Annotated in this window: 53 protein-coding genes (2 of these 53 cut by a window edge); 9 read left to right on the top strand and 44 right to left on the bottom strand. The window is 48.2% G+C overall.

All coding sequences use genetic code 11. From position 1 onward, the window contains the following. The 16 genes from NNX04_RS20715 to sbcB form a co-directional block, all read right to left on the bottom strand. Positions 1 to 1,241, bottom strand: partial view of a glycosyl hydrolase family 18 protein gene (locus NNX04_RS20715; protein ID WP_261947044.1) — the 5' portion only. 538 nt of this gene lie to the left of the window's left edge; the window shows 1,241 of its 1,779 coding nt (coding positions 1-1,241); it begins with the start codon at positions 1,239 to 1,241; its stop codon lies off the left edge, out of view. A 701-nt stretch (positions 1,242 to 1,942) separates the two neighbouring features. Then, positions 1,943 to 2,749, bottom strand: a complete 807-nt coding sequence (djlA, locus tag NNX04_RS20710; protein WP_261947043.1) for a co-chaperone DjlA — start codon at positions 2,747 to 2,749, stop codon at positions 1,943 to 1,945. A 71-nt stretch (positions 2,750 to 2,820) separates the two neighbouring features. Beyond that, entirely contained in the window at positions 2,821 to 4,440 is a 1,620-nt protein-coding gene (locus NNX04_RS20705; protein ID WP_261947042.1) for a protein adenylyltransferase SelO, read from the bottom strand. Between the two features lie 101 nt (positions 4,441 to 4,541). Then, positions 4,542 to 4,925 carry a lactoylglutathione lyase gene (gene gloA / locus NNX04_RS20700; RefSeq protein ID WP_007643897.1) on the bottom strand — a complete coding sequence of 128 codons (384 nt, stop codon included), beginning with the start codon at positions 4,923 to 4,925 and terminating at the stop codon, positions 4,542 to 4,544. Positions 4,926 to 4,957: 32 nt separating this feature from the next. Further along, positions 4,958 to 6,688 (bottom strand): hypothetical protein, encoded by a 1,731-nt coding sequence (locus NNX04_RS20695; RefSeq protein ID WP_261947041.1) that lies wholly within the window; start codon positions 6,686 to 6,688, stop codon positions 4,958 to 4,960. 138 nt (positions 6,689 to 6,826) lie between these two features. Then, the gene (locus tag NNX04_RS20690) at positions 6,827 to 7,609 is read right to left on the bottom strand and encodes a sulfite exporter TauE/SafE family protein (RefSeq protein WP_261947040.1); all 783 of its coding nucleotides are present in this window, start codon (positions 7,607 to 7,609) and stop codon (positions 6,827 to 6,829) included. Beyond that, complete coding sequence (gene ccoS / locus NNX04_RS20685) at positions 7,606 to 7,797, bottom strand: cbb3-type cytochrome oxidase assembly protein CcoS (RefSeq protein WP_007643900.1); 192 nt, start codon at positions 7,795 to 7,797, stop codon at positions 7,606 to 7,608. Before ccoS ends, NNX04_RS20690 begins: the two co-directional genes overlap by 4 nt. A gap of 38 nt (positions 7,798 to 7,835) precedes the next feature. After that, complete coding sequence (locus tag NNX04_RS20680) at positions 7,836 to 10,280, bottom strand: heavy metal translocating P-type ATPase (protein ID WP_261947039.1); 2,445 nt, start codon at positions 10,278 to 10,280, stop codon at positions 7,836 to 7,838. A gap of 11 nt (positions 10,281 to 10,291) precedes the next feature. After that, positions 10,292 to 10,837 carry a FixH family protein gene (locus NNX04_RS20675; protein ID WP_007643902.1) on the bottom strand — a complete coding sequence of 182 codons (546 nt, stop codon included), beginning with the start codon at positions 10,835 to 10,837 and terminating at the stop codon, positions 10,292 to 10,294. Positions 10,838 to 10,885: 48 nt separating this feature from the next. Continuing rightward, positions 10,886 to 12,298 carry a cytochrome c oxidase accessory protein CcoG gene (gene ccoG, locus NNX04_RS20670; RefSeq protein ID WP_040392739.1) on the bottom strand — a complete coding sequence of 471 codons (1,413 nt, stop codon included), beginning with the start codon at positions 12,296 to 12,298 and terminating at the stop codon, positions 10,886 to 10,888. A gap of 127 nt (positions 12,299 to 12,425) precedes the next feature. Further along, entirely contained in the window at positions 12,426 to 13,343 is a 918-nt protein-coding gene (gene ccoP / locus NNX04_RS20665; RefSeq protein ID WP_007643906.1) for a cytochrome-c oxidase, cbb3-type subunit III, read from the bottom strand. Positions 13,344 to 13,367: 24 nt separating this feature from the next. Further along, a complete protein-coding gene (locus NNX04_RS20660; RefSeq protein WP_007643907.1) occupies positions 13,368 to 13,553 on the bottom strand; it encodes a CcoQ/FixQ family Cbb3-type cytochrome c oxidase assembly chaperone in 186 nt (61 codons plus the stop codon). After that, positions 13,553 to 14,164 carry a cytochrome-c oxidase, cbb3-type subunit II gene (ccoO, locus tag NNX04_RS20655; RefSeq protein WP_007643908.1) on the bottom strand — a complete coding sequence of 204 codons (612 nt, stop codon included), beginning with the start codon at positions 14,162 to 14,164 and terminating at the stop codon, positions 13,553 to 13,555. The genes NNX04_RS20660 and ccoO overlap by 1 nt, the downstream gene beginning before the upstream one ends. A 10-nt stretch (positions 14,165 to 14,174) precedes the next feature. Then, the gene (ccoN, locus tag NNX04_RS20650; RefSeq protein WP_261947038.1) at positions 14,175 to 15,632 is read right to left on the bottom strand and encodes a cytochrome-c oxidase, cbb3-type subunit I; all 1,458 of its coding nucleotides are present in this window, start codon (positions 15,630 to 15,632) and stop codon (positions 14,175 to 14,177) included. Positions 15,633 to 15,894: 262 nt separating this feature from the next. Continuing rightward, positions 15,895 to 17,112 (bottom strand): argininosuccinate synthase, encoded by a 1,218-nt coding sequence (locus NNX04_RS20645; protein ID WP_261947037.1) that lies wholly within the window; start codon positions 17,110 to 17,112, stop codon positions 15,895 to 15,897. Positions 17,113 to 17,273: 161 nt separating this feature from the next. Further along, complete coding sequence (sbcB, locus tag NNX04_RS20640; protein WP_007643911.1) at positions 17,274 to 18,737, bottom strand: exodeoxyribonuclease I; 1,464 nt, start codon at positions 18,735 to 18,737, stop codon at positions 17,274 to 17,276. A gap of 194 nt (positions 18,738 to 18,931) precedes the next feature. Between sbcB and can the strand changes: the two genes are divergently transcribed. Next, entirely contained in the window at positions 18,932 to 19,561 is a 630-nt protein-coding gene (gene can, locus NNX04_RS20635; RefSeq protein ID WP_007643912.1) for a carbonate dehydratase, read from the top strand. Positions 19,562 to 19,748: 187 nt separating this feature from the next. Then, positions 19,749 to 22,052 (top strand): PAS domain S-box protein, encoded by a 2,304-nt coding sequence (locus NNX04_RS20630; RefSeq protein WP_261947036.1) that lies wholly within the window; start codon positions 19,749 to 19,751, stop codon positions 22,050 to 22,052. Here the strand turns inward: NNX04_RS20630 and NNX04_RS20625 are convergent. From NNX04_RS20625 to NNX04_RS20570, 12 genes are all read right to left on the bottom strand, one after another. Next, entirely contained in the window at positions 22,049 to 23,125 is a 1,077-nt protein-coding gene (locus tag NNX04_RS20625; RefSeq protein WP_315973097.1) for a protein-glutamate methylesterase/protein-glutamine glutaminase, read from the bottom strand. The genes NNX04_RS20630 and NNX04_RS20625 overlap by 4 nt on opposite strands. Before the next feature lie 14 nt (positions 23,126 to 23,139). Next, complete coding sequence (cheD, locus tag NNX04_RS20620) at positions 23,140 to 23,751, bottom strand: chemoreceptor glutamine deamidase CheD (protein WP_007643915.1); 612 nt, start codon at positions 23,749 to 23,751, stop codon at positions 23,140 to 23,142. Next, a complete protein-coding gene (locus tag NNX04_RS20615) occupies positions 23,741 to 24,604 on the bottom strand; it encodes a CheR family methyltransferase (RefSeq protein ID WP_225318427.1) in 864 nt (287 codons plus the stop codon). Before NNX04_RS20615 ends, cheD begins: the two co-directional genes overlap by 11 nt. Then, positions 24,589 to 26,931 carry a methyl-accepting chemotaxis protein gene (locus tag NNX04_RS20610; protein ID WP_261947035.1) on the bottom strand — a complete coding sequence of 781 codons (2,343 nt, stop codon included), beginning with the start codon at positions 26,929 to 26,931 and terminating at the stop codon, positions 24,589 to 24,591. Before NNX04_RS20610 ends, NNX04_RS20615 begins: the two co-directional genes overlap by 16 nt. A 12-nt stretch (positions 26,932 to 26,943) precedes the next feature. Next, positions 26,944 to 27,444, bottom strand: a complete 501-nt coding sequence (locus NNX04_RS20605; RefSeq protein ID WP_261947034.1) for a chemotaxis protein CheW — start codon at positions 27,442 to 27,444, stop codon at positions 26,944 to 26,946. Positions 27,445 to 27,479: 35 nt separating this feature from the next. Then, positions 27,480 to 29,444 carry a chemotaxis protein CheA gene (locus tag NNX04_RS20600; RefSeq protein ID WP_261947033.1) on the bottom strand — a complete coding sequence of 655 codons (1,965 nt, stop codon included), beginning with the start codon at positions 29,442 to 29,444 and terminating at the stop codon, positions 27,480 to 27,482. An 83-nt stretch (positions 29,445 to 29,527) separates the two neighbouring features. After that, on the bottom strand, positions 29,528 to 29,893 hold the full coding sequence (locus NNX04_RS20595) for a response regulator (RefSeq protein WP_040392746.1): 366 nt from the start codon (positions 29,891 to 29,893) through the stop codon (positions 29,528 to 29,530). A gap of 25 nt (positions 29,894 to 29,918) precedes the next feature. After that, complete coding sequence (locus tag NNX04_RS20590; RefSeq protein WP_261947032.1) at positions 29,919 to 31,625, bottom strand: SpoIIE family protein phosphatase; 1,707 nt, start codon at positions 31,623 to 31,625, stop codon at positions 29,919 to 29,921. Positions 31,626 to 31,700: 75 nt separating this feature from the next. Continuing rightward, positions 31,701 to 31,985, bottom strand: coding sequence for an STAS domain-containing protein (locus NNX04_RS20585; RefSeq protein ID WP_151058601.1), 285 nt, complete (start codon positions 31,983 to 31,985; stop codon positions 31,701 to 31,703). Positions 31,986 to 32,014: 29 nt separating this feature from the next. After that, entirely contained in the window at positions 32,015 to 32,296 is a 282-nt protein-coding gene (locus tag NNX04_RS20580; protein ID WP_007643924.1) for an STAS domain-containing protein, read from the bottom strand. An 18-nt stretch (positions 32,297 to 32,314) separates the two neighbouring features. Then, positions 32,315 to 33,451: a methyl-accepting chemotaxis protein gene (locus tag NNX04_RS20575; protein ID WP_261947031.1), complete on the bottom strand. Its 1,137-nt coding sequence runs from the start codon at positions 33,449 to 33,451 to the stop codon at positions 32,315 to 32,317. Between the two features lie 283 nt (positions 33,452 to 33,734). Further along, positions 33,735 to 35,255, bottom strand: a complete 1,521-nt coding sequence (locus tag NNX04_RS20570) for a fumarate hydratase (RefSeq protein ID WP_151058605.1) — start codon at positions 35,253 to 35,255, stop codon at positions 33,735 to 33,737. Between the two features lie 160 nt (positions 35,256 to 35,415). On the opposite strand from NNX04_RS20570, the gene NNX04_RS20565 reads away from it, so the two are divergent. Together NNX04_RS20565 and NNX04_RS20560 are read left to right on the top strand one after the other, a co-directional pair. Next, complete coding sequence (locus tag NNX04_RS20565; RefSeq protein ID WP_261947030.1) at positions 35,416 to 37,524, top strand: methyl-accepting chemotaxis protein; 2,109 nt, start codon at positions 35,416 to 35,418, stop codon at positions 37,522 to 37,524. Between the two features lie 52 nt (positions 37,525 to 37,576). Continuing rightward, on the top strand, positions 37,577 to 38,269 hold the full coding sequence (locus NNX04_RS20560; RefSeq protein ID WP_261947029.1) for a TorF family putative porin: 693 nt from the start codon (positions 37,577 to 37,579) through the stop codon (positions 38,267 to 38,269). 70 nt (positions 38,270 to 38,339) lie between these two features. Here the strand turns inward: NNX04_RS20560 and NNX04_RS20555 are convergent, their stop codons facing one another. From NNX04_RS20555 to NNX04_RS20530, 6 genes are all read right to left on the bottom strand, one after another. Next, the gene (locus tag NNX04_RS20555; protein ID WP_261947028.1) at positions 38,340 to 39,119 is read right to left on the bottom strand and encodes a hypothetical protein; all 780 of its coding nucleotides are present in this window, start codon (positions 39,117 to 39,119) and stop codon (positions 38,340 to 38,342) included. Between the two features lie 151 nt (positions 39,120 to 39,270). Continuing rightward, positions 39,271 to 39,855 (bottom strand): Fe-Mn family superoxide dismutase, encoded by a 585-nt coding sequence (locus NNX04_RS20550; protein WP_007643938.1) that lies wholly within the window; start codon positions 39,853 to 39,855, stop codon positions 39,271 to 39,273. 173 nt (positions 39,856 to 40,028) lie between these two features. Next, positions 40,029 to 41,663, bottom strand: a complete 1,635-nt coding sequence (gene groL, locus NNX04_RS20545) for a chaperonin GroEL (protein WP_007643940.1) — start codon at positions 41,661 to 41,663, stop codon at positions 40,029 to 40,031. A gap of 81 nt (positions 41,664 to 41,744) precedes the next feature. Continuing rightward, positions 41,745 to 42,035, bottom strand: a complete 291-nt coding sequence (locus NNX04_RS20540) for a co-chaperone GroES (RefSeq protein WP_007643943.1) — start codon at positions 42,033 to 42,035, stop codon at positions 41,745 to 41,747. Between the two features lie 317 nt (positions 42,036 to 42,352). Beyond that, on the bottom strand, positions 42,353 to 42,904 hold the full coding sequence (locus NNX04_RS20535; RefSeq protein ID WP_261947027.1) for an FxsA family protein: 552 nt from the start codon (positions 42,902 to 42,904) through the stop codon (positions 42,353 to 42,355). Positions 42,905 to 42,935: 31 nt separating this feature from the next. Continuing rightward, positions 42,936 to 43,967: a DUF481 domain-containing protein gene (locus NNX04_RS20530; protein ID WP_261947026.1), complete on the bottom strand. Its 1,032-nt coding sequence runs from the start codon at positions 43,965 to 43,967 to the stop codon at positions 42,936 to 42,938. Positions 43,968 to 44,137: 170 nt separating this feature from the next. On the opposite strand from NNX04_RS20530, the gene NNX04_RS20525 reads away from it, so the two are divergent. Beyond that, positions 44,138 to 44,482 carry an MGMT family protein gene (locus tag NNX04_RS20525; RefSeq protein ID WP_261947025.1) on the top strand — a complete coding sequence of 115 codons (345 nt, stop codon included), beginning with the start codon at positions 44,138 to 44,140 and terminating at the stop codon, positions 44,480 to 44,482. Between the two features lie 11 nt (positions 44,483 to 44,493). Continuing rightward, on the top strand, positions 44,494 to 45,786 hold the full coding sequence (locus NNX04_RS20520) for an AmpG family muropeptide MFS transporter (RefSeq protein ID WP_261947024.1): 1,293 nt from the start codon (positions 44,494 to 44,496) through the stop codon (positions 45,784 to 45,786). A gap of 93 nt (positions 45,787 to 45,879) precedes the next feature. On the opposite strand, the gene NNX04_RS20515 is transcribed toward NNX04_RS20520, so the two are convergent. From NNX04_RS20515 to NNX04_RS20500, 4 genes are read right to left on the bottom strand one after another with little or no spacing between them, the layout of a single operon-like run. Beyond that, complete coding sequence (locus NNX04_RS20515) at positions 45,880 to 46,365, bottom strand: YajQ family cyclic di-GMP-binding protein (RefSeq protein ID WP_007643951.1); 486 nt, start codon at positions 46,363 to 46,365, stop codon at positions 45,880 to 45,882. Between the two features lie 48 nt (positions 46,366 to 46,413). Then, positions 46,414 to 47,391 (bottom strand): regulatory signaling modulator protein AmpE, encoded by a 978-nt coding sequence (gene ampE / locus NNX04_RS20510; protein ID WP_261947023.1) that lies wholly within the window; start codon positions 47,389 to 47,391, stop codon positions 46,414 to 46,416. A gap of 43 nt (positions 47,392 to 47,434) precedes the next feature. Then, positions 47,435 to 47,995: a 1,6-anhydro-N-acetylmuramyl-L-alanine amidase AmpD gene (gene ampD / locus NNX04_RS20505; RefSeq protein WP_151058621.1), complete on the bottom strand. Its 561-nt coding sequence runs from the start codon at positions 47,993 to 47,995 to the stop codon at positions 47,435 to 47,437. A gap of 11 nt (positions 47,996 to 48,006) precedes the next feature. Continuing rightward, a complete protein-coding gene (locus NNX04_RS20500) occupies positions 48,007 to 49,488 on the bottom strand; it encodes an AAA family ATPase (protein WP_261947022.1) in 1,482 nt (493 codons plus the stop codon). A gap of 164 nt (positions 49,489 to 49,652) precedes the next feature. Here NNX04_RS20500 and coq7 point away from each other — a divergent pair, with 164 nt between their 5' ends. Then, positions 49,653 to 50,300 (top strand): 2-polyprenyl-3-methyl-6-methoxy-1,4-benzoquinone monooxygenase, encoded by a 648-nt coding sequence (gene coq7, locus NNX04_RS20495; RefSeq protein WP_261947021.1) that lies wholly within the window; start codon positions 49,653 to 49,655, stop codon positions 50,298 to 50,300. A 105-nt stretch (positions 50,301 to 50,405) separates the two neighbouring features. Here the strand turns inward: coq7 and NNX04_RS20490 are convergent, their stop codons facing one another. Beyond that, positions 50,406 to 50,825 (bottom strand): OsmC family protein, encoded by a 420-nt coding sequence (locus tag NNX04_RS20490; RefSeq protein WP_007643959.1) that lies wholly within the window; start codon positions 50,823 to 50,825, stop codon positions 50,406 to 50,408. 278 nt (positions 50,826 to 51,103) lie between these two features. On the opposite strand from NNX04_RS20490, the gene crp reads away from it, so the two are divergent. Then, positions 51,104 to 51,739 carry a cAMP-activated global transcriptional regulator CRP gene (crp, locus tag NNX04_RS20485; RefSeq protein WP_007643960.1) on the top strand — a complete coding sequence of 212 codons (636 nt, stop codon included), beginning with the start codon at positions 51,104 to 51,106 and terminating at the stop codon, positions 51,737 to 51,739. A gap of 87 nt (positions 51,740 to 51,826) precedes the next feature. Here crp and trpC read toward each other — a convergent pair whose 3' ends face one another. From trpC to rpe, 5 genes are all read right to left on the bottom strand, one after another. Beyond that, positions 51,827 to 52,624 (bottom strand): indole-3-glycerol phosphate synthase TrpC, encoded by a 798-nt coding sequence (gene trpC / locus NNX04_RS20480; protein ID WP_261947020.1) that lies wholly within the window; start codon positions 52,622 to 52,624, stop codon positions 51,827 to 51,829. 28 nt (positions 52,625 to 52,652) lie between these two features. Beyond that, entirely contained in the window at positions 52,653 to 53,684 is a 1,032-nt protein-coding gene (gene trpD, locus NNX04_RS20475) for an anthranilate phosphoribosyltransferase (protein ID WP_261947019.1), read from the bottom strand. Between the two features lie 84 nt (positions 53,685 to 53,768). Then, entirely contained in the window at positions 53,769 to 54,350 is a 582-nt protein-coding gene (locus tag NNX04_RS20470) for an anthranilate synthase component II (RefSeq protein ID WP_261947018.1), read from the bottom strand. After that, a complete protein-coding gene (gene trpE, locus NNX04_RS20465) occupies positions 54,347 to 55,840 on the bottom strand; it encodes an anthranilate synthase component I (protein ID WP_261947017.1) in 1,494 nt (497 codons plus the stop codon). Before trpE ends, NNX04_RS20470 begins: the two co-directional genes overlap by 4 nt. 310 nt (positions 55,841 to 56,150) lie before the next feature. After that, a complete protein-coding gene (gene rpe, locus NNX04_RS20460) occupies positions 56,151 to 56,831 on the bottom strand; it encodes a ribulose-phosphate 3-epimerase (RefSeq protein WP_151058630.1) in 681 nt (226 codons plus the stop codon). A 78-nt stretch (positions 56,832 to 56,909) separates the two neighbouring features. On the opposite strand from rpe, the gene NNX04_RS20455 reads away from it, so the two are divergent. Beyond that, on the top strand, positions 56,910 to 57,671 hold the 5' portion of the coding sequence (locus tag NNX04_RS20455) for an alpha/beta hydrolase family protein (protein ID WP_261947016.1). It continues 312 nt past the right edge of the window; the window shows 762 of its 1,074 coding nt (coding positions 1-762); the start codon lies at positions 56,910 to 56,912; its stop codon lies beyond the right edge, outside the window.

Genomic DNA, 57,671 nt, shown 5'->3' with positions numbered 1-57,671 from the left:
ATTTTTGAAGGCGCTGCACCAATTGCGGAGGTGACCAGTGCATTGGCACCAAACCGGGTACGCAGTGCCTGAATCAGGTTTTTGTAGGCCGAGAAACCGCTGGTATCGCAGGTCAGACCGCAGTCATTGGGGTATTCCCAATCTATGTCGATACCATCAAATACATCAGCCCAACGTGGATCTTCTACCAGGTTGTAGCAAGAATTGGCGAATGCAGTTGGGTTGGCTGCTGCTTGACCAAAACCACCAGACCAGGTCCAACCGCCAAATGACCAGATAACCTTAATGTTGGGATAGGCTTTTTTCAGTTTACGCAGCTGGTTGAAGCTACCGCGCAAGGGTTGGTCCCAGGTATCCGCAACACCATCAACACTCAAATTGGCGTCGTAGGCGCGCTCATAATCCGCGTAAGCGTCACCAATTACGCACTGGCCATTCTGCACATTACCGAACGCGTACAGAATATGGGTGAGTTGTGCCGCTGAACCACTAGTCGCAATATTTTTCACATGGTAGTTCCGGGCATAAGTCCCCCACTGTGCAAAATAGCCCACTACTTTTTTACCACCCGCTGAGCCTACTGAACTGCTTGAAACGCTGGATGCAATAGAGCTAGCCACAGAGCTGGAGGATGACGTAGTGATTGAACTTGCTACAGACGAGCTACCCACAGAACTGGTCACCGACGAGGCAGAAGACGTTGAGCACTGACCTTTGTTTGCCCATACACCATCCGCTGAGGAATTTGTTACAGGGTCCTGGCCTTGAGTCCACCACTTGGCTTGATACTTGACGCCATTGCGCGATACCTCGTTGCCACCGGTATAAACCGCCGTGCTATTCCAGGCAGATAAACCCGCACAACCGGCAACCGACGTTACTGATGAGGCAACCGAGGACACCTGACTCACTGCAGAGCTGGCGACTGAACTTGGCGCCACGCTGGATACCGATGAAGAGCTTTCAGTACCACCAGAACAAGCACCCAGACCGCTCCAGGCATTTGTCCATGCCCAACCAGTTCCCGGGGCATAGGGGCCACCGACCGTACACCAACCACCAACAGTACACGAATATGCACTGCCACCATTTTGTACTACAGCACCCGTTGCGTAGGTACTGCCCGCTTGATAAGGCGCCACACCTGCGCAGTTATACGCCTGTGCCTGAGCAGCAAACAGACCTGCGGTTGATAGCAACCCGACAGTTGATAATAGTTTTAATACCTTAGGGGATTTCATTGACACTTTCCTCAGCATAATTTTTTATTACGCCGTTTGGTAATTACTGCCCTACCAAACGGACGCCCGATATACCCTCACAGTGATGCGCTCAACACTTATTGCGATGCACACTAAAAACCACATCAGCAAAAAGTCGCGCTCCTTGTAGTATTTTTTCGTCCGCTAACCGCATCCTGCACACCCTCGTCCGCACCAATTTCACTCACAAAAAACGCCTTAAAATGCGCTTTTTATGGGCAAAACAATTCCTTCAGGCGATAACAAACCCTGAGCAAAATCTCAAAAACAGAAAATAAAATTTGGAGAAAAACGCGCCCAACCCTGTAAAAAAACAGAGCAAAAAAAACAGCACAGAAACAGCAAAAAAACAAACGAGCGAACTACAGCTGAAAATAACAGCAGGTTTTTTAAAACCTGTGTTTTTTATCGATCCCTGGTTTTCTACCTCATTGTTATCGTTGTTATAGCAATAGCAAAACCAACATAGGCTCGAAAAATACACCCAACAGGACAACGTTGTCAACAGGTTGTCATAAAGTTGTTTTATGAATCACAGTTTTATTGGCTACAGCATTTTGAATGGAAGACTAGGCAGAATGCAGCGATTATCACTGCTTATAATTTTTGCGCGGAATGAATCACAAAAATAACGGTTACATCCCACAAGAGGCTATAACCGTTTGCAAAGGAATAGAAAATTACTGGCGGGATTTTTTAATCAGATCGTAAGCAGCTTGTATTTCCTGGGAGCGCTCGGTAGCGGCTTTGATCATATCTTCAGGCATGCCCTGCCCGATAAGTTTGTCGGGGTGGTACTCACTCATTAATTTACGATAGGCTTTTTTTAACTCCGCATCACTCGCGCTTTTATCAACTCCCAAGGCTTGATACGCGAGCGTTAGCTCATCGCCACGCACTGCTTCGCGATGGCCACCACGCTCGCGATTAAATGCATCCTGCGCATTTAACATTCTCAATAATTGTTCAAAAGCAAAACGCGAAAAACCAATGCGCTCGGCTAATTGACGTAACACCTGCACTTCTTGTTCATCAAGCACACCATCCGCCATGGCCAAATTCACCAAATTGACCAATAACATGTTATTCAAGTTAGGGCTTACACCGCAGACCTGTTTAAATTCGGCAACTGTCGCATCAAAATCAAAACCGGCTGCGGCCCCCTGTTTAAATAAACGAATGGCTTCGCGACGATGCTCCGGCGTCAGGCCCATTTTTACCATCAAGGCTTCTGTTAGTTGCACTTCCGTTTCACTGACTCGACCATCCGATTTGGCAAGGTGACCGAGCAGTAAAAAGACACTATTAAAAAAAGTGGTTTGAATGTGTTCGCGTTGCTGCGCAGTGAGGTTCGGTGTACTTTTATAGCGCCGCCACAACAGAAATACCGCACCGAACACAGCGCCCAGTAATACCCCAACCAAACCAACCAGCAGCAAAATGCCACGTAACACTATGCGCAACACCGCGCCTAATACTTTAATCATGTTTCTCTCGCGAGGGTTAAAAGGAATTATATAAATAGGGAGTTTGCAGTGCGGCTTTTTGAATTGCAGTGTTACGAACTGCAAGACAGCATGGAACAACCGGCCTTGTGCCGCGCCCACTCAGGTCGCTTGGCATAATAGGATTCAAATTCAGGCTGCTCAGCGTAGGGGTTGCGCAACAGCTGTAACAATCGCTCAATTTCAGAGGCATCACCAAGGGTCGCCTTATCGATTGCCTGCTGTGCCAAATAATTGCGCAACACATATTTGGGATTTGTGCGATTCATGAGTGCGCGCCGCGCTTCGTCCGACACATTATGTAACACCGCATCCTGCTGTAAACGCTGCCCATACGCACGCAACCAACTGATCATCGTACTTTTGGCATCCGCAGTCGGCTCTTGATAATAGGCGAATGCCACTTTATCAAACCATTGTTGATCGCTGTACTGATCAATGTCATCCACTGAATATTGCGCAAGCTGGCGATAAAAAATTGTCATGTCAATTTCTGCGGATTGCAGCGCGAGCAATAAATTGTCCGTTAGAATTTCGTCCTGTGCGGGGTCAAATTGATATAAACCTAATTTGCTCGCCATGTCGCGCTGGGCACAGCGCTCATACTCAATACGGTATTGCTCTAATGCAATTTGCAAAGGTTCGACAGCATTGATGAGCGGATAAATAGCATTGGCCAATTGCGTTAAATTCCACAGCGCAATCCGCGGTTGATTGCCAAAGCGATAACGGCGACCTTGCGCATCGGTAGTATTGGGAGTCCAATCGGGGTCATAACCTTCCAGCCAACCGTAAGGGCCGTAATCAATCGTCAATCCAAGAATCGACATATTGTCTGTATTCATCACACCATGAACAAAACCAACGCGCATCCAGTGCGCGATTAATTGCGCTGTAGCAATACAGACTTCAGTAAACCACTGCACATATATATCGACACCAATGTCATTATTTTTGGCAGACAATAAATGCGGAAAATCGGTGCGGATGGTGAAATCTGCCAAACGTTTTAATAATTGATTGTCACCGCGCGAGGATAAAATTTCAAAATTACCAAAGCGGGTAAAACTGGGCGCAACACGGCATACAATCGCACCTGGCTCAAATTCAGGGTTGCCGTCATAAAACATATCGCGCCTGACTTTTTCACCAGTAGTCACCAAACTGAGTGCACGGGTGGTGGGAACACCCAAGTGAAACATAGCTTCACTGCATAAAAATTCGCGCACCGATGAGCGTAATACTGCCAAGCCATCCGCACTGCGCGAGTAAGGAGTGGGGCCGGCGCCTTTTAATTGCAGTGTCCAGTGCTCGCCTTTGCTATTGATCACTTCACCCAAATTAATCGCGCGCCCATCGCCCAACTGCCCTGCCCAATTCCCAAATTGATGACCACCGTAGCAACAGGCGTGAGGCTCCATCCCAGCGAGCAATTGATTGCCCGCAAATACCTGCGCGAATTCCGCTTGTTGAAATATAGCGGCAGGCAAATCTACTAACGCTGCCACTTCTGCTGCGCCCGCCAGAAGTTGCGGATTAGTTACCGATGTAGGATTTACTCGCGAATAAATGGCGCCAACAACCTGACGACGAAAATTTTCAGTTTCCGGATCAGCGGGTAATTGATGCACCAGACGATTATCGAACAGTAGATCATGCAGGGAAGATTTCATAAGGGTTTACGCAAGAAGCGCCCGGCTCCAGACAAGTATTAATTTAAAAAATGAGATTAAAACCGAAGCGAAACTTGATGTAGCGAGTGATAAAAAAATAATTACTTTATGCCAAGTAATTCAATTTTGTAGCCATCCGGGTCTTCAACAAACGCGAGGATTGTTGTGCCGTGCATCATGGGGCCCGGTTCACGCACAATTTTTCCACCGCTCGCACGGATTTTGTCGCAAGTGGCATAAACATCATCGCACCCTAAAGCAATATGACCATAGCCCTTACCCAGATCATAACTTTCCACACCATAGTTATAGGTTAGCTCGATCACGCTATTGTTTGCTTCATCGCCATAACCAACAAACGCAAGGGTAAATTTTCCTTCCGGATAATCATGCTGACGCAATAATTTCATGCCCAACACTTGAGTATAAAAGTCGATTGATTTTTGCAAGTTACCCACTCGCAACATGGTGTGAAGAATACGCATCAGATTACCTTTTCATAAACGACATAAAAATGTTAAAAGCGTTGCTTCGCACCGATGGTAATTTGATATTTGCCCAAACCTTCGCGCGCGGTAGTGGGGGTCGCCACATCAATATGCACAACGTTCCCAATACGCACTTTGCTGGAACTTAAACGCAGACCAAAACCGACATTGCTCAGCAGCGGGCTGTACCCATATTGTTCAATGCCCCACGCCTTGCCCATATCAAAAAACACCACGGTGCCGACCCGCATCAGGTTGAGAATGTGGAGATCTGAGAAGTAGCGATGCTCCACGGTAAACACATAGCTTTCATTGCCGCGCTGGTAATCGGTGGGATAGCCGCGCAAGCCCGTAATATCACCCAAGGTTATCTCTTCGTATTGGGCGAGATCCTGCCCCAGATCGTAACGAAGGCCCATGTACCAACGGCGCTTTTCATCCTGAAAGTAGTTGTAGTTAACATTGAAGCTGACAATGGTGGTATTGACGTCATCCAAACTCGAATAGTGGCGACCGTCCAGAGTAAGGCCAGCTTCCAGAATGTGATGTTTACTCACCTCCATCACGTTGGTGTAAGTGCCTATATAGCGAATGACATCAGCACTATTGTCTAGTGTGCGGCCGCCATAACCTACACGCATGGTCATATTTTGCCCGAGCGCAATATCTTCCGGGCGCTGGATTTGGTTTACGTTTTTGAAGACACCGAAACGATTTTCCAGAAATTGGTATTCAACCCAGGGGTAAACCGCTTTGCGTTGTTCGGGAATAGTCTGCAGGGTTTCAGGCGAGGGATAAAAGTTATCTTCCTCGTTAGAAAAACCCACCAACCAGCGCTGGGTATAGTTGGTGCTTATATCACTCGCAATACCAAAATAAACCTGATTGTTCATGGTTTGGTGTTGGAATTCGTTGATCTCGACATCCATATGTCGGATGGTTTCTTCCAGTGTTACATCCTGGGTATAAAAACCAGCAGACCACGGACTCTTCAGTGAATAGAAAGGGCGAGAGACATCGATAATCATATCGCTGCCATCACTGGTATCGGCGTAATAAAACTTGACTGCAATTTGGGAATTGAAGATATGCGGGTTGCGGAAGTCGTAATTCACTAAATTGCGCTGGGCGTTTTCTTCATAGCCCACTGTAAGGCTATTGCCCGACCCCAGAATGTTGCCGTCGGAAATAGCAAAACCCGAGTTGGTTCCCTCGGACTCCTTACTGACCGAAAACTGCGGCTCTAATGCCCAGGCGTCTTGAGTGACGACCACCAAATCGACCTGCTCATCGCACACACTGAGCGGCAAAATATAGGCATTGGTTAAGTAGGGGCGCTTGCGCAGAATACGCTCGCTCTCTTGTACCTGCGATACATCCAAAGGCTGCCCTTCTTCAAAGAGCAGCTGCGCTTCAATTACATGAGGGCGTGTATTGACGTGTAGTTTATTCAGGAAGAGATAGAGGCTGTTATTTTCACGCGGGTCATCCTTATCAAAAATCGACAGGCTGTTGTATTGAATATGGCGAATCCGCTTGCCTTCCATGCCGGCAAATACATTCGTTTCGACACGGGCATGGGCATCGGTAATAGCAAGTTTTTTAGCGCGACTTGAATCAAATGGTACACAGCTGGAATCATCTGCCATAGCAGGCTTATCCGCTTCTGCACTGGCAGCCACTGATAAGGTGGCCAATACCGCCAAGCACCAACATCCAGTTGTACTCAATAACCCTTTACCCGGGGTTTTGCTCATCATAGTGTCTCAGACGCTCGCTTTAGATGACGACAGACAGGTAAACCTTGGACTCAGCAATCACTAGTTAAGTTCAGGATAACAGGCGCGCACCTTAGCATAGGGTAATTCAGGCGCCTAGCAACGCGCTGTAAAGGCTTGTTAGTGATGGTGATGTTCGTGCGCGTCAGTGTCTTCTGCGGCAGATGATGACTGCTGGTGATGTTCATGGGATGGTGAATCGGTAGCCGCAGGTTCCTGGTGGTTGTGATGGTGCCCATGCCCTCCGGCGCCCCAGAGCGTCCAGAGGCCAAAGAGGATAATCATAATCGCCATAGCCCAACGCAGATGACGCAGTTGCAGCAGCCTATTAAGCTGTTGGGCTGCCAACCCCGCGAGCAGTAAACTCGGCAAGGTTCCAGCGCCAAATGCCAACATGGTGAAGCCACTCAGTGCCCAGTGCCCCTGCGCCATGCTGTAAGCCAGTGCGGAGTAAACCAAACCACACGGCAACCACCCCCAGAGCGCGCCGAGCAATAAGCCTTTGCCGGGATGATTAACGGGCATCAGTCTTTTACCAATAGGCTGCAGATAAGCCCATAGATAGCGGCCAGCAGACTCCAGATAGGTTAATCCATGCCACCAGTTGGCTAAATACAGCCCCATGGTAATCAATAATAACCCTGCCAGCCAACGCAACCACGCAGCACCTCCCGAGGCGGTAATTTGCTGGGCAAACACACCGACCAAAACCCCCATCAGTACATAACTCAGCAGGCGGCCAATATTGTAGGAGCAGAGGATAATAAAACGACGTCGCGACTCTTGTGCAGGCACCGCCATACTCAAAGCGCCCATGATGCCGCCACACATACCAATGCAATGGGCACTGCTAAACAGCCCCAATAAAAATGCAGTGACCATGACCGACCAATCAATACTCATTCCGCTGTTTTCTCTGCGTCAGTTTTGGCAGAGTCATCTTTTTTAGGCTGTTCAGCATCAAACAGTATGCGATGAGCTTCGGTATCGAGATTGTCGTACTGGCCATTATTGATCGCCCAAAACAGCGCTTTTACCGCCAGCGCGATAAATACAAGCGCACAGGGAACCAAAAAATACAGACTTTCCATCAATAGACCCAGAGTAAAGACACTCGTTTTAAAGGAGGTTAATCCATCAAACGCAGTGCGTTGAAAATCACCACTAGCGAACTGGCAGTCATGCCAATTGCTGCCAACCAGGGCGGAATCATACCCGCCGCGGCCAAGGGTAACGCGAGCAGATTATAGACAAGCGAGTAGCGCAAATTCTGGCGAATAATACCTTTGGTGCGCCGCGCTATATCCAAAGCCTCGGCCAACACCGCCAGACGATCATTAAGCAATACCGCATCGGCACGGGTTTGCGCCAAATCCGACGCGGAAGCCATAGCGACCGACACATCGGCCCCGGATAACACCGGTATATCGTTGATGCCATCGCCAATCATCAGCACTTTATCACCTGCCGCTTGACGCTGGCTCAAGTGCGACAATTTGTCGCCCGGTTTGGCACCCGCCATAAACTCATCAATACCGAGATTCCGTGCAAGCTGGGCAACAGCGCCGCTCTGGTCACCGCTGAGCAACTCCACCGCAATCCCACGCGACTTGAGGCTGGTGATAAGCGCCGCTGCATCGGGCCGCACTTCATCGATCAAACCTATCCAGGCCAAGGGCTGCTGTTCGCTGGCAAGCAACAACCAAAGATGTTGATCGTCAGGTAAGGCCAATGGGTGCGCCCCTACAGCAGAACCAAACTGACCGGCAAACTCAATAGTACCCAAGCGATAACCCACACCATCAATTTGCCCTTCCACGCCAGCCGCGGTGGTTTGTTTCACCGCTGTTGCGGTGCAGACATCTTGCCAAGGCATAAACGCCGCCGCCAGCGGATGGTTAGAGCCGGCCTCCAATGCCGCTGCTATGCCAAGTAATCTATCGCGCGGCAGCGCCACTGATTCAAATACCCGCACCTCCGCCAAGGTAAACTGGCCTTTGGTGAGGGTGCCGGTTTTATCAAAAATAACGCGATTCACACTGTTCAGCGTTTCTATCACGTGGCCGCGCGCTACCAAAAACCCGCGTTTACGCAGGTTGGCGGTTGCTGCCGACAGTGCGGCGGGCATCGCCAAGGCCAGAGCACAAGGGCAAGTCACCACCAGTACCGATAGTGTCACCCAAAGGGCATGCTCGGGGCGATACCAGAACCAAAACGCAAATACGGCGGCACAAACCACCAACAAACGGGCAATAAAAAATCGCGCGATACGGTCAGCACTCAGCACTTGTAGCGGTTTATCGTCAGCGGCCTGGCTGGCCAAGCGCTCAATGGCCGACAACTGGGTGGCAGCACCAAGCGCAGTTACTTCAACTTTCAATGGACTGTGATTATTCAAGGTGCCAGCAATCACCGAATCACCCGGTTTTTTAGTGACAGGCTGGGACTCACCGGTAAGCAACGCCTCAACAACTGCACTTTCACCGGCAACCACCCGTCCATCGCATGGAAACGTATCGCCCGCTTTAACTAAAATAAGATCACCCAATTGCAGGGTTTTGATGGGCATTGATTCTTCGATTTCACAGCCATTTTCCGTGCGCAAACAGCAGGCGGTTAACGGCATGAGTTGGGCGAGATTGCCAAACGCCAACCGGTTGCGATGACGCGCGCGCAACTCCACATAACGCCCCACCAACAAAAACAGGGTGAACATGGATACCGATTCAAAATACACCTCGCCGGTGCTGGTGACGGTGGCCCAAACACTCGCCAGATAGGCAAGGCCAATCGCCAGCGCGACCGGTACATCCATCACTAAATGACGCATTTGGATGCTGCGCCAAGCCGCTTGAAAAAAAGGCCAAGCCGAGAAAAACACCACAGGCGTGGCCACTAACATGGACAGCCAGCGCAAAAAATCCAACCAGAAATCCGTCGCGCCGGTGTACATACCCACCGCCACCATCATCGCCTGCATGGTGCCAAAACCGGCGACACCAATACGGAACAAGGCGATGCGGTTTTCTTTTTTAATTAATTGTTGCTGTTGGTCGTCCGTTGCCGGGCGCGGCACATAACCAATGGCATGGAGCGCAGCGAAGATCTCGCTCAAGGGCGCCTGTTCATCCCAAATCACCATGCAGCGATGCGTAGTGAGGTTCACCGTAACTGATTTAACCGCCGGATTTTGTTTGAGATGGGTTTCGATTAACCAGCTACAGGCCGCACAAGTTATACCTTCCAGCAGCAAGTTAGCCTGTTTGAGGCCGCCCGCTAACGGCAGCACAAACTCGGATTGCACTTCAGGTAAGTCATAAATTGCCCAGCGCTGGGCTACCCCTTGTGGTGATTCGCCGAAGGCTTCCGGGCGCTCACTGGTGGAAGTCCGAAACTGATAAAAACTATCCAAACCGCCATCCACAATCGCCATCGCCACCGCCTGACAGCCGGGACAACACATGAGGCGGATCTCACCTTGAATTTGTACGGGATAATAACTGGCAGCAGGAACCGGCAAGCCGCAGTGATAGCAAGCCTGAGCAGAAGTCGCTGAGGAGGCTGGTGACGCCATGAATGACTCGACTATTTGACGCGTGGCGCCAACCCGGTTTTGTCACTAATACGAAAATCAATTTCTCCACTGAGGGTCCAGGGAGCTTGTTTACGCTGGGCAATGTCGCCGATAGGATAAAGCGTTAGATACCAGGAATACTGGGGCTCAGTAGCCAAAGTGCCACGATATTGGCCTGGCGCAATGGCCTTGAGGTGGATAATTTGATCCTTTTCCTCCTTAACCGGATGTCCCATCATTAACAGGATAGTATCTGGCAAGGACGCAGTATCGCCCACAGCACTGGTAAGGCTAATCATCACATCGCCACTGGTGCGATCAAAACGCAAATCCGCGAGCAACCCTAAATCCCGTGCACGCTGATCCTGCTCCAGTGCCTGGTTGATCATGCGCCCTTCCTTATAGTAATTATCGATAATCACATCGTCTGCCCCCTTGAGGGCAATGGTAACGGTGATGCTGCACATGATGATGATATAAATCAGCGGGCTGAATACAAACCAAAACCAAAACTCCCGATACCAGGGCTTGGCATTTTCTGCGACTAATTCACTCATAACAAAATACCTGTTAAATCTGGTTAAAGGCCGCTGCCCAATAAAGGATTAAGGCCCAATAAAAGTAGTGGTGTTAATGGCCGTAAGCTCGGGGTTCTCACGTGCACGCACGCGGAAACGAATTTCGCTTTTTCGCGTTTTTAATTCAGATTTGGGAATAGTGACACGTACCGGTACGGTTAGCACCTCCCCTTCCAGCGCAGGCATTGCCCGATACCCCTCAATCACAAAAGGATAATCACCCTCAACTTCCAGGTCGTAAGTATGGGTACTGCGATCCATATTACTGATTTTGATGGTGTAGACGTTCTGGATATCGCTACCCACTACTCGATACATGCGCACACCGCGATCACGTTGGGCTTCAAGCCCGACCGGCACGCGGGTTGCAATCGAATAAACAAAAAGCGAGATCATGATGGTTAACATCAAACCATAGCCCAGCAGCCGCGGCCGGAAGACTTTAGTTTTGCCATTTTGAATTGCATCCTCGGTGGTGAAACTGATCAGACCGCGCGGATAATCCATTTTATCCATCACGCTGTTACAGGCGTCCACGCAGAGGCCGCAATCGATACATTCAGCCTGCAGACCATCGCGAATATCGATATCTACCGGACACACCTGCACACACCAGGAACAGTCAATACAATCGCCCAATCCCTGCGCCTTATAGTCATCACCCACTTTACGTGGGCCGCGCTTTTCTCCACGCAGCGGATTGTAGGAAACAGTGAGGGTATCCTGATCGTACATTACCGCTTGAAAACGCGCGTAGGGGCAGATGTATTTACAAAACTGCTCGCGCATAAAACCGGCGTTCATATAGGTAGCACCAACAAATAATGCAACCCAGAAAAAAGGGACCAGATCCAAATTAAAGGTGAAGAAACTCACTACCAGCTCGCGAATTGGAGTGAAGTAGCCCACAAATGTCAGGGAAGTAATAATGCTAATCGCGATCCAAATAAATTGTTTGGCGCCCTTGCGCCACAACTTCTCAAAACCCCAGGGCTTGGCATCCAGTTTGATGCGCTTGTTACGATCGCCCTCGCAGACAAATTCCGCCCAGATAAACATTTGGGTCCATACCGTTTGTGGGCAGGTAAAACCACACCATACACGCCCCACCAGCACGGTTACCGTAAACAATAAAAAGGCGGCGATTACCAGTAGCCAAGCGAGATACATCGCATCCTGCGGCCAAAATGTCAGCCACAAAATGTGGAACTTGCGCTCAGGCAAATCAAATAACATGGCCGGGCGACCATCAATCACCAACCAGGGTAATAACAAGAAACCCAGCATCAGGGGTACGCCTGTGTAACGGCGCAGGCGCTGGTAAAAACCGGTGATACGGCGCATGTAAATTTTGTCATCCGCCTCGTAGAGATTTACATAGCGGATAACTGGCTCGGACGGCTTATTGTCAGGGGAATTGCTGGCAGGTTTTTCACTCAAGGGAACCACCTCATTGGCTAGCCTCCCGGATAATCCGGGCGAGCTAAACAGATATCAAAAAAAACAGGGCGAAAAAAAAGGCAGGCCTGGGCCCGCCTTCCTTGTATAACAACCAGTTCGCCGGAATCTAGTTGTTGTCTTCTAACGACAAGCTGTACACATAGGCCGCTAGCAAATGGATACGGTCTTCTTTCAGCAGATCTTTCTGCGCCGGCATTACACCATTGCGGCCATGGCGCAAGGTCTGGCGGATAGTGGCAGGCTCGCCACCGTAAAGCCAAATATCATCCGTCAGGTTGGGAGCACCCAGCAATTGGTTGCCCTTACCATCCAGACCATGGCAAGCCGCGCAATTCACATCAAAGTGCTTTTTACCTGCATCTGCTTTGGTTGCATCATGCTCAGCACCGGACAAACTCAATACATATTCAGTGGTTTCCGCGATGCCTTTTTCACCCAACAAGGCAGCCCATGCAGGCATTGCTGCTTTACGGCCATGATTCAAGGTTTCCAGAATTTTGTCTGGTGTGCCGCCATAGAGCCAGTCTTTATCAGTCAAATTCGGAAAGCCTGGGTTGCCACCACCGTCTGAACCGTGGCAAACAGCACAGTTATTAACAAACAAACGGAAGCCCATTTTGAGCGCATCAGGGTTTCTGGCGAGTTCTTCAATCGGCATTTTTGAGTAGACGCCATACGTTTCGGCATAGACTTTTTCCGCCTCAGCCTGATCCCCACGCAACTCCCCTACTGAGGTCCAAGCTCCGGTATCTTTCCACTCTATACCTTTATAAGAACCCAAGCCTGGGTAAATAACCAAATAGACGGCACTGAATATAAATGTCAGTAAGAACATATAGAACCACCACCGAGGCAGAGGGTTGTCATACTCCTCAATACCATCGTATTCGTGGCCGGTAGTTTTTGCTTCCGTGCTCTCTTCACCCACCACCGCGCGTTTGCGATTGGCAAAAAGAATCCATAACAGCAACACCAGATTGGTGACTGTCAGGATAATGATCCAAAGACTCCAAAAAGTACTCATAGTTAAATCCGCCCTAATCGATGATTACTTGTGATCATCAGTCTGCTTGTTGTCTGGCTGCTTGGTGTTAGGCTCATCGTCCGCAAAAGGTAACTTTGCATCCTCTTCAAAGCGCTTTTTGAGCTTGGGCGAAAAAGCCCAAAAGCACACGCCGAAGAAGGCGATGGTAACTAACACGGTTGAAATAGCACCAAGTGTACCCGTATCCATTAACGCTTCTCTTTGAGCAAAATGCCCAGGTTCTGTAAGTAAGCAACCAATGCATCCATCTCAGTCACGCCTTTAACTGCAGCTTCAGCACCAGCAATATCTTCCTCTGTATAAGGAACTCCCACTGAGGCTAAAGCACGCATTTTGGCGGCAGTATGTTTGCCATCGAGCTTGTTGTCATACAGCCAAGGGTAAGCAGGCATGATCGACTCAGGCACAACAATACGTGGGTTAAACAAATGCACTTTATGCCAGTCATCGGAATAACGGCCACCTACGCGCGCCAAATCCGGACCGGTTCTCTTGGAACCCCACAAGAACGGGTGCTCGTACACAGACTCACCGGCGACCGAATAGTGGCCATAACGCTCAACTTCAGCGCGTAGCGGACGCACCATCTGGGTGTGGCAAACGTGGCAACCCTCACGAATGTAGATATCACGACCTTCCAACTGCACGGCGGTGTAAGGCTTCAAACCTTCGATCGGGGTGGTAGTCTCTTTCAAGAAGAACTGCGGAACAATCTCCACCAAACCACCGAAGCTAATAGCGACGACCATAAATACAGTCATCAAACCAATATTTTTCTCAACTATTTCATGACCTTTCATGGCATTCCCCTTAAACAGCTGGTGCCTGAACAGGCTGGGTAGCATTTGCAGCTGCTTCTTTTTTGGAAGCGCTTACAGTGCGATAAGTGTTGTAGGCCATCACGAGCATACCGGTCAGGAAGAAAGCACCACCAATAAGACGCATGATGTAACCCCCTTTACTGAACACGACGGTTTCAATAAAGCTGTAGGTCAAAGAACCATCGGGGTTGAATGCACGCCACATCAAACCTTGACCGATACCATTAATCCACATAGCCACTACATAAAGAACAGTACCCACAGTGGCCAACCAGAAGTGCATATTGATCAATTTAACGCTGTGCATTTCTTCACGATTAAAGAGTTTCGGAATCATGTGGTACAGGGCGCCGATAGAAATCATTGCCACCCAACCGAGTGCGCCAGAGTGAACGTGACCCACAGTCCAGTCAGTATTGTGAGAGAGTGCGTTTACGTTTTTAATGGCCATCATTGGGCCTTCGAAGGTAGACATACCGTAGAAGGACAAAGCAACAACGAGGAAGCGCAGGGTTGGGTCAGTGCGCAGCTTATGCCAAGCGCCAGACAGGGTCATAATACCGTTGATCATACCGCCCCAGCTTGGTGCCAACAGAATCAATGACATCACCATACCTAATGATTGGGTCCAATCCGGTAAAGCGGAGTAATGCAAATGGTGAGAACCAGCCCATATGTAAAGGGAGATCAACGCCCAGAAATGCACGATAGACAACTGATAGGAGTAAACAGGGCGACCCGCTTGTTTGGGTACAAAGTAGTACATCATGCCAAGGAAGCCAGCGGTCAAGAAGAAACCTACTGCGTTGTGACCGTACCACCATTGGACCATAGCATCGGCAGCACCGGCATAGGCAGAGTAAGATTTGGTCAGAGTTACTGGCACTGCAGCACTGTTGACAATATGCAGCACGGCAACGGTAAGAATGAAGCCGCCGTAGAACCAGTTAGCTACATAAATATGGGAAGTTTTACGCTTAACAATGGTGCCGAAGAAAACAATCGCATAAGAAATCCAAACGAGTGCAATAAGAATATCAATTGGCCATTCAAGCTCGGCGTATTCTTTGGTAGTAGTCATCCCCAATGGCAAGGTGATTACCGCCAATACAATAACGGCTTGCCAACCCCAGAAGGTAAAAGGCACTAACCAACCACCAAACAAAGTGGTCTGACAGGTACGTTGCACAACGTAGTAAGAAGTCGCAAACAGCGCACAGCCACCAAACGCAAAAATTACTGCATTGGTGTGCAGGGGGCGCAAACGACCAAAATGTGTGTAGGGTTGCAGCAAGTCATTCAAACCTGGCCACACCAATTGTGATGCGATAAGCACACCAATGCCCATACCCACTATGCCCCATACAATGGTCATAATGGAGAATTTGCGTACTATATCGAAGTCGTATACTGGAGGATCCCCAGCTACAGTCGCATGACTACCCATAGGACTTTCCTGTTACTTAAAGAGAAATGAAAACTTGTTTGTCTCTGGCCGTGCAACTTACCGCACGGAGCTTCACGGCAATCATCAAGCCTATAACCCTACTGAAGGTGCGGCATTTTGCCTCATGTGTGGCATTTTGTCCCACGCAAGTAGTTACAGGATTGATATTTATCAAAATATTTATACGGAATTAACCCGAACACTTTATTTACCCAGGTAAATAAAGTACCTGCGCTCACAGGAGCGCAGGTTAAAAAGGAAATTACTTCAGCACACGGCCCTTGTTAGCAGCAATACGCATACGCAGTGCATTCAGTTTAATGAAACCTTCTGCATCTTTTTGGTTGTATGCACCAGCATCATCTTCAAAAGTCGCTATTTTTTCATCAAACAAGCTGTCAGGAGAACGACGACCAACAACACTCACTGAGCCTTTGTACAGCTTCACGCGTACATCACCGTTTACATGAGTTTGTGACTGATCGATCATCGCCTGCATCATCAGACGCTCAGGGCTCCACCAGTAACCGTTGTAAATCATGTCCGCATACTTGGGAATCAAGCTGTCCTTCAAATGAGCAACTTCGCGATCCAGAGTAATAGATTCAATTGCACGGTGCGCACGCATCATGATGGTGCCGCCAGGGGTTTCGTAGCAGCCGCGAGATTTCATGCCTACATAGCGGTTTTCCACGATATCCAGACGACCAACACCGTTCTCACCACCAACCTTATTCAGGTAAGCCAGTACGGTAGCCGGAGACATTGGCTTGCCGTCGATAGCAACGATGTCGCCTTTCTCGTAGGTCAACTCAAGGTAAGTCGGTTTATCAGGAGCGGCTTCAGGGGCAACAGTCCAGCGCCACATATCTTCTTCGGCTTCAGTCCACGGGTTCTCCAGAACCTTGCCTTCGTAAGAGATATGCAGCAGGTTGGCATCCATAGAGTAAGGTGATTTTTTCTTCTTGGAGTAATCAACCGGAATATTGTGCTTCTCGCAATACGCCATCAAGGTTTCGCGGGAGGTCAAATCCCACTCGCGCCATGGGGCGATTACTTTGATGCCGGGTTTCAATGCATAGGCACCCAATTCAAAACGCACCTGATCGTTACCTTTACCGGTAGCGCCGTGGGAAATGGCATCTGCACCTACTTCATTGGCGATTTCAATCAAACGCTTGGCAATCAAAGGGCGGGCAATAGAGGTTCCGAGCAGGTACTCACCTTCATAGATGGTATTAGCGCGGAACATAGGGAATACGAAATCGCGGACAAACTCTTCGCGTAGATCGTCGATGTAAATTTGCTTAACGCCTAGCGCCTCAGCTTTAGCGCGGGCCGGCTCAACTTCTTCGCCCTGACCAATGTCAGCGGTAAAGGTGATCACTTCACAGTTGTAGTTTTCCTGCAACCACTTAACGATTACAGACGTGTCAAGGCCACCGGAATAGGCCAACACTACTTTTTTGATAGATGACATGGGGACTCCCGCTAACACTCGTTGACAATTCACAGGGCACGATCACGAGTCGCAATCCGCAGACCGGTACCTTCTTGGGCGCGGGATTGTACTCGCAAGCAGACCAAATTCCCACACTTGCGGCCGTTAAAACCCTGTGCAAAGTCAAATTGAACCCTGTTTTACCCAGCTGCCATCAACTGCTTGCCATACGCGGCTAATTGCTGCAAAAGCAGACGCTGCTCAGCACTGGTGGACTCCGCCTCACTGAGCGTTTTTATCCGCAGATCAAACTCCATCAAAGTCAGAGAAGATTGCGCCTCAGGTGAAGTCAGCCGCCAACGGCAGAATTCCTGCCAGCGTTGCAGCTCTTCGGCACTGAGGCTGGCAGGAAAATTGCGGGCGCGATAGCGAAACAATATTTCCCCCAAACGCGGGTCATTGAATGGAAAGGCGGTATTAGCCAATGTTTCAGGATCAGCATTGCGCACGCGGGTCATTAAACGCTTGTCGTGATCATCAAAAAAACCGCTGTAAAGCAGTTGCTCAGGATCTGTTTTTTCCGCAAAAGAGTTGCTCGAATACAATTGATATAAACGCTGCAGCAAGGATTCGCGCTCACTTAACGTCAGATTGCGCAGAACTTGCCAATGCGCCTCGCAACGCTGCTTATCAATGTGCAAACGCTGGGCAGTGGCATCATCTAGCATCGCTGCCGGTAGTAGCATCGGGGTTTTATTCATGTGCACTTCTTTGAGCGCCAAGCGCTCTACCCCTTCGGGTAAATCCTCGGTGCGGGTATAAAGCCGCAGCTGTAATTCCTCGACCGGCAAACTGAGCAAGGCTTGCGGATCGGCGCTCAGATTGTAAGCGATCACCGAATTCTTATTGGTGGGGTGCATAGCTAAAGGCACAATCAACGCCGCGTTGCCGTTCTCACCGGGAAAACGGGAGGAAATGTGCAGCAGCGGTTTGGCAGCATCGATATCAATCATACTGGCGGCAAAACGTTTGTCGCGCAGACGATAAGCGTAATCATAGAGTTTAGGCTGGCGGGTTTTAATCAGCTTGGCCACAGCGATGGTGGCATAGACGTCTGAGAGCGCATCATGTGCAGCCTCGTGTTTGAGATTGTTCGCCTGGCTCAGCATTTCCAGCTTGAAGCAAGGGCGACCATCCTCATAATTAGGCCATTCGATCCCTTCCGGTCGCAACGCACGGGTCATACGCACCATATCGATAATGTCCCAGCGCGAATTACCGTTGCGCCACTCGCGCTCATAGGGATCATAAAAGTTGCGATAGAGGGTATAGCGCGTTACTTCATCATCAAAACGGATCGAGTTATACCCCACACCGCAAGTCCCCGGACGCGCGAGCTGACGATGAATCGCGGCAATAAATTCGCACTCTGGCAAGCCCTTGCTCTGGGCGACTTGCGGCAATAATCCGGTAATTAAACAAGCTTCCGGTTTTGGCAATACATCAGGCGCTGGCTGACAATAAATCATTAAAGGCTCATCGATCACATTGAGCGACTCATCCGTGCGCACACCGGCAAACTGCGAAGGGCGATCAATCGCCGGCACTTCGCCCCAAGTTTCGTAATCGTGCCAATAGAGACTAACCGACGATTCATTCTTCATATTATTTATTCCACAATTTTGCCAGACACTCACAGCACCTCACTGCACCAACAACGGGCAATCTAACACCTCCCAAGCAGTTTCCCCTATACTGCCGCCTGATTTTTGTGACCGGATTTTTTAAATTACAAAACCTGTTTTTGATCTGAAATCCCGTCTTTCATTTAACCGCTAAGTCCCGCCTTGGAGCCACTATGAGTGATTTAGATAGCCTGTTTGCCAGCAATGTAAAATGGGCCGAAGATATCAAACGCAAAGAGCCTGACTTTTTTTCCAACCTGGCCAAACAGCAAGCGCCAGAGTATTTATGGATAGGCTGCTCGGATAGCCGCGTACCCGCCAACCAAATTGTTGACCTCGCCCCCGGTGAATTATTTGTACACCGCAATGTGGCCAACGTGGTCATTCATACCGACCTCAACTGCATGACTGTACTTAATTACGCCGTTGAGTTTCTCAAAGTAAAACATGTAATGGTAACCGGCCACTATGGCTGCGGCGGTGTAAAAGCAGCACTGGAAAATCGCAAACTGGGGCTAATTGATTACTGGTTGCGCAATATTCGCGATGTTTATTACAACAACAAAGAAATCATGGATCAAATCAGTGATCCCGATGAACGCGTCAACCGCTTGTGCGAGTTAAATGTAGTGCAACAAGTAGAAAATATTGCGCGAAGCAACATAGTCCAAAACGCCTGGGCGCGCGGTCAGGAACTGAGCATTCACGGTTGGATTTACGATATTCACGACGGCATTCTGCACAAACTGATGCCGCCGGTTGATTCAGTAGAACAAATTCCCGAGCAGTATCGCCTCTACTAAATAGTAAAGACGCCCGTCTTTACCGAGCACCACCTGCATCACTGTGCTTAGCGGTGATGCAGTAATCCCCCGTAATACCCTGCCATAAAACCTATTGTTAGAATCTTTCCCATCGCCCTAGAAAGCCTTGGGTGCTGATCTATACTTGAACCGACTACCACCTAACCCGCAACTGACGAGATAAGCGATGCCCGACGATTCACTGCCCCCCGGCCATCAAAACTCAGCCACACATGTTGCCCGGGAGTCTTCGTCCTATTCATTTGAACGCGAACACCTTGAACCGGAACAGGTGCGCCAACTCTACAAAGGTTTTCCACTCTCGCTGATCGCCTCTTTGGTTATAGCGCTTATGCTCAGCGTATCCCAATGGAAAGTAATCGCCCACGCCGACATTATTTTGTGGAATCTGATTTTGAGTAGCGTGTTATTAGCACGCCTCGTGCTCTGGCTCAGCTGGAATAATCTGCATCAGCTCTATTCGACACGTTTTTGGTTAAACAGCTTTCGTGTGGGCGCCTGGCTTACCGGTCTGGCATGGGGTTCAGCCGCTTTTTTATTATTTGCGACCGAAGCCAGTATTTATCAGGCGCTACTAGCATTTACGCTTGCAGGTATTGCAACCGGCTCTATTACTTCACTCACCGTCGACAAATATTGCAGCATCGGTTTTGTGATGCTGGCCATAAGCCCACTCAGCGTGGTGATGTTATTACAAGACGGCCCCACGGCCTTTTTCATGTCAGGCATGACGGTCATTTTTATATTTTTTGTCATTGCCGGTACAGCGCGCACTCGCAACACAATGATTGACCAACTCACCAAACAATTTGATTTGCTACGCCTAAGCGAAGCACTGGACAAAAAACAACGGCTCGATCAAATTGTTAACAGCGCACAATCTATCTTTATCAATGAAAATAAAATTCAGGCCGCACTGGAAAATTTATTGCGCGATACGCTGCCATTATGCGATAGCAAACTCGGCTTTATAGGTCAGGTAAATAAAGATGAACAAGGACAGCCTTATATGCGGGCACTGGTATTTTCCAGCAGCAAAAGCAACGACCTGCAGCTGAGTTTGTTTCGTGAAAAAAACCTGCCCACAAATGGAGAGTATCGCAATCTCACCACCATGTTTGGCAGCATAATGCTATCGGGAAAACCGCTGATTACCAGTCACTTGGGGCGCGACTTGCGTGCAGCAGTTCTCCCCCCCGGTCACCCTGCTATTGAAAGTTTTATTGGCATTCCCATTTTTAATGGCAAAGAACAGGTTGCCATGCTCGGGCTGGCCAACGCCCCTGCGGGCTACAGCAGCGACACCATTACCGATCTTGAGCCCATTCTGAAAAGTATCGCCCAATTTGTGCAAACGCTTAATCACCAACAACAGCATGAACAAGATCAAGCCGCACTGGAGGCGAGTAACCAACAGCATCAAACCATTTTGAATGACATTGCAGATGGTGTAGTGATCATTAATAAATTGGGCATTATTGAAAGTTTTAATCACGCTGCAGAAACCATCTTTGGTTATCGCGCCCCGCAAATTATTGGAAAAAATGTCAGCGTGCTCATGCCCGACCCCTATCAATCCATGCACGATGGCTATTTAAAAAATCACCTGCATACCGGCAAGAAAAATATTATTGGTATTGGCCGTGAAGTACGGGGACTACGTCGCAACGGCCAGGAGTTTCCGATGGATCTCATGGTGTCGCGGGTCTATCAACAAGGCGAACCGGTATTTATCGGAATTGTTCGCGATATTACTGAAAAAAAACGTATCGACGATTTACGCACTCAATTTATCAGCGCTGCCAGCCGCGAAATTCTTGGGCCGCTCAACCTTATTAGCGAAGCCATTACACTATTACGCAAACGCGCTGTAGAGGAATTGCCCGAACACATTGCCAACCTCACTGAAATCGCACAAACCAATAGCTATCAACTGCAAAAGCTCATGGGTGATTTGATTGAAATGCAGAATCTTTCCCGTGGAGATATGCCCTTTAATTTAAGCCATCAAGCAGCTTTGCCATTAATTCGCGCAGCGATAAGCCAGCAGCAGACCTTTAGTGATATTTACCAGAGTAAAGCGATTATTACCGAAAACCTGAACAATCCAATGATCCACACCGATGCGCACCGTTTTGAGCAAGCAATTGGTCATATATTGCAATTCTTGTTAAAAGTATCAGGTCGCCATGGTGTGGTGCCGATTGCGCTGTCGGAAGAGCGCGGGCATATAAAAATAGAAATGCGAAGTAATAATCACAAACTGGATACAGATGCGCGCAGCAATCTGCAACAACAACTGGGCAAACGCCCAGGCATTACCCACAGCAATTACAACAACGGCAGCGAATTAGGCCTAACAATAGCCAAAGAAATTATTGAAAAAATGCACGGAAAAATCGAATTGCAGGATTCAGCAGAGGTATTAAATTTCGCGCTAACCTTCCCTCAAGCACCGCAATCCTATTAAAGGCGGTTGCCACTGCCCATGGTTTTTATTTTCTCCAGCAATAGTGCACCCATTTTATCCAAGGCAACTACCTGATCCACACCACCAATTTGCACGGCTTCTTTCGGCATACCATAAACCACACAGCTCGCCTCATCCTGTGCGAGCGTATAACCACCCTGCTGACGAATCGCCAACATACCCTTGGCACCGTCTTTGCCCATACCAGTCAGTAAAACTCCCACTACATTTTTACCGCCCGCGAGCGCTACCGATTCCATCATTACATCCACCGCCGGGCGATGGCGGTGTACCGGCTCTGCATCAGAAAGTTTGACCACATAATCAGCTCCAGAACGCGCCACAATTAAATGATGCCCACCGGGTGCAAGAAACGCATGCCCCGGCAAAATGCGCTCACCGCCCTTGGCCTCAACAACATGCAACCGTGTCAGCTTATTTAATCGCTCGGCAAAAGTGCGTGTAAATCCCGGCGGCATATGTTGGGTCATCACAATACCGGGCATAGCAGCAGGCAACTGCATTAATAAATCCTTAATCGCTTCGGTGCCGCCAGTCGAAGCACCAATTGCGATTATTTTTTCCGTGCTTTGCAAACGTCCGGCAATAGCTATTTTCTGTTCCGGCTTGACGTTGGGGCTTGCATCGCCCTTAAACGGTTTAACTTTTATGGTGGCAGCCGTTTTAATCTTTTCTACAATCAGCTCGGCATATTCACGAATACCACTGGCGATTCCCAATTTTGGCTTGGGAATAAAATCCACTGCTCCCAACTCCAACGCCTGTAAGGTCGCCTCTGCACCGACTTCAGTTAAGGTGGAAATCATAATCACCGGTGTCGGGCGCGCCCGCATCAGCTTTTCCAAAAAACTCAATCCATCCATGCGTGGCATTTCTATATCAAGCGTAATCACATCGGGCACAAACTGCTTTACCATATCCCGTGCAACATAAGCATCGGGTGCCAAACCAACCAACTCAAGGCCAGGCGCGGCGCGAATAATTTCCGCCAGCAAACTGCGCACTAATGCGGAGTCGTCAACAACAAGTACCTTTATCGCCAAAACTATCACCCCATAAAAAAACACTAGGTAAACAATTCGACATCACCGCTTTTGGGTGTGTATTTAACGCGCATACGGTATTCACTTTCACGATCAAGAATAGTGGAGTTGTGAATAGATTTAATTTTCTTAATAAGCACTTTTCCGGTCTGTGGGAAAAAATATACTTTGCGTGGATAAGGCCCAAGCAGGTCCTGCGCCACGATTGGAATACCTTCGTTATGCAAATAATCCAATACAAACTCCGCATTGCGTTCGCCCACATTATTAATTGTTAGGCCGCGCAGCACATTTCCCCCGCCAAATACTTTGGCCTCAAGCCTATTGCGATTGGCGCCAATTTTAAGCAAATGGTTAATTAACAACTCCATAGCGTAACTGCCATAGCGAGCCGACTCAGTTAGCAGGCCGGTTTGGTTACTCTCATCATTCGGCAATAAAAAATGATTCATGCCCCCTGACCCCGAGTAGCGATCACGCAAACAAACGGCGACACAGGAGCCCAGCACAGTAACAATCATTTTATTGGCGGCAGTCACACAATATTCGCCAGGTAAAATTTTTACCGCGTCGCAATCGAAATAACGGTCGTAATAGACATTGGGAGCGAAATGGACATTCTGTTCAAAGTTCATGCCCAACACCTTCAGCCATAGTCCTTGCTGGCTGATAGGTGGTTTTATTCACCAATTTCACCAAGTGACTAGCCTGCGCAAAACTTTCAGAGTGCCCGGCAATATACAAACCATTCGGTCGCAGTAAGCGAACCATACGTTCCAGCAAACTTAGCTGGGTCGGTTTATCAAAATAAATCATTACATTGCGGCAAAAAATAACATCAAACACACCCTGTAATGGCCAATGCCGCTCGAGTAAATTAATTTTTTTAAATTCAACCAAACGCCGCAAAGGCTCAATAACTTTAGCCTTGCCAGCATTGCCACCTTTACCGCGAAGAAAAAACTGTTTTTTTTGCTGTAGCGATAAAGAGTCAATGCGATCCATGGAATAAATTCCACGACTCGCTTCAGCCAATACATTGCTATCTATATCTGAGGCGATAATTTCAACCGGAGGATCGTAACGGCCAAATGCCTCAACCAGCGTAATCGCAATGGAATAAGGTTCTTCACCGGTACTGGATGCAGCACACCACACCCGCAATTTGGGTGAACCACTGCGATGTGTTTTGGCATAATCAGCCAGTATATTGAAATGATGGGATTCGCGAAAAAATGCCGTCAGGTTTGTTGTCAGTGCATTAACAAACTCTTCCTGCTCGGCAGGTGTTTGCTCTAGATGATTTAAATAAACGGCAAAATCAACCAGCCCCAACACCCGCAAACGACGCGCCAAACGGCTATAGACCAACTGTTTTTTGCTATCCCCCAAATGAATGCCAGCCTTACGATAAATAATCGCTTTGATTCGCTCAAAATCAGCGTCGCGATAATTAAACTCGCGGTCACGCATTAAAACTCTTCCCATTCATCTTCCTGAGCTGCTTTGGGCGGTGCGAGTTTTTTTGCAGGAGCAGCTTTAACAGGTTTCTTACCGGGCGCACTTAACCGTTTTTTTGGCGCAGGCTCTACAGCGCTATCTACTGCAAGATGAAACTGTGCAACACTTTGGGTTAACTGATCCGCTTGTGCTTGCAAGCTTTCGGCTGCCGCTGCTGCCTGTTCCACTAGCGCCGCATTCTGCTGAGTCATTTCATCCATTTGTGATACAGCAGTAGAAACCTCCTCAATACCAGTGGACTGCTCAGCCGAAGCAGCAGCAATCTCAGCCATAATGTCATTCACACGTTTTATCGCATTCACAATTTCTTTCATGGTATCGCCGGATTTTCCAACCAACTGATTACCACTATCAATTTTTTGTACTGAATCCGATATCAGCGCTTTAATATCTTTTGCTGCATTAGCCGAGCGCTGCGCTAGGGTTCGCACCTCGGATGCAACCACTGCAAAACCACGCCCCTGATCGCCGGCACGCGCCGCCTCTACCGCTGCATTGAGCGCAAGAATGTTAGTCTGGAACGCGATACCATCAATAACACCAATAATGTCAGAGATTTTCCGCGCCGATTCATTAATTGCATTCATGGTAGTGACAACTTGCTGAATCAAAGTACCGCCATCTGTCGCAACTGCCGATGCCTGTTCCGCCAGTACGTTAGCCTGTTTGGCGTTATCGGCATTTAATTTAACGGTGGAGGTTAATTCTTCCATGGAGGATGCCGTTTCCTCCAAATTTGCCGCTTGCTGTTCAGTGCGGCTGGAAAGATCGGCATTGCCTTGGGCAATTTCACTGGAGGCAGTGAAAATAGTATCCGCTGCCATACGAATTTCACCGAGCATACTCGTGAGACTGGAGGTTGTTTCATTACAATAATTTTTCAAATCGCCAAAGGTGCCCGAATAATCAGCATCAATAGTCTCGGTAAGATTGCCCTGTGCAATCGCGCCCAACACCCGAGCTACGTCTTTCAGGCCTTTATCAGCAGTGGTGACCAAACTATTTAACCCTTCCGTCAGCTTGAGGAAAAAACCATTTTTACCTTCGGTTTTCAGCCGAACACTAAAATCGCCTGCAGCTGCAGCTTCCACCAAATGATTAACTTCCTGCTCAACCGCAACTTCTTCAGTGCGATCCAACCATTCAACGACAGATCCGAGGCGCGCGCCATCTTTGGAAAAAATGGGGTTGGCAACCAACCGAAATGAACGCTTGCCAACAACAATATTGCCGGTGTACGTAGTGGTTAAATTTTCTAGCAACTTCATTTGATGTGCGGGGTTTTTATGGAATATATCCATATTACTACCAACGATTTTATCCACAGAAAAATGCGGTAACACGGACTTAATATCTGCCTCTGCAATACGCAGCATCATCTCCACCGATTTATTCATGTAAATAATTTTTCGTTCCGGGTCGGCGATCATCACATTGGTAGTCGTGGTTTCAAGCGCACCAAGAATCCGGCTCATTTCATGCTCGGCAGCCACCTCTTTGGTTCTGTCTATCCATTCCACAACGGAACCCAAACGCTCGCCAGAATCCGAAAAGATAGGATTGGCAATCAAGCGAAAACTGCAGCCAGCCACTACTATATTACCCACATAGGTGTCACGGAGATTGGCGAGCAATTGACTTTGATGTGCAGGGTTGCGATGAAAAATATCCATATTACTGCCCAGCACCTTATCCACCGAAAAATGTGGCAATGCTTTGCGTAATTCGTTTTCTACTGCGCGCAACATTTTTTCGACAGCCTTGTTCATGTAAATAATAGTGCGATCATTGTCAGCAACCATGACATTGGAAGAGGTTGAATCAAGCGCACTTAAAATACGATCCATCTCGCGCTGCGCATTGACATTCTTAATAGCATTTTGGGTGATATCAGTCGCGTATTTCACAACCTTAATCACTCGCCCATCGGTATCAAGGATTGGATTGTAACTAGCCTGAATCCAGACTTCTTTGCCACCCTTGCCGATGCGTTTATATTGGCCAGCCTCAAAATCGCCGCGCGCCAAACATTCCCAAAACTTTCGGTAGGCATCACTCGCACGATATTCAGAATCTACAAACATACTGTGATGGCGACCTTTAACTTCATCCAAACTATAACCGGTTAACGCCAGAAAATTTTGATTGGCATTGAGAATGGTGCCATCCAATGCAAATTCAATAACCGCCTGCACGCGATGAATCGCCGCCAATTGGCCGCGGACATTCTCCAATTCTTGTGCGTTGACTTTAATCAGATCTTTATCGCCAGCAAATAATTCAAATAGTTTCATGGGTAATTTTCCTTAGTTTTTTGTCGCCGGTGCGTCTGCTGTATCGAATAATCCCAACTCTTCGCTGGATATAAGTTCGTTAATATCAACCAAAATAATCATCTGCTCATCAACACTTGCCAGCCCCAACAAATAACGGCTGTTAAACGCCACGCCAAAATCGGGTGGCGGTCGCAATTGTTCCTTACTCAAACCGACAACATCTGATACGCCGTCTACCACAATGCCCACAATGCGGCTGCGAATATGCAGCACTATCACAATCGTAAATTCGTCGTAAGTTACCTGTCCTACGTTGAATTTAATGCGCAAATCAACAATTGGAACTATATCGCCACGCAGATTAATCACCCCCTTAATAAAGGGCGGTGCATTAGCAATTTTTGTTACCGACTCATAACCGCGAATTTCTTTTACGGTCAGAATATCAATTGCATAATTTTCATCACCCAAACTAAAAGTGAGGAATTCCTGCACGGTACTCGCAGAAATTGATTGTGACAGTTGATCCATACACACGCACTCCCAAACAGAGGTATTGCTAAAGTTTAGCTAGCAGCAGCCAAATGCACCGATTGATTAATCGATAGCGCCAGGGATTCCACATCCAAAATCAATGCAACACTGCCATCGCCTAAAATGGTGGCACCGGCAACACCCTCAACACGTTTGTAATGCTGCTCCAGGCTTTTAATGACCACTTGCTGTTGGCCAACCAAGGCATCCACAAACAATGCAAACCGATGTTTCGCAGTTTCAACCAATACCACAATGCCTTTGGAAACTTCGCTAAAAACAGGCTCCAATTGCATAATGCTGTGCAGCCGTAAGATGGGCCAATATTCATTGCGCACCTGCAGCAACTGATCGTTACTACCCAAGGTTTTAATGTCCTTTTGCGCTGGTTGAATGGATTCCACAATAGAAACCAGTGGAATAATAAATGTTTGATCGCCAACAGATACGCACATGCCATCCACAATGGCCAAGGTCAATGGCAAATGAATAGTAAAACTGGAACCCTGTCCCGCGCGGGATTCAATGTGAATGCGCCCACCTAAACTTTGCACATTGCGCTTCACCACATCCATTCCCACTCCGCGCCCGGAAATATCAGTCACAGCGGCAGCAGTTGAAAAACCTGGCGCAAAAATTAATTGCCATACCTCTTCATCTTTTGGGTTGTCACTAACAGGGATATTATTTTCATAGGCTTTTTCCAGAATGCGCTCGCGATTCAAACCGCCACCATCATCGCTGATACTGATAACAATATTACCGCCCTGCTGCGCGGCGCGAAGCGTCACCTTACCTGCCGGATCTTTACCGCGTTCGCGGCGCACCTCGGGTGATTCAATGCCGTGATCAATACTATTGCGCACCAAATGCGTCAGTGGGTCCACTAACTTTTCGGTTAGGCCTTTATCCAATTCGGTATCGCCGCCCTCGATAATTAACTCAATTTGTTTTCCCAACTTACCGGCAAGGTCGCGCACAACACGCGGGAAACGATTAAACACAAAGGATACTGGCAACATGCGGATTGACATAACCGCTTCCTGAATTTCCCGCGTGTTACGCTCCAATTCACTGGCAACTGCTTGAAATTTTTCAGCAATCGCCCCTTCAAGGCTTTGCCCTAACAAGTTCATCATGGATTGGGTGATAACAATTTCACCCACGAGATTAATGAGCTGATCAACCTTGGCAACATCTACACGAATGGATGAACTCTCTACCGCCACCGATTCTGCGGTTTTATGTTTTACCGGTTTGTGAGAGAGTTCAGTATTTTTTTCTGCGACAGGAATTGCAGCAGATACTGGCGCTATCACTGGTGGTATTGCAGGAACTACTATTGGCGCCGCCGGGACGGATGGAATTTCGTCAAAAAAACCAAAACCTTCATCATCACTAGCAGCCAACAAGCTATCAACAAAACCAAACACCGTATCTTTGTTTTCTGGCACTGATGGCTCATCAAAAAAACCAAAGGATTCCTCATCGGAAGCGGTCTCCGACTCTTCAAAAAAACCATAAGCTTCACTTTCGGACGCAGGAGAGGTTTCGGTAAAAAAACCATAGGCGGGGTTTTCATTTACCGAAGGGTTTGGAAGTGTAGCAGCGCCCGAGGTCACTACTTCAAGCTGTTCAGTGAGTTGATGTACGCCAGCCCAATCGATTGCGTCACCATGGCGATAAGCGAGCAGAATTTCTTTTAGTTTATCGACAGCCTGTAAAAATAAATCAACCATGGCTGCAGTAATGGCGAGATTGCCTTTGCGGATTTTATCCAGCAACCCTTCCATAATATGTGTTGCACTGGTTAGCGCATCAAAACCAAAAATTCCGCTACCGCCTTTTATCGAGTGAGCGGCACGAAAGATGCTGTTAAGCATTTCAGCGTCAGGGCTTGTGATATCAAGCTCCAACAGCAGCTGCTCCATCTCATCCAAGTGCTCTTGGCTCTCGTCAAAAAAGACAGTGTGAAATTGTTTCATGTCTATCGACATTTCTCACATCCTTCGCAATACCTTCAGTATTTCCGTAAAGGCGCCGTTTGCTGCGCCCTGGTTATTCACCGCAATAAGTGCCCCTACCCCATCACTTTTTTAGCAATTTCCAACAATTTATTGGGATCAAAAGGTTTTACCATCCAACCTGTTGCGCCAGCGGCTCGCCCTTGTGCTTTCATGGCATCGCTAGCTTCAGTGGTGAGCACGACAATCGGTGTGCGCATGTGAGCAGGTAAGGTACGTAAGGATTTAATCAGCGTTAAACCATCCATATTCGGCATGTTCTGATCGGTTAACACAAAGTCATAGCTTTTTGTTTTGCACAAATTCAACGCTTCCAAACCATCTTTCGCAGCAGTAACCGTATAACCGGCGGATTTTAATGTTGCCTCTACCATTTGCCTTACCGATACTGAATCATCGACGATCAATACATGTTTACTCATAGCGCTAGCCCCAAATATATTTCCATTAAAAAGAACTAATTACTGCCCGAATCAAATTACCGGGCGGCACAATCTCCACTGATTGCGCCAAGCCGCGAATTAAATACAAACCGCGCCCGGAAAGTTGATCATCATTATTTTTATCTAACACGGCGGGATCATAACCAACCCCGGTGTCTTTTACGGTGATCATCAAGCTCGGGGTGGCGACATCTTTTAGCCATTCAAGCGATAAGGAAATTGTATCTTTTTCGGTTAATCGCTTTAACCGGCGCTCGCGCTCCTGAAAATAAAACTCAAAGCCATCGGCATTTTCTTTAAACTCAGAGTCAAGCCGTAAAATGCCATGATCAATTGCATTGCTAACCATTTCACTCACAATTAAAAACACTATCTGGCAGACATTTTGATCGACACCCAAATATTGCAGAAACTTATTTACAAGTGGAGGAATTTCACATTCTGCAATCTTGCGCCCAGACAGCTCCACCGCCCAGGAAAAATGGCCAATTCCCGGCTCAATTCGTCTATGCAAAATACCGTCTGTGAGTAGCCGCGAACTGCCCAGGAGCATTGCTGCAGGTGTTAAAGTGCACATGGAGACATCATCACTGTAAGTCGCACATCCTGTGTGGGCATGTAGCGCTGCCACCAATTGCGCATGCAAATCAGCAGGCTCAGACTCGATAACATCCACCACCCGCTGCATGGAAAAACAATCTCCAGCCGGGTTTCTCTCTTCTAGCAAACCGTCGGTACAGGCGAAAAAAAATCCGCTTTTAGGAAAACGATAGGTTTCAACAGTTGCTTCGAACTGGTCATCATCAAGAATACCCAAGGCCATGTGACGCGAGCGAAAACTTTGCTGAATTACACCATCGCTAACCCAGTGTGCAGTTGGCATTCCACCATTCCACACGTGGAGTTCACCTTGATCTTTTTGTACCTGCACAATAATGGCAGCAACAAATCGATCAGGAGGGGTATCGCGGCAGAGTTTTTTATTGAGTTCAGTCACTATGGGCTGCAGATGAAACCCCTTGGCCACCATGCTATTAAAGATGGATACCGCCGGCATTATGGTAATTGCCGCCGAGAGACCATGACCGGTCGCATCTGCCAACATAAAATATAAATCGCCACCGGGAGAGGTGCGCGCCATTGCGATATCGCCACTGAATGAAGCAGAGGATTGCAACCAGGTTTCAACACCTTGAACTTTTTGACTGTTTTGCCCGAGCAAATATTCATAAATGAATTTAGCAATTGCCTCTTCGCGCTCAGCTTCTTTTTTAAACCGCGCCAATTCGGCATTTTGCAAGCTGATGAGTTTTTGCATGGACACCGAATTAATAAGTGCCCTTACTTTTAAAGCCAACAACGACAAATTGATGGGCTTGATAATATAATCGGCAATACCGCACGCAAAACAATTTTGCAGAAAATCCGGATCCTCATTGACACTAATCATAATGACCGGTGGTATTGAAATATTTTCATTGGCCAGATCGCGCATCAAATTCAGGCCAGTACCATCACCCAACTCGTAATCCAGCAATACCAAATCGATTACAGAGTTATTACTTAGCTCGCGCTTGGCATCGGAAAAGCTGAACGCAGAATGGGTTTGCAGATCCTTACTGTACAAAAATTCGCATAGCAGTTCATTTAGCAGTTGATCATCATCAACAACTAAAATACGCAGCGTTTTGTCCGACAGTAATTCAGTCATAAGCTTCCAGTGCAGGCAACCATAAAAATAGTAACAACACCAAGTGTTGAGTGAGCAAACTCTACGGCAAGAACACTATATGTAGTCGAAAATGCGCTGCATGTTGGCCATCGCTAATATTTGTGCAGTAGCTCCCTTTGCACCCTTGATATACATTTTCTTATTAGAGGCCGCAGCGCGACGCTGCCACATCATCATCATGCCCAAGGCAGCACTATCTAAATACTCGACGGCACCAAAGTCGAACACAATTTTGGTGATTCCATTGCCTTCCAGACACTCGGTACACTTTCGTTGGAATTCTTTGTGATAGCCGTAATCAAAACGGTTAGGTAGTATCACAACAGCCTGATCAGTCATAACTACTCCAGTTAAAAGCGCCAAATAAATTAATCAATATCAATAATTTTTTGAATATTTGCCAACCCAAGAATCTCTTTGGGTGCTGATTTCAGATTTTGCATAATTAGCTTGGCATTTTTTGCCTGTACTTTTTTATGCGACATAACCAGCAAGCCAATGCCTGCACTGTCGATATACTCCATTTCAATACAGTCCAATGTCACATTGCCACCAAAATCCAGGGCAGCAGCAATAGCAGCGTTGAATTCACTGCTGGATGAATAATCAAAACGTTTTGGCATGCGAATTACAGCGGCTGACTGAGTCATTGTTAACTCCCGGATAATTTAAAAAAGATCTACAGAACCGCTTTCTATCGAGGAAGCAGATACTGGATTGTGTTTTTGGCGCGCACCGCTATTCCTGTAGTTAGCAACTTCTTTTTCAAGCCGCTCAGGAAAATTTGCTGCTTGTGTTAACTGTGCAACCAGAGGTTTCAGATCATTTAATTGCGAAATACTGTAATCGATGTTTTGTCGCGACATATCTTCAAATTGCAAGGCACGGGTTGCATTGTTCAACGCCACAACCAATTGCGCCAAAATGCCTTCCATTTGATGTGTTATCGCTTGATCCGCATCCGCCTTTTGGATTAATTGGGAGCTGATTCTTTGCATTTCTGCCTTGGCCAGTAACACATAGGTCATGTCCTGGGAGGCAACTTGCCCAACCACTTGATCAAGCTCTGCAATTGCCGTAGCAATAGCTCTTAGCTGTTGCTGTATATCGCGACTGAAACCTGCTGAGCGATTGGAAAGTGCGCGTACTTCGTCGGCAACCACGGCAAAGCCACGCCCGGCTTCACCGGCACGCGCAGCCTCAATCGCAGCATTAAGTGCCAGCAAATTAGTTTGGGAGGCTATTTGATCTATGTCTTTTAGCGCACGGATAACGGTAGGCATTTGCTCGGCAATGGCGCCCACTTTTTCCACTAGTTCCATAGACGAAGCGCTAATTTCAACCGTGGTATCTACAAAGCGGTTGAGCAGATCATAGGTATTTTCTGCAAACAAACTCATGCGCGCTGAAATGGTATTTTTATCCGTTTCATTATCATAAAGCAGGTTATGGATATGGTTTTGCTGTTCATCCAGCAAGGTTTTAATGGCATCAAAAGACTGGACTAACAAGCCAATTGCGTCGGATTGAATCGCAATTTGTGCGTGTAAACTTTTCTGGGTTTCTGCAACAACCTCGCCCATTATCAGGCTGGCATCCTGCAGGGGGGCGGCGTTGTCTTGCCGTTGGGTGTGGCTGTCGCCACCGCCAACCAATTCAGGCCTGGCATATGAATTGAGCGACAAAACCAATACCACCATAACCAAGGTACTAAATACTGCCGCTAATAAAGGATGAACCCAAACTCCAAGTGCTCCACCGCCAACAAAGGCTGCAGCAATAACGATAATCTGCTTGGTTGGCATAACGGTGGAGATCCCCTGCTTGCTTGCAAAAGAAATGGCGACAGCCGCTGTCACCCCGGTCAATATGATTTAAAAGTAGCAGGTTTATTTTTAGATGCGCGATTCAGCAAGAAACTGAAACAAAATTAATAACGCAAACGATGAGATGGGTAATTCAATACAAGATAAAAACTTAAAAAATATTATTTATATAGCGAAAAACAATTTAAACAGTAGCTCTAAAAAAAACGGCAACTTGATAGCTGCCGTTTTTTCATTTGAGAAGTAATTGCACTTGGGATAATTATTGAACTGCAAGTACACCTTCTTCAATTTTAGCCTTCCAGATTTTCGGCCCGGTGTTATGTACCGATTCTCCGCGCGAATCCACCGCGACAGTCACCGGCATATCTTTTACGTCGAACTCATAAATGGCTTCCATCCCCAACTCAGGAAAGCCGAGCACCTTGGCAGACTTAATCGCCTGGGCTACTAAATAGGCGGCGCCGCCCACGGCCATCAAGTACACCGACTTGTTATCGCGGATTGCTTCTATCGCCGCCGGGCCGCGCTCGGATTTACCGATCATGCCAAGCAAACCAGTTTGTTCGAGCATGGTGCGAGTGAATTTATCCATCCGCGTGGCGGTGGTGGGGCCTGCCGGGCCAACCACTTCGTCGCGGATTGGATCAACCGGGCCGACGTAATAAATGAAGCGGCCTTTCATGCTCACCGGTAATTCTTCACCCTTGGCGAGCATATCGGTCATTTTCTTGTGCGCGGCATCGCGACCAGTGAGCATCTTGCCGGAGAGCAAAATCGTCTCACCGGTTTTCCAATCCAACACGTCTTCTGGCTTCACTGTATCCAGATTTACGCGGCGCACGCTGTCGCCCACTTCCCAGGTGATATCTGGATAGTCTTCCAACGCTGGCGGCGTTTGGAAGGCGGGGCCGGAGCCATCCAGTACAAAGTGGGCGTGACGGGTTGCCGCGCAGTTGGGAATAATAGCGATGGCTTTGTTGGCCGCGTGGGTTGGATAGTCTTTAACTTTAATGTCTACTACGGTGGTCAAGCCACCCAGGCCTTGTGCACCAATCCCCAAGCGATTCACTTTGTCGTACAGCTCAATGCGCAATTCTTCCGCGCGATTACTCGCCCCGCGCGCTTGCAACTCTTGGATATCCACCGGTTCCAGCAAAGCTTCTTTCGCCAACAGCATGGCTTTTTCGGCAGTACCGCCAATGCCGATACCCAACATGCCCGGTGGGCACCAACCAGCGCCCATTTCCGGCACGACTTTTAATACCCAGTCCACTACTGAATCAGACGGGTTCAACATGGCAAATTTGGTTTTGGCTTCTGAACCACCACCCTTGGCGGCCACATGGACATCAACTGTATTACCGGGAACGATGTTGTAGTGAATGATCGCAGGCGTGTTATCGCCAGTATTTTTACGGGCACCATCCGGGTCGGCGAGAATTGAAGCGCGCAGCACGTTATCGGGGTTCATATAAGCGCGGCGCACGCCTTCGTTGACCATATCGGTCAGGCTCATTTGCGCGTCCCATTGCACATCCATACCCACGGTGACAAACACGGTAACTATGCCGGTGTCCTGGCAAATGGGGCGATGGCCCATGGCACACATGCGCGAGTTAATCAGGATTTGCGCCATCGCATCTTTAGCGGCTTTGCTCTCTTCGCGCTCGTAGGCTTTGTGGATGGCCTGGATGAAATCAACGGGATGGTAGTAGGAAATAAATTGCAGCGCATCGGCGACGCTGTCGATCAGATCTTGCTGGCGAATCACGGTTGGCATAAGCGCATCTCTTGTTGTAGATAAAAAAGTGGCGCCAATTCTACACCATCAACTCCACAACAGGCGCTCGGGTAAATGACTTTATCAGCTTAAAAATTGTGCAATTTGCCAACTAACAACTAGGCTGAATTTAGCGCCACCCTTTAAGGAAGCACCACCTATGAATGCCCTATCACTCCGTTTCAAGCTCAGCCTGAGTATTGCGCTGATCCTCGCATTTAGCATGGGTACCTTGAGTTTCGTCGCCTGGCGTTCGATGTCGAACAACGCGCAAGAATCCATTGCGCGCAGCGCGGAATCCATGAAGGCGACTATTGATAACCGCCTGTTGGAAATCGCCCAGGTGAGCGCGCTGGAAACCAGCTCGCTGCTCAATCGCAACTTTGATGTGGCACTGCACCTGGCCAGTATTTTAAGTGGCACCGCCCACGGCAGTGGCACACCCTACACGCGTGTACAAGTTAAAAAAATGACTTATGACATGTTGGTTGCCACACCGTCGGCATCATCCATTTACGCCCAGTTTGATAGCAACGGCTACGACAACCTCGACAGTGAATTTTTGGGCGATGCCGAGTACAGCTCGGAAACAGGCAGCCTGGGAATTTACTGGGTCGCAAACACCCAAGGCCCAGTCTCCAGCCAAGTCAGTTACGCCGATCAATACGATGCCACCATTGACACCAATGGCCTGCGTAAAGCCGAGTGGTATTTATGCAGCCGCGACACACGTAAACCCTGCCTAATGGAACCTTATCTTTACGAGGTAACTCCGGGCAATAAAGTTTTACTAACTTCACTGGTTGCACCAGTTTTAGTGAACAATGAATTTCGCGGTGTTGCCGGTATCGATATAGACCTGCCGGTGTTACAAAAAAATATTCTCGCGCAATCTGCCAATTTATATAACGGCCAAACCAGTATGTATTTACTGAGCGAACGCAATAATGTGGTAGCCAGCAGCATGCACCCTGAGTTTGTTGGCAAAGCACTCGTGGCCGGTGATAAAGATTTATTTGATGCACTCGCCGCCAGTAACAAAAACCAATTTATTTACAAGGATCAAATTATCACTGTACAACCCATTAAAGCCGATGCTGTGCGTAGCGAGTGGAAAATGGTGATAGTTACGCCCTCCGTTATCGCGTACGACGTGGTGGATGAACTGAGCCAATCACTGCAGGAAAGTAGCTTATCTACGGCAACCAATATGATTGGTCTGGCGTTAATTCTGTTGGTAGTTTTTGTTGGTGTGGTGTCGCTGTGGATTAAACAATCGACCAAACCTATCGTCAACATGAGCAATATGATGCGTGAGCTCGCCAGTTCAGATGGCGATTTAACACGCAAATTAATTCCCTCGAATGACAAGGAATTAATTGATATGGCAGATGGCTTTAATAACTTCACTGAAAAATTACGCACAATGATTCTCGCCTTAAAACAGGATTCCATTCGCCTCAAAGAGCAAAGTAACAGCCTGACCGGAACCTCCAAAAATACACGCTCGGCAACCGAAATACAGGTGGAGCAAATTCAAAATATTATGACGGCGATTCACCAAATGTCGGCTACCGCCAATGAAGTTGCCAAACTCGCCAGTAATACTTCCAGCGATTCACAAGCTTCAGTAAAAGAGATTAATAACGCGCGGGATTTATTCCAACGCACCGTAGAAGAATTTAAAGGCGTAGCGACCGACTTCTCCAACTCCAGTCAAAAAATCCAGCTGGTAGCCGAAAGCAGCAATAAAATCAGTGGCATTACCGATGTTATTCAAAGCATTGCCGCACAAACCAATCTACTCGCATTAAATGCAGCGATTGAAGCGGCGCGCGCCGGTGAACAAGGGCGTGGTTTTGCGGTAGTAGCCGATGAAGTGCGTTCACTCGCGGCACGCACCCAACAGTCCACCGAGGAAATTAAAAATTTAATTCAGGGTTTACAACAACAAGTTGATCAAACCGTTGTACAAATAAACCAAAACACCCAGCGGGTTGGTGACACGCTCGTGGAAGCGGAACATGCCTACGAGCGCCTGACGACAGCTACTCAAGGTATTAATTCGATTACTGATAGCGCCTATCAAGTCGCGGCCGCCGCGGAAGAGCAAAATCAGGTTACAGAAGAAATTAATCGCAACATCTCCGCCATTGGCGATGCAACGCAAGAACTTGAACGCTTGTCGCACAGCGTATTTTCCGCGAGTGGCAATGTGGACAAAATCACGCAGGATATTGACGGGCATTTGTCGCAACTACGCTGCTAGCAATAGCTATTGCCGTGCATTAAATAAATCACCACCGGACAGGAGATTGACCATGAAGCCTATTGGTACTTATCAGCTGGCGGCATTGTGTTTAGCAACCGTAAATCTGGCGGCACCAGTGCAAGCAGAGGTATCAGGCAAAGTCTCGTTTGTTAGCAATTATCTCTCCTATGGTTTATCACAAACACAGGATGACCCAGCACTGCAATTCACCACCACCTGGTCGGGCGAATCAGGTTTATATCTAAGCGGTTGGGCATCACAAGTAGATTTTGGAGAGGAGACCGATACCGAAATCGGCGTCTATGCCGGGTACTACAACACATTTTCCGACACACTATCGCTTGACGCAGGCATCGCCCAATTTTTGTATGAGGGCGCAGATATCAGTGACGATTACAGCTACAACGAAGTTTATGCCACCTTACACACTTCACTATTAAGCCTTGGGTTTCATTACGCATGGGATTATTTTGGCAGCGGAGCCGAGTACACCGTAGTGCAAGTTTCCAAACAATTTCCGCTTAACGATTGGTTCAACTTAACTCTGGGAGCTGACTACGCAGTCACAGGCGATGAAAATAAATATTCAATTCTGGGGGAATCTGATTATTTGCATTATTTTCTTCGTGCAGAAAAAGACTGGCTTGGTGTGCAGTGGAGTTTGAGTGTGCATGAAACCACTATGCCTGAAACAGAAACCGATGAGGCGCGCGCAGTTGCAGGTATTGGTTGGGCTTTTTAAAGAAAAAAGCGAAGAAAATAAGCAGAGTAAAAGCGCCCCGGTAAAAAAACCGGAGCGCTAGTGTGGGTGTTTAGGGCTTGGCGGTTAGCTGTTGTTTAATTTGCAACAGCTCGCGATTGGTGCTGCGACGGAAGTCATCAATAGCCGCAATCGCCTCATCATGATTGCGAATACGTGTCGCCAAGCTATCCAACGCTGTCATTTCCAGCGACATTTTGTCCAACTGCTCTTTCAGCTGCTGAACACTTTGGGTTTGCTGGCTAACACTGGTAGCCATGCCATCAATTTTTGCAGCCGCGCCATCGGCAACAGTTTTATTAGCCGCTAGCTCTTGCTTAAGGGAGGCCGCCGTTGTTTTTGCATCTGTTGCGGTTTTTTGTGCATTGGCAGCATCTCGTCCCACCGCCGTCGTTTTTTCTGTGTTGGCAGCGATTGCTTTGCGGTTGGTTTCAACCAAACCAGCGATACGGCGCACTTCACCGTCTATTTTCTTCAAGTTGGACTGCAGCGTCACTACCGATGCACTGGACTCCTCAGACGTCATACTCAACTGCTGTTCCAAGCCCTGGATACGTGCATCCGCCTGTTTCAACATGGCTTGCGCTTGAAATAGCTGCCACCCTAAAAAACCTGCACCCGCTGCCGCAACCAACGCAATAACCAGAGCAACGGCTGGCAAACTGCTGGATGGCGCTTGAGTGTAAACCGGGGCCGATGCCGCTTTACGTGCAGGGCGAGCAGATGCAGGCTCGTCATCATGATCGCGAAGCGGCGCTTGCGAGCGACGCGATGTAGATTCCGCTGGTTCAGACACAGCGCCAGTGGACAATGTGGGTTCTCTGCGTTCCATAACAACAGCTACCTTAACGATGAGTCAGTGAAATAAATGGGTAATAAGTGCGCGCATTTTATAGCAGCAGCCCGCACAAACATAGGCTGCGATTTTTATTTCACGCAATAAAAAACGGGCCCGCAGGCCCGTTTCCAGTGCAAACAACTAATTACTTGGCGTAGTTAGCGTTCACAAATTCCCAGTTCACCAACGCCCAGAAAGCGTTCATGTAGGTTGGGCGCGCATTGCGGTAGTCGATGTAGTAAGCGTGTTCCCACAAATCCACAGTCAGAATGGGGGTCACAGACGCGTCAGTCAATGGAGTAGCTGCGTTGCTAGTGTTAACAATAGCTACTGAACCATCGGCTTTTTTCACCAACCAGGTCCAGCTTGAACCGAAATTGTTGATGGCAGAGTTAGTGAACTCTTCTTTAAATTTGTCGAATGAACCAAAGGCTGCATTGATTGCATCTGCTACTGCGCCAGTTGCTGCGCCGCCACCGTTGGGGCTCAGGCAGTGCCAGTAGAAGGTGTGGTTCCAAATTTGCGCAGCATTATTGAATACACCGCCAGAAGAAGTTTTGATCACATCTTCCAGGCTTTTGCCTTCAAATTCGGTGCCGGGAACCAAACCGTTCAACTTATCAACATAAGTTTTATGGTGCTTGCCGTGGTGAAATTCCAGAGTTTCTTTAGAAATGTGAGGAGCCAGAGCGTCAATTGCGTAAGGCAATGCGGGTAATTCAAAAGCCATGATGTTTCTCCTAATTCACGGTTGTGTAAATTTAGCGTTGTTCAAAATCCGGGGCAAATAATACCAACTAAATGATTTTGGCATTATTAAAAATTTGCTATCGCTATTTAAAAAAGAGTAGAGGCCGAAAACAATTGCGGCCCACTAGGGGCCGCAACTATCGATGGATCGACTTACATCATACCGCCCATACCACCCATACCGCCCATGTCTGGTGCAGCAGGTTTATCTTCTGGCAAATCAGCAACCATTGCTTCGGTAGTGATCATCAAACCAGCGATAGAACCAGCAGCTTGCAAGGCTGAACGGGTTACTTTGGCTGGGTCGAGAATACCCATTTCCAGCATATCGCCGTATACACCAGTCGCGGCGTTGTAACCGTAGTTACCAGTACCTTTCTTCACCTGGTCAGCAACAACAGACGGCTCATCACCAGCGTTGGCAACGATTTGACGCAGTGGAGCTTCCATTGCACGACGAGCAATACCGATACCGGCATTTTGATCTTCGTTGTCACCTTTCAGGTCAGCGATAGCCGCAACAGCACGGATCAGTGCAGTACCACCGCCGGGAACCACGCCTTCTTCTACCGCTGCACGAGTTGCATGCAGAGCATCTTCAACGCGCGCTTTTTTCTCTTTCATTTCAACTTCAGTCGCTGCGCCCACTTTAATTACCGCAACACCGCCAGCCAATTTTGCTACGCGCTCTTGCAGTTTTTCACGGTCGTAGTCAGAAGAAGTTTCTTCGATTTGTACGCGAATTTGTTGAACGCGTGATTTGATTTCTTCCGCGTTACCAGCACCGTCAACAATTACGGTGTTGTCTTTGTTCATGGTTACGCGTTTTGCAGTACCCAAGTGTTCGATGGTAGCGCTTTCCAAATCCAGGCCAACTTCTTCTGAAATCACAGTACCGCCAGTCAGTACAGCGATGTCTTGCAACATGGCTTTACGACGGTCACCGAAACCAGGTGCCTTAACAGCAGCTACTTTGACGATACCGCGAATGTTGTTCACGACTAAAGTTGCCAAGGCTTCGCCTTCAACGTCTTCAGCAACGATTACCAGTGGCTTGCCTGACTTGGCAACGCCTTCCAGCACGGGCAGCAATTCGCGGATGTTGGAGATTTTTTTGTCAACCAACAGGATGAACGGATGATCGTGCTCAACGCTCATGTTGTCCTGGTTGTTGATGAAGTAAGGAGACAAGTAGCCACGGTCAAACTGCATACCTTCTACTACGTCCAACTCGTTGTCGAGGCTGGTGCCTTCTTCAACGGTGATCACACCTTCTTTACCTACTTTTTCCATCGCTTCAGCAATCAACTCACCCACAGAAGTATCGCTGTTAGCAGAGATGCTACCGACTTGAGAGATAGACTTGGTATCAACGCATGGCTGGGCGATAGATTTAACGTGAGCAACTGCAGCAGTGATTGCTTTGTCGATCCCGCGCTTCAAATCCATTGGGTTCATACCCGCCGCAACAGATTTCAAACCTTCGTTCACAATAGCTTGTGCCAATACAGTAGCGGTGGTGGTACCGTCACCGGCGTCGTCAGAAGCGCGCGAAGCTACTTCTTTCAACATTTGTGCACCCATATTTTCAAACTTGTCTTTCAGGCTGATTTCTTTGGCAACTGATACGCCGTCTTTAGTGATGGTGGGAGCGCCGAAGGACTTCTCCAACACCACGTTGCGGCCTTTAGGGCCAAGGGTCGCTTTAACTGCATCGGCCAGAATGTTTACACCGGCCAACATGCGTTGACGTGCGTTATCACCAAATTTCACTTCTTTAGCTGACATATTTTCAATTCCTACAAACTTTTGTTAACCCAAGGAGATCGACGCAATGCGACCTCACCTTACATTTTTGCAGCGTCTGGTTTACACCAATACGGCTTTGATATCTGACTCGTTGAGGATAACCAACTCTTCGCCATCAATAGTGATAGTGTCGCTACCGGCATATTTACCGAATACCACTACGTCACCTACTTTTACATCCAATGGGCGCAGCTCACCGCTCGCCAGTACGCGGCCATTACCTACAGCAACCACTTCGCCTTGATTAGGCTTTTCTTTCGCAGCGCCAGACAAAATGATGCCACCGGCAGTTTTGGTTTCTTCTTCTTTGCGACGAATAACAACGCGATCGTGTAACGGACGAATTTTCATGAACATTTGTCTCCTAAACAAACAGGTTAAACGAGCGAAGAGCCAGACTCTTGATCACAAGAGCGCATGGCTCAGGCTTGATGACATATAGGGATGGTCTTGAAGGTTTCAAGGCCCATCAGTAAGGCCACCGATCTACAGGGTCAACCCGGAAACCGGTAGCCAATAAAGCGGTGAAACCTATGTGGGGTTAGCAATGGGGATTTCAACCTGAGGGGGCAAAAAATCTTGCAATAAAAGTGGTTTCTTTCATTTACGGCAGAAATCAGGGCATCTTTGGCCCTATTGAGCGAAAGGTTATTTAGCAGGGAGCTGTATTAGTTAGAGGGACGCTTATCGTCAGGTGATGCATCGGCTGGCTGATCGATCAATAGACCTTGGTGTTTGGGGTCGCTCTCATCATCGCGGGCAGCAGGCCCTTGATGCTCATAGACAGTGCCCCGCCCAGCAGCGGTGGCGTCACGCTTAAAACCTGCCGGGGTAAAACCCGCCGTGTAAAAGCCACTTGCCGAGGCGCGCATCGCCATTTTGGCCAGCCAACGTTTTAACAGCAACTGCCGAACCAGCGGAATAAAACAGAGCAACGCCAAAAGATCGGTGAGGAAACCAGGGATTATCAACAGCACTGCACCCACCGCTTTAAACAGATTGCCGGCCAACGCCTGCGCGGGCAACTCGCCCTCCATTCGCATGTTTTGCGCGGTGCGCAGCATGCTGGAGGCTCCCTGGTAGCGAAGCAGGTTCACACCAAGTACGATCATCAATGCCAACCAGCCAATCACTGCCAAAGCGCCCACTTCACTGCCGATTTCAATCATCAACCAGAGTTCGATAATGGGCAGTAACAGAATTAGCAGCGGCAGACGCATAACAGATTTCCAATACACAAGGCCGGGCAGTTTACCACTTGTAACTCACCCCCAGCGACATTCGCGTGTCCTTGTCCTGACGGGTGGGTTGCGGGTCGGTATCCAACCAGTAATCAATTTTAAATTCAGAATAAATCCGCTCAAGAATCTTGGAACTTAGGCCGGTTGAGGTTTTTAACTGTAGGTTGGGGTCTTGTTCGGTCGACTGCAGCAGTTCGTTATTGTGAAAAAAACCAACCCCCCAAGGAAGGTTGTAACGAAAATCCAGCGCCATGCCCAAGGCCATAAAGTCATCCTCAAGGGCATAGTCGCCCACCAAATCGGCAGGTAATTGGTAGGATTCCTGATGCAACGCCAAACCCGACCTCAGTGATAACGCCATGGTTTTGTTATCAAAGAACTGATAGCCCGTGCCAGAACCAAAGCGCTGGTAGGTACGCATGCCCCGCTGTGGGTCGGCACCGGCAAGCACACTGTTGTACCAAAACCAATGCTCCCCAAAAAACCAATCCAGGGCGTAACGGCTATTCCAGCGCTTTTGGGGGCGCGAGTAGTTCCATGAGGCCCGCGAGAACTCGCCGCCAAACAGGTGGCGAAAATCATTGCGGCGCAGACTGAATTCCCCTTGGGCATTCCATTCATCTCGCACTTCATTACCGCGCGAGTATGCCCCCCACAGGTTGATCCGCCCCTGATGGGTATAGCTGCCTTTTTTAAACTCTTCATAAGGCATGAGTGTTTTTATGCGCAGCAGAGATGCACGCTTGATGCGGTTGGGATCACCACAGTGATAACGCAAAAACTCCGCATCCATTGGTTGCAAATGACAAGGTAACTTGTTGCCATTGATTTTTAATGCAACGTCGCTCTGAATATTTTTGATATTGGTCTTTTTAATCTGCTGCTCGCCAAAGTTGGTGGAACGCCACAGCAGATGCTCCTCATCAATACTCACTAACTCGCCTTCCAATCGGTCGCCGTTGAGCAGCTCAACAACGCCGGCAAGGGCGACATCAACCTGCAGCAACAACAGCAAAACAATAAGTGATGTGGATTTTTTCACAGCGAGACCTTTTACAAGGAATGGTTTATTGGACGGCTAATTATCATTAAAGTGACGCCACACCAGCACTGCAATGCCAGAAATGTTAATAGTGTTAACTTAAGTTTCCTCGGGTTTATTGATGTAAATTCAATATTCACTTGAGCAAAATAGCGAGCCAACTACGCCCCATGAGTAATTCCAGCCAACACAAGGAAGCCATCTACCTTGCATTAATGACCATTCCCGCCGGAAAAGTGGTGACTTATGGCGAATTGGCCAGGCTCGCAGGCTTGCCTGGCGCCGCTCGTCTTGCAGGTACACTCATGGCAGGTTTGAGCGAGAACACCACCCTGCCCTGGCACAGGGTTATTAATGCCCAGGGGCGAATTTCACTACCGGAAAATTCCCCCGCACGAAACATGCAACAGACGCGGTTAGAAGCAGAGGGCGTGATATTTGAGCGAGGGAAAATTAATCTGCGGATTTACAGTTACAATGCTGAGCCAACCCGCTCAAACACTCACAAAAAATGAACACCCGCCCTATGAATTCACCCCAACAAAGCAGTTCCAGTAATACCAATTACAAAGGCTGGCGCGGTATCAAACGCGCCTTTGCTACGCCCTCGGCACTCACTATGCTGTTTTTGGGTTTTGGCTCGGGCTTACCGTTTTTATTGGTGGGCGCCACGCTCTCCACCTGGTTGCGCGATACGGGTGTAGCACTGAGCGTGATTGGCTTGATCAGTTATGCCAGTTTTTTTTACGTGCTGAAATTTTTGTGGGCCCCCTTGGTTGACCGCTACCCGCTGCCATTTTTAGGGCGCCGAAAAGGTTGGCTCGCGCTGTCGCAATTACTGCTAATGGGTGCGCTCGCGGGCATGGCACTAATGGGCCCGCAATCGTCGCTACTATTATTTGTTGTACTGGCGGGGCTGGTTGCGTTTGCCGGCGCTACACAAGACATAGTGGTTGATGCTTATCGCATTGAAGTAGCTCCGGTGGAATCGCAAGCTGCGCTCGCGGCAACCTATATTTTGGGCTATCGCTTCGGGTTGATTTTATCAGGCGCCATCGCATTGTATTTAGCAGAACTCACTGGTTGGACGGTTGCTTATTTAATAATGGCCACCTGTGTTTTGCTGCCGCTCTTTGCAGGGCTGTTATCCAAAGAACCGGCTGCACAGGAATTAATTGTGCGCGAAATTCGTTTGTGGGATGCATTTATAAAACCGTTTCAGGAGTTTTTCTCGCGCAACGGAATTTGGCTCGGATTGGCTTTATTAGCGTTCGTCGGGCTATTCAAACTACCGGATCAAATGATTGGCGTCTTGGCCGGGCCATTTTATTTAGACTCGGGCTACACCAAAGCCGATATAGCGACAGTCTCAAAAATTTACGGTGTTTGGATTGGTATCGCAGGCGCATTTCTGGGTGGGATTTGTATAGCCGCATTTAGTTTGCGCTCAATGCTAGTGGTAGCGGCACTTGCGGTATCTATTTCTAACATCACTTATCTATTGATGGCTTACAACCCCGGCCAAAGCTGGGCTTTCTTTGCCACGATCAGTGCCGACAATTTATCGCAAGGCTTTGCGGGTGTTGTGTTAGTCGCGTTTATGTCGAGCCTCACAAATCGCAACTTCACCGCAACGCAGTATGCGTTACTCGTTTCTCTCGCACATTTACCGGGTAAATTTATTGGCGGTTTGTCAGGCTATATCGTGGAAGCCAGCAGCTATTCCGCCTTTTTTATCCTGAGTACTTTTTCGGTCGTACCTACCCTGCTACTGCTTGCGTGGATATGGCATCGCATCAAAGACGATAACCAGCAGTAAATCAGGGATACAGCAATAAAAAGGCCGCCGGATTTCTCCGGCGGCCTTTCAGTTTACAAACAATGTTTTCGAAAACACTTGAATTCTATAAAGCTAGTCCCTGAAGTTTTCAAACTGCAATGGCATATCTATATCTTCTGCGGCACGCAACATGGCTATTGCCTCTTGCAGGTCGTCGCGCTTCTTGCCAGTAATACGCACTTGATCGCCCTGAATAGAAGCTTGCACTTTTAGCTTGCCATCTTTAACCATGCGCACAATTTTTTTCGCCAATTCAGTTTCCACGCCAGTACGCACCACAATATCTTTTTTTACTTGCTTGCCTGAGGTTTTAACCGGCTTAACTTCCAAACATGAAACCCCGATACCATTTTTGTGCAAAGCACTGCGCAGAGAATCCAACATTGCATCAAGCTGATATTCATTATCCGCCGTAATCGTAATTTCATATTCTTTGCGATCAAACTTGGCATCGACACCCTTGAAATCATAGCGACTAGTAATCACTTTACTTGCCTGATCCACCGCGTTGGTAAGCGCATGTTTATCAACTTCGGAAACCACATCAAATGACGGCATAACTAACCTCTTTCATACAAAATTAAATCATTAATAAACCAACAACGGTCACACAACCAGCGTTGCAAACGCAATCGCACAAATCCAGAACAATAGCGAACGCGAATAGAGCGGTAAGCTCGATTTCACCAAGGCAAAAGAATAAGCGGGCTCGGTATGGGTGGTTATTACGTCGCCAGTAAGATCCTCGATAATATCCTGCGTCTCTTCCGCCATTTCCTCTTCCATTTCGGCTTTTTCTTCGCTGTTCATTTGTGCCATAGCCGCTGTTGAACAGTCCGTTGGGGCACCCAGTGCACCGCGCAAACATTCATTCAAGACATAGTCGGATGGACTTTGGGTATCCAATAAATTTTTGCGCAAAGGGCAGGTTTCAAAATTACCGACAAACGCCCAGGTTACGCCCATTAAACGTACCGCCGGCAGTTCGAGTAACCACAACCACTTGCTCGCTGTACCGAAAGCATCACTTTCCAGTGGCGAAAAATCGCGATAGAGCACACTTAAACGATAGAGCAAAGCACCAAATGGTCCCGCGATAAAAAACCAGAAAAGTACAGCAAAACTGCGCTCAAACCCGCGATAGGCAATGACCTTCAATGCCTCCGTATGCAATTCGCGCCAATCTGAAACTTCAACGCTGTTATGATCCGCCGGAGCATTGCCGCGTAGACGATCAATCAACTGCGCCGCCGCCACACCATCACCCCGTGTCGCAAGTGCAATATATTCGCGTGCATCAACCAAAATGTTGCCGCGCCCCAAGCTATACAACAACACCGGCACATAGAGGAAAAACAACCAGTGTTTACCTGCAAATTCATTGATCAGCAAGAAAATAAATATCAACGCTACCAATGGAATTAGCAGCGCCAAGAGTAGCGGAGGAATGGGCGATGCGGAAAATCCGGGGATTTTTTGCAGGCGGTTGATTAGCCATTTAAACCAGCCATCGTAATGAATGAAGCTGGCAGAACCGAGCCAGTAAACGATTGCAAGAACAACAACCAAGCTGAGAAAAATCATTGTGTTTTATCACTCATCGGTCAATAAATGTGAAGCGAGGGCTTTATTCAAGCGCTCTGCGAAAACGCTGCCAATCAAAGGCGGGGCCCGGGTCGGTCTTGCGTCCGGGCGCTATATGCTCATGACCAGTGATGCGCTCAGGCGTTAGTTTAGGATAAGTCAGCATCAACTGGCGAGTAACTTTCTCCAGCGCGCGATATTGGGCATCGCTGTAAGGCAGCTCATCAGTGCCCTCCAGCTCTATGCCAATACTGTAATCATTACAGTTGGGAACCCCGTCAAAACTGGAGGCACCCGCGTGCCAGGCACGCGCGGTAAATGGGGCAAATTGGGTAATTGCACCATCGCGCTCAATAAATAAATGTGCAGAAACCGCTAAACCAGCAATAGTCGAAAAATAAGGATGTTCATTCGCATCGAGCTTATTTTGAAAAAATGCCTGCACATAACCACCCCCAAATTCACCCGGCGGCAAACTGATATTGTGCACCACGAGCAAACTGATATCCGCCGTCTCCGGTCGCTCATTAATATTGGGCGATGGACAAATGCGGGCACCACTTAGCCAACCATCGCAAATCTCAAAAGCATTATTTATCGTCATGATGCACCTGTTTATGCGGGAATGGTGCGATCTTCCGCCCAGCGTCGCAATTGTGAGATCTGCTCAGCCATGACCACCGACAAGGGGCTAGTAGCCGCGATTTCACCTAACAAAATATCAGTGGTCAGCGCCCGCGCTTCTGCGGCTGCAGAATAAAGCGCCGCGATAATCGCCTGCTCAATTTCTGAACCGGAGAAACCGTCACTCGCATCCGCCAAACGCAGCAAATCAAATTGCTGTGGGTCGCAGCCGCGTTTGCGCAAGTGAATAGAAAAAATATCCTGCCGCACGGCTGCCTCTGGCAAATCGACGAAAAAGATTTCATCCAACCGACCTTTGCGGATCAATTCCGGCGGTAAACGCGAAATATCATTACTGGTGGCAACAATAAACACCCGCGAACGACGCTCTGCCATCCAGGTCAATAATGTGCCCAATAAACGTTGCGACACGCCATTATCGTTGCCGTCTTGCGCCATACCTTTTTCAATTTCATCCAACCAGAGCACACAGGGCGACATGGCATCCGCCAATTTGAGCGCCTCGCGTAGGTTGCGCTCGGTTTCTCCGTGAAATTTATTGTAGAGCGCACCAACATCCATACGCATTAATGGCAACCCCCAAAGCCCCGCTACAGCTTTGGCGGCGAGACTTTTACCACCACCCTGTACGCCGAGTAGCAAAATACCCTTAGGGCGATCAAGTTTGGAGTCTTCATCATTAAAAGCGCCGCGTCGCGTGAGTAGCCAGCGCTTTAGGTTCTGTAAACCGCCGACATTGGAGAAATCCTCCGTCTGCTGCTCAAAGCTGACCACGCCCTCCATATCCAGTAGCGCAAATTTGGATTTATTGATTTTGGGCAAGTCGTCTTCATTGAGCGAACCATCATTCCAAATCGCGCTGCGCACGAGACGACGCACATCACTGATACTCATGCCCTGCAGATTGTTCACCACTTTTTTGAGGGTGATATTATCGGTTTTCACCCGCGCACCCGCGTGGCGATCCGACCAGTCTTTGGCCTCCTCTCGAATGATCTCCATAATTTTGTCGTCACTCGGCAACATCAATGCATAGGACGCACTGTAGCGTGACAACTCCGGCGGCAAGCGCAGTTGATAGCTCAGCAGTACCAGCGTATGGGGCACCGCAAAATGATTGAGCGCGATATCTTTTAGCAGGCGCACCACTTGCGCGTTATCCGCCAGAAATGGATGCAAATCGCACAAGGCGAACATAGCGGGCTGGTGCAATTGCTTGATATGACGCAGCATTTCCTCAGGATCATTTAACGCGCTGGCCTTGGGCACCAACTGCGGGCCAAAACTCAAACGAGCCAAACCATCGGTGAGCGACCAGCGATGCAAATCTTTGCCCTGGGTATTTGCTACTTTCAACAATACATCCAGTGCTTTTTTCTCTTCGAAGGTTTCTATCACTACCAATGGGATACGGGCATCCAACAGCAGTTTTATTTCGTTTACATCTTGCACGCTTGTCTCCTTCGAGCAGGAAATGAACTCAAGACGCAAGCATGCAGTGCGACATGCCGGCTTGCAATGGTTTGATGCAACGCAAACAAATGTACCAAGGCATAAGTGCCGAGCCAGGCGATTTCTGTTTAAATAGCCCTATTATTGTTTCAAGGTGACGCACCATGTCCCAGATTAGACACAGTTTCATCGACAACCTGATTATTAATGCCGACCGCGCCCTGCGCACTCTCGCAGCCGGAAGTGACATGTCATGCGAGCGCCCATCACCGGCACAACCCCTGGATGAAGCGGCGCTATCAGAGGCCGAGCGAAAAAAATCTGCAGCACTGATGCGCGTAAATCACACCGGTGAAGTCTGCGCCCAAGCGCTCTATCAAGGGCAAGCTCTCACCGCCAAGCTGCCCCATGTGCGCGCTGAAATGGAGCATGCTGCCGCCGAGGAAATTGATCATTTAGTCTGGTGCCAGCAACGTATCGACGCTTTAGGTAGCCATACCAGTTATTTAAATCCAGTGTGGTACGGCCTCTCATTCATGATTGGCGCAGGTGCAGGTTTGGTCAGCGACAAGGTGAGTTTAGGCTTTGTCGCCGCAACGGAAGATCAGGTTTGTAAGCATCTGCAACATCACTTAGCCGAGCTACCGCAGGAAGATCTGCGCAGCCGAACAGTAGTAGAACAAATGCTGGAAGATGAAGCGCGCCATGCCGATATGGCACTCAGCGCTGGCGGTTATCGTTTCCCGGCGCCGGTAAAAGGAGTGATGACACTGGTATCCAAACTGATGACCAGCACCAGCTATCGCATTTAGCTGCCTATCAAACAAAGCTCCTCTACCACCCTGTCAAAAACAACAATGCCCGCACTAAGCGGGCATTGTTGTTTTTTGATTCCAGAGCCGCAGTGCGGAAGAAAATCAGGCCTCACGAATCTCATAGGAATGGGTAATTTCCACGCCCCCCGCTTCCAACATGATAGAAGCAGAGCAATATTTGGTCGCCGATAACTCAACCGCACGTTTCACTTGCGCTTCTTTAAGCTCTTTTCCTGTCACCAAAAACTTCATATGAATTTTGGTAAAGGGTGAAGGAACGCCCTCAGCACGCTCGGCTTCCAGTTCACAACGGCAGTCGGTGACTTGCTGACGCGCTTTGGTGAGAATACTCATCACATCGAACGAAGAGCAGCCACCCAAGCCAATCAACAACATTTCCATTGGGCGTACACCGGTATTACGTCCACCGTGATCGGGAGGACCATCCATTAATACTGCGTGACCACTACCTGACTCACCTAAAAATTGAGCACCATCTACCCACTTAACTACTGCTTGCATAGGATTGTACCGCCAGAAAAATCGTGTTTAAAAATAGGCGCTTAGCGTAACACAGCGACCATAGAAATCGAAAATGTCACGAAAATCAACGTACAGCACAGATTTAGCGTTTTTTTGTAGACAATTCATTTGTCTGAGCTTATAACTGCATCACAAATTTTAAGGTTGTTTTGGCATATCTCTAGCTGTACTTTAAGCCTGTGTCATAATAAATTTTATATCCGAAATAGTGATATAAATACTAACTAATTATTACCTTTTATCATTGGAGCCACACCTTGGTCGCTGTCTCACTCACACCGCACATTAAGAATGTGGAAGAATTTCTGGTTCATTGTCATCGCCGTCGTTATCCAGCCAAGAGTACTATTATCTACGCCGGCGACAAAAGCGACTCGCTCTACTACATAGTCAAAGGTTCAGTGACCGTACTGATTGAAGACGATGAAGGCCACGAAATGATCGTTGCCTATCTCAATGACGGTGACTTTTTTGGCGAAATGGGGTTGTTCGATGACAAAGACTCCCGCAGCGCTTGGGTGCGTGCAAAATCGGAATGTGAAGTCGCTGAAATCAGCTATGCCAAATTTCAGGAGATTTCTGAAGACCATCCTGAGTTTTTGTTTGCACTTGGCAGCCAAATGGCGCGCCGCTTGCGCGCAACTACGCGTAAAGTGGGCGATTTAGCATTTTTGGATGTAACCGGTCGCGTTGCCCGTACGCTGCTGGAGCTGTGTAAGGAACCAGACGCAATGACCCACCCCGACGGCATGCAAATTAAAATCACGCGTCAGGAAATTGGTCGCATAGTGGGCTGTTCGCGCGAAATGGTTGGCCGCGTACTCAAGACCTTAGAAGAGCAAGGCTTGGTGATGGTGAAAGGCAAAACCATGGTGGTTTACGGTACTCGCTAATACTTTTGCTTAGCTAAAAAACAAAGCCCGCTGAATGCGGGCTTTGTTTTTCTACTACAGGAAAATAGGCCACTCACTGCAATACAGTTAAGCGAAAAACTCCGCAAGCGCTACACCCGGCTCATCAGCACGCATAAATGCCTCACCCACCAAAAATGCATTTACATTCTTGCTGCGCATAACCTGTACATCGGCTGGAGCGAGAATTCCACTTTCTGTCACCACGATACGGTCGCTACCGATTTTATCCAGCAACTTATATGTCGTTTCCAGTGTTACATCAAAGGTATGCAAATTGCGGTTGTTAATACCGATTAATTTATTCGGCAATTCCAGCGCGACATCCAGCTCGGCTTCATCGTGGACTTCCACCAAGACATCCAACCCGATTGATTGTGCCAGCGTATTAAGCTCTGTTAACTTTTCAGGAGTGAGCGCTGCAACAATCAACAATACGCAATCTGCACCCATGGCTCTGGCTTCGTAGATCTGGTACTCATCCACTAGGAAGTCTTTGCGAATCACGGGCAAACTCACTGCAGCGCGAGCTTGTTGCAAATATTCATCAGCCCCTTGGAAAAAATCCACATCGGTTAAGATCGACAAACAGGCAGCACCGCCCTGCTCATAGGAACGAGCGAGTTCGGCGGGCACAAAGTGCTCGCGAATAACACCTTTGCTAGGTGATGCTTTTTTAATTTCTGCAATCACACCGGCTTTGCCTTGTGCGATTTTGCTTTCGATCGCTTTTACAAAACCACGCGCAGGCGCTTGTAATGCAGCCTTTGCCTTTAATTGCTCCAGTGAAACCTGCGCTTTGCGCTCCGCAATTTCTTCCCACTTTCGCGCAATAATTTTACGTAGTACGGTTGGTGTGTCGGACATGAATAATTTCCAGAGACAATCGATAAGGTTATTGCAAATATTGGGTAAAAGCAGCGAGCTCACGGATCTTTTCGCCAGCCAAACTGCTGCCAATCGCATCGCGCGCCATTTCCATGCCATCCGACAAGCTGCTCGCCACACCGCTAACATAAATCGCCGCGCCGGCATTGAGCGCAATGATATCCGCCGCTTTTTCAGCATATTGGCCGCGCCGATTACCCAGCGCATCGCGGATCAACAGGAGTGAATCTTCAGCATTGCTCACACTTAAGCCAATCAAACTTTTGGACTGCATACCAAAATCTTCCGGCTTAATAATGTACTCACGAATCTCGCCATTTTTTAATTCGGCGATTTGGGTTTCGGTAGCAAGACTAATCTCATCCAAGCCATCTTTCGCATGCACCACCATCACATGCTCGCTGCCTAAACGACCCAACACTTCCGCCATAGGTTTGCAAAGCTCGCCATTGAATACACCAATTACCTGACGCTTTACATTGGCAGGATTTGTCATTGGGCCGAGCATATTAAAAATAGTGCGCATTCCCAGTTCTTTGCGCGGACCAATGGCATGACGCATTGCGCTGTGATGAGCAGGCGCGAACATAAAACCCACACCAATTTCACGCACGCAGCGCGCAACTTGCTCGGCAGTAATATCCAATTTAATGCCTGCTGCCTCCAATACATCAGCACTACCGGTGGAGCTGGATACCGAACGATTGCCATGCTTAGCCACGCGACCACCCGCTGCCGCCACTACAAATGCACTCGCGGTTGAGACGTTGAATAAATTGGCTCCATCACCGCCAGTGCCACAGGTATCAACCAGGAAATCGACATTAATATCTACCGGTGTTGCCAACTCGCGCATAACCATAGCCGCGCCGGTGATTTCATCCAGGGTTTCACCCTTCATACGCAGAGCAACCAAAAAACCACCAATTTGGGCGGGCGTGGCTCCGCCAGTCATCACAATACGCATCACGGAAATCATTTCTTCCGTGGTCAAATCGATTCGCGCCACCAGTTTTGTTAAGGCTTGTTTGATATCCATTGCCATTACCCTTTTTAGAATGAGCACAGACTTAAAGAATGCGCTGTTTTTGTAGTCAGTAAGTCAGGAGCGATAAATTCAATTTTAATATGCCGTTAAAAAATTGCGCAGCATATCGTGACCATGTTCGGTCAAGATGGATTCAGGGTGAAACTGTACCCCTTCCACCGCCAGAGTTTTATGTTTAACACCCATAATTTCCGCGATGCTGCCGTCATCGTTTTGGGTCCAGGCGGTAATTTCCAAACAATCGGGCAGCGACTCCTTTTCAATAACCAACGAGTGATAACGCGTTGCTTGAAATGGATTACTCAAACCCTTAAAAACGCCGAGATTGCTGTGGTACACAGGCGAAGTTTTACCATGCATCACATAGGGCGCACGAATTACCTTGCCACCAAACGCTTGCCCAATACTCTGGTGCCCCAGACAAACACCCAATAAGGGAATTTTCCCTGCAAATGTTTTGATGGTTTCAACCGATATCCCAGCCTCGGTAGGTGTGCAAGGGCCGGGAGAAATGACGATTTTTTCCGGCGCTAAAACGGCTATCTCGGCTATGGTAATTTCATCATTGCGCACCACTTTGATATCAGCACCAAGCTCACCAAAATATTGCACCAGGTTGTAGGTAAAGGAGTCGTAGTTATCAATCATCAAAATCATTTTGTTTCACCTTTCACCGCAGACTCACCCACCATATCAACAGCTTTAAATATAGCGCGCGCTTTGTTCATGGTTTCTTTCCACTCCAGTGCCGGCACGGAGTCGGCCACTACACCAGCCCCTGCCTGCACATAGAGCTTGCCGCTTTTAATCACTGCCGTGCGGATAGCAATCGCAGTATCCATATTGCCGTTCCAGGAGATATAACCTACTGCGCCACCATAAATACCGCGCTTTTCAGTTTCCAATTCGTCGATAATTTCCATCGCGCGGATTTTGGGGGCGCCACTCAATGTGCCTGCTGGTAGTGCCGCACGCAATACATCCATTGCCCGCAATCCGTCTTTCAGTTTTCCAGTAACGTTAGAAGTGATGTGCATTACATGGGAATAGCGCTCCACTACCATCTTATCAGTTAGTTTCACACTGCCGATTTTCGCTACACGGCCCACATCATTGCGCCCCAAATCAATCAGCATTAAATGCTCAGCAATTTCTTTGGGGTCATTGACCAATTCAATTTCCAGCGCTTTATCTTCTTCCAGCGTGCGACCGCGGCGACGGGTTCCGGCAATGGGGCGAACCGTCACTTCACCGTCTTCCAACCGGGCAAGAATTTCCGGACTGGAGCCAACGACATGATGATCACCCAAATCCATAAAATACATGTAGGGCGACGGATTCAAGTTGCGTAAGGCGCGATAGAGATTGATTGGCTCGCCTGCAAAATCAATCGACATACGCTGGGATACAACCACCTGCATGGTGTCGCCCGCCAAAATATAGTCTTTAATTTTATTGACGTGATTGTGAAAGTTTTCTTCGCCACAATTAGAAGTGAACAGCGGCTCGCTATTGCGATTATTACCGAGCGATAAATCAGGCGTCACTGGAATTTCGCCGCGCAGTTTTTGCTCCAACTCATCTAACCGCGCACTTGCTTTTACAAACGCATTTTCCACTTCGGGATTGGCATGAATCACAAAAATTAATTTGCCTGCCAGATTATCAAACACCAAAACTTCATCGGACACGCTCAATAAAATATCCGGTGTACCTATGACATCTTTGGGCGAACTCGCTTTTAAATGCGGTTCCACATAACGCACGCAATCATAAGCAAAATAACCGACCAAACCACCGGTGAACCGTGGTAAGCCAGGCAGTTCCGGTGCTCGATAACGCTCTTTAAAGGCTTCCACAAAAGCAAGTGCATCGGCGCACTCATGGATTTCAATGACGTGGCCATCACGCTCGACCGTAATCTTATCGCCCAGCGCTTTCAATACCGTGCGCGCTGGCAAACCGATCATGGAGTAACGCCCCCACTTTTCGCCACCTTGTACAGATTCGAATAAATAAGAGTATGGGCCAGCTGCGAGTTTGAGGTAAGACGAGAGTGGTGTATCCAAATCGGCAAGGACTTCGCGCATCACCGGAATACGGTTGTAACCTTGCGCAGCTAATTGAGCAAACTGTTCGGAGTTCATGGGATTACCTTTTGCTTGTCACCCAAGCGAGGACAAGACTTTATCGTTATCGGAAATTCGATTTTTTACTGAGCGCTTAGCTCCATTAACAGGAGCTCGTTACGCAAACAGAGAGAAGGCAGGCCGTAAATCAGCAAAAATGACATACGACTAGATGAACTAGCGGCGCCATCGGGCGGCAAGGTAGGTAGCGCACTCTGTAATGAAGAAAGTAGCGTTGTTCACGAGGATGATTCCTGTTGATCGTGAGGGCAAGTGTACTGAATTAATCTGCACGTGCCTACCCTCATTCCACGCAAGAATCTGGAAATTAAACCTGCGCTAATTGCGCGCGCATCTCGGTAATCACCGCATGGTAGTCAGGGGCGTTAAAGATCGCAGATCCAGCCACAAAAGTATCTGCACCCGCCTCCGCCACCTCACGAATATTGGTAAGTCCAACACCACCATCCACTTCTAACCGAATCGGGTACCCGCTGGCATCGATTAATGAACGCGCCGCGCGCAGCTTATCAAGCACATAGGGAATAAACTTCTGCCCGCCAAAACCGGGGTTTACCGACATCAGCAACAACATATCCAGCTTATCCATCACATAATGAAGCTGCTCAAGAGAACTGGCAGGATTAAGTACTAAACCCGCCTTGCAGCCCTTGTCTTTAATTAACTGCAATGAGCGATCCACATGGCGGGATGCTTCAGGATGAAAGGTAATATATGTCGCACCTGCATCAGCAAACTGTACGATAAGGTCATCAACAGGCTCGACCATTAAATGCACATCAATCGGCGCTGTTACACCATAGTTACGCAGTGCCTTACACACCATGGGGCCAACTGTTAAATTGGGCACATAGTGGTTATCCATCACGTCAAAATGGATAAAGTCAGCGCCTGCTTCAAGCACAGCATCAACCTCTGCCCCTAAACGCGCAAAGTCAGCCGAGAGAATTGAAGGTGCAATTTTGTAATCCCGTTTAAAGTTCTGCATAAATATCCCGATATGAATCAATAGCGGACGACATTCTAGGCGAAAAGCCTGACAACCTACAGCATGCAAGGTCAAACCATGCCATTAGCACGGAATCAAAAACCAATTAGTTTTGCCAATCACAGTGGCTGGCTGCTCATCACGCTGATATTTATGATAACGAATGTCTATAGCCAAGAACCCGAGAGCGACAAACAGCAAATCAATGAACAACAAGTCGAAGCACAGGCCAGCAACTCCTCAGTGGAAGCAGCGCCTTATGCATCGCGTGCCATACGCGACAAGACCCTCATTGCAAATGTCCTGCAAGACGAAAGCATATGGCTAGACACCGAATACGGAAAAATACTGGCATTGCATCGAATCACAGAGGCAAAGTCGACCTTTGGCGTATTGATATTGCTCCATGCAGCAGAAGATCCACAGCACTGGCCACCCGCCCTGGAAAATTTACGCGCAAACCTGCCACGCTACGGATGGGAAACATTGGCACTGGCAATGCCACCACAAACACCTATGTCAATTCCCGCAAGACCATCCTCTTCATCGTCGAGTGAGCACAACAGTGAAAATATCGACAGCACAACGAATGATAACGACAAGCCAAATCAAACAGCTGAAAACAACTCCGTATCAAGTGCATCAAGCTCCAGCTCAGCAAGTATTTCCCGCGAATTTTTGATCTCTGCCTACATAGATGCCGCCATTACGTATTTATCGCAGAAGAACCAATTCAATGTGGTTGTGCTTACTGACAACAGCAGTGCCTATTACAGCTTGGGCAAGTTACTGCCGATGATTAAGGACAACCCAAAAGATCCAAATACCATTGATGGCCCA

The sequence above is a fragment of the Cellvibrio sp. QJXJ genome (genome assembly GCF_024452345.1).
Lineage (GTDB): Bacteria > Pseudomonadota > Gammaproteobacteria > Pseudomonadales > Cellvibrionaceae > Cellvibrio.
Note: the sequence above shows the minus strand (reverse complement) of the source record. Positions and strands in the feature narration are given on the sequence as shown.

Coding starts and splice junctions, on each gene's coding strand:
- djlA (WP_261947043.1), bottom strand. CDS start 2,749: ATGATTAAAGTATTAGGCGCGGTGTTGCGCATAGTGTTACGTGGCATT.
- NNX04_RS20705 (WP_261947042.1), bottom strand. CDS start 4,440: ATGAAATCTTCCCTGCATGATCTACTGTTCGATAATCGTCTGGTGCAT.
- gloA (WP_007643897.1), bottom strand. CDS start 4,925: ATGCGTATTCTTCACACCATGTTGCGAGTGGGTAACTTGCAAAAATCA.
- NNX04_RS20695 (WP_261947041.1), bottom strand. CDS start 6,688: ATGATGAGCAAAACCCCGGGTAAAGGGTTATTGAGTACAACTGGATGT.
- NNX04_RS20690 (WP_261947040.1), bottom strand. CDS start 7,609: ATGAGTATTGATTGGTCGGTCATGGTCACTGCATTTTTATTGGGGCTG.
- ccoS (WP_007643900.1), bottom strand. CDS start 7,797: ATGGAAAGTCTGTATTTTTTGGTTCCCTGTGCGCTTGTATTTATCGCG.
- NNX04_RS20680 (WP_261947039.1), bottom strand. CDS start 10,280: ATGGCGTCACCAGCCTCCTCAGCGACTTCTGCTCAGGCTTGCTATCAC.
- NNX04_RS20675 (WP_007643902.1), bottom strand. CDS start 10,837: ATGAGTGAATTAGTCGCAGAAAATGCCAAGCCCTGGTATCGGGAGTTT.
- ccoP (WP_007643906.1), bottom strand. CDS start 13,343: ATGAGTACTTTTTGGAGTCTTTGGATCATTATCCTGACAGTCACCAAT.
- NNX04_RS20660 (WP_007643907.1), bottom strand. CDS start 13,553: ATGGATACGGGTACACTTGGTGCTATTTCAACCGTGTTAGTTACCATC.
- ccoO (WP_007643908.1), bottom strand. CDS start 14,164: ATGAAAGGTCATGAAATAGTTGAGAAAAATATTGGTTTGATGACTGTA.
- ccoN (WP_261947038.1), bottom strand. CDS start 15,632: ATGGGTAGTCATGCGACTGTAGCTGGGGATCCTCCAGTATACGACTTC.
- NNX04_RS20645 (WP_261947037.1), bottom strand. CDS start 17,112: ATGTCATCTATCAAAAAAGTAGTGTTGGCCTATTCCGGTGGCCTTGAC.
- sbcB (WP_007643911.1), bottom strand. CDS start 18,737: ATGAAGAATGAATCGTCGGTTAGTCTCTATTGGCACGATTACGAAACT.
- can (WP_007643912.1), top strand. CDS start 18,932: ATGAGTGATTTAGATAGCCTGTTTGCCAGCAATGTAAAATGGGCCGAA.
- NNX04_RS20630 (WP_261947036.1), top strand. CDS start 19,749: ATGCCCGACGATTCACTGCCCCCCGGCCATCAAAACTCAGCCACACAT.
- cheD (WP_007643915.1), bottom strand. CDS start 23,751: ATGAACTTTGAACAGAATGTCCATTTCGCTCCCAATGTCTATTACGAC.
- NNX04_RS20615 (WP_225318427.1), bottom strand. CDS start 24,604: ATGGGAAGAGTTTTAATGCGTGACCGCGAGTTTAATTATCGCGACGCT.
- NNX04_RS20610 (WP_261947035.1), bottom strand. CDS start 26,931: ATGAAACTATTTGAATTATTTGCTGGCGATAAAGATCTGATTAAAGTC.
- NNX04_RS20605 (WP_261947034.1), bottom strand. CDS start 27,444: ATGGATCAACTGTCACAATCAATTTCTGCGAGTACCGTGCAGGAATTC.
- NNX04_RS20600 (WP_261947033.1), bottom strand. CDS start 29,444: ATGTCGATAGACATGAAACAATTTCACACTGTCTTTTTTGACGAGAGC.
- NNX04_RS20595 (WP_040392746.1), bottom strand. CDS start 29,893: ATGAGTAAACATGTATTGATCGTCGATGATTCAGTATCGGTAAGGCAA.
- NNX04_RS20590 (WP_261947032.1), bottom strand. CDS start 31,625: ATGACTGAATTACTGTCGGACAAAACGCTGCGTATTTTAGTTGTTGAT.
- NNX04_RS20585 (WP_151058601.1), bottom strand. CDS start 31,985: ATGACTGATCAGGCTGTTGTGATACTACCTAACCGTTTTGATTACGGC.
- NNX04_RS20580 (WP_007643924.1), bottom strand. CDS start 32,296: ATGACTCAGTCAGCCGCTGTAATTCGCATGCCAAAACGTTTTGATTAT.
- NNX04_RS20575 (WP_261947031.1), bottom strand. CDS start 33,451: ATGCCAACCAAGCAGATTATCGTTATTGCTGCAGCCTTTGTTGGCGGT.
- NNX04_RS20570 (WP_151058605.1), bottom strand. CDS start 35,255: ATGCCAACCGTGATTCGCCAGCAAGATCTGATCGACAGCGTCGCCGAT.
- NNX04_RS20565 (WP_261947030.1), top strand. CDS start 35,416: ATGAATGCCCTATCACTCCGTTTCAAGCTCAGCCTGAGTATTGCGCTG.
- NNX04_RS20560 (WP_261947029.1), top strand. CDS start 37,577: ATGAAGCCTATTGGTACTTATCAGCTGGCGGCATTGTGTTTAGCAACC.
- NNX04_RS20555 (WP_261947028.1), bottom strand. CDS start 39,119: ATGGAACGCAGAGAACCCACATTGTCCACTGGCGCTGTGTCTGAACCA.
- NNX04_RS20550 (WP_007643938.1), bottom strand. CDS start 39,855: ATGGCTTTTGAATTACCCGCATTGCCTTACGCAATTGACGCTCTGGCT.
- groL (WP_007643940.1), bottom strand. CDS start 41,663: ATGTCAGCTAAAGAAGTGAAATTTGGTGATAACGCACGTCAACGCATG.
- NNX04_RS20540 (WP_007643943.1), bottom strand. CDS start 42,035: ATGAAAATTCGTCCGTTACACGATCGCGTTGTTATTCGTCGCAAAGAA.
- NNX04_RS20535 (WP_261947027.1), bottom strand. CDS start 42,904: ATGCGTCTGCCGCTGCTAATTCTGTTACTGCCCATTATCGAACTCTGG.
- NNX04_RS20525 (WP_261947025.1), top strand. CDS start 44,138: ATGAGTAATTCCAGCCAACACAAGGAAGCCATCTACCTTGCATTAATG.
- NNX04_RS20520 (WP_261947024.1), top strand. CDS start 44,494: ATGAATTCACCCCAACAAAGCAGTTCCAGTAATACCAATTACAAAGGC.
- NNX04_RS20515 (WP_007643951.1), bottom strand. CDS start 46,365: ATGCCGTCATTTGATGTGGTTTCCGAAGTTGATAAACATGCGCTTACC.
- ampE (WP_261947023.1), bottom strand. CDS start 47,391: ATGATTTTTCTCAGCTTGGTTGTTGTTCTTGCAATCGTTTACTGGCTC.
- ampD (WP_151058621.1), bottom strand. CDS start 47,995: ATGACGATAAATAATGCTTTTGAGATTTGCGATGGTTGGCTAAGTGGT.
- coq7 (WP_261947021.1), top strand. CDS start 49,653: ATGTCCCAGATTAGACACAGTTTCATCGACAACCTGATTATTAATGCC.
- NNX04_RS20490 (WP_007643959.1), bottom strand. CDS start 50,825: ATGCAAGCAGTAGTTAAGTGGGTAGATGGTGCTCAATTTTTAGGTGAG.
- trpC (WP_261947020.1), bottom strand. CDS start 52,624: ATGTCCGACACACCAACCGTACTACGTAAAATTATTGCGCGAAAGTGG.
- trpD (WP_261947019.1), bottom strand. CDS start 53,684: ATGGATATCAAACAAGCCTTAACAAAACTGGTGGCGCGAATCGATTTG.
- NNX04_RS20470 (WP_261947018.1), bottom strand. CDS start 54,350: ATGATTTTGATGATTGATAACTACGACTCCTTTACCTACAACCTGGTG.
- trpE (WP_261947017.1), bottom strand. CDS start 55,840: ATGAACTCCGAACAGTTTGCTCAATTAGCTGCGCAAGGTTACAACCGT.
- rpe (WP_151058630.1), bottom strand. CDS start 56,831: ATGCAGAACTTTAAACGGGATTACAAAATTGCACCTTCAATTCTCTCG.